General features: G+C 28.8%; 41 protein-coding genes and 2 other annotated features. Of the genes, 3 read left to right on the top strand and 38 right to left on the bottom strand.

The features are described 5' to 3' along the window. Positions 1-363 precede the first annotated feature (363 nt). The 10 genes from GOQ27_RS05775 to GOQ27_RS05820 form a co-directional block, all read right to left on the bottom strand. Positions 364-942: an indolepyruvate oxidoreductase subunit beta gene (locus GOQ27_RS05775; protein WP_203365889.1), complete on the bottom strand. Its 579-nt coding sequence runs from the start codon at positions 940-942 to the stop codon at positions 364-366. Continuing rightward, a complete protein-coding gene (iorA, locus tag GOQ27_RS05780; protein WP_203365890.1) occupies positions 935-2,716 on the bottom strand; it encodes an indolepyruvate ferredoxin oxidoreductase subunit alpha in 1,782 nt (593 codons plus the stop codon). Before iorA ends, GOQ27_RS05775 begins: the two co-directional genes overlap by 8 nt. An 18-nt stretch (positions 2,717-2,734) precedes the next feature. Next, positions 2,735-3,628, bottom strand: a complete 894-nt coding sequence (locus GOQ27_RS05785; RefSeq protein WP_203365891.1) for a bifunctional enoyl-CoA hydratase/phosphate acetyltransferase — start codon at positions 3,626-3,628, stop codon at positions 2,735-2,737. Positions 3,629-3,777: 149 nt separating this feature from the next. Next, positions 3,778-4,917, bottom strand: a complete 1,140-nt coding sequence (locus GOQ27_RS17435) for a tetratricopeptide repeat protein (protein WP_203365892.1) — start codon at positions 4,915-4,917, stop codon at positions 3,778-3,780. 14 nt (positions 4,918-4,931) lie between these two features. Next, positions 4,932-5,417, bottom strand: coding sequence for a GNAT family N-acetyltransferase (locus GOQ27_RS05795; RefSeq protein ID WP_203365893.1), 486 nt, complete (start codon positions 5,415-5,417; stop codon positions 4,932-4,934). 20 nt (positions 5,418-5,437) lie between these two features. Beyond that, complete coding sequence (locus GOQ27_RS05800) at positions 5,438-6,199, bottom strand: hypothetical protein (RefSeq protein WP_203365894.1); 762 nt, start codon at positions 6,197-6,199, stop codon at positions 5,438-5,440. Position 6,200: 1 nt separating this feature from the next. Further along, positions 6,201-7,976 (bottom strand): B12-binding domain-containing radical SAM protein, encoded by a 1,776-nt coding sequence (locus GOQ27_RS05805; protein ID WP_203365895.1) that lies wholly within the window; start codon positions 7,974-7,976, stop codon positions 6,201-6,203. Positions 7,977-7,993: 17 nt separating this feature from the next. Next, complete coding sequence (locus GOQ27_RS05810; RefSeq protein ID WP_203365896.1) at positions 7,994-8,731, bottom strand: GNAT family N-acetyltransferase; 738 nt, start codon at positions 8,729-8,731, stop codon at positions 7,994-7,996. Positions 8,732-8,749: 18 nt separating this feature from the next. Next, on the bottom strand, positions 8,750-9,250 hold the full coding sequence (locus GOQ27_RS05815; RefSeq protein ID WP_203365897.1) for an amidase domain-containing protein: 501 nt from the start codon (positions 9,248-9,250) through the stop codon (positions 8,750-8,752). 53 nt (positions 9,251-9,303) lie between these two features. Further along, positions 9,304-10,659 carry an MATE family efflux transporter gene (locus GOQ27_RS05820; protein WP_203365898.1) on the bottom strand — a complete coding sequence of 452 codons (1,356 nt, stop codon included), beginning with the start codon at positions 10,657-10,659 and terminating at the stop codon, positions 9,304-9,306. Positions 10,660-10,813: 154 nt separating this feature from the next. Here GOQ27_RS05820 and GOQ27_RS05825 point away from each other — a divergent pair, with 154 nt between their 5' ends. Both GOQ27_RS05825 and GOQ27_RS05830 read left to right on the top strand, forming a co-directional pair. Beyond that, complete coding sequence (locus tag GOQ27_RS05825; protein WP_203365899.1) at positions 10,814-11,299, top strand: hypothetical protein; 486 nt, start codon at positions 10,814-10,816, stop codon at positions 11,297-11,299. 90 nt (positions 11,300-11,389) lie between these two features. Next, on the top strand, positions 11,390-11,584 hold the full coding sequence (locus GOQ27_RS05830) for a hypothetical protein (RefSeq protein ID WP_203365900.1): 195 nt from the start codon (positions 11,390-11,392) through the stop codon (positions 11,582-11,584). 25 nt (positions 11,585-11,609) lie between these two features. Here the strand turns inward: GOQ27_RS05830 and GOQ27_RS05835 are convergent, their stop codons facing one another. The 24 genes from GOQ27_RS05835 to infC form a co-directional block, all read right to left on the bottom strand. Continuing rightward, positions 11,610-12,602: a hypothetical protein gene (locus GOQ27_RS05835; RefSeq protein ID WP_203365901.1), complete on the bottom strand. Its 993-nt coding sequence runs from the start codon at positions 12,600-12,602 to the stop codon at positions 11,610-11,612. Between the two features lie 88 nt (positions 12,603-12,690). After that, positions 12,691-13,398 (bottom strand): hypothetical protein, encoded by a 708-nt coding sequence (locus GOQ27_RS05840; protein WP_203365902.1) that lies wholly within the window; start codon positions 13,396-13,398, stop codon positions 12,691-12,693. After that, positions 13,395-13,847, bottom strand: coding sequence for an anti-sigma factor family protein (locus GOQ27_RS05845; RefSeq protein WP_203365903.1), 453 nt, complete (start codon positions 13,845-13,847; stop codon positions 13,395-13,397). The genes GOQ27_RS05840 and GOQ27_RS05845 overlap by 4 nt, the downstream gene beginning before the upstream one ends. Then, the gene (locus GOQ27_RS05850) at positions 13,837-14,403 is read right to left on the bottom strand and encodes an RNA polymerase sigma factor (protein WP_203365904.1); all 567 of its coding nucleotides are present in this window, start codon (positions 14,401-14,403) and stop codon (positions 13,837-13,839) included. The genes GOQ27_RS05845 and GOQ27_RS05850 overlap by 11 nt, the downstream gene beginning before the upstream one ends. Before the next feature lie 47 nt (positions 14,404-14,450). Further along, positions 14,451-15,521, bottom strand: coding sequence for a LiaI-LiaF-like domain-containing protein (locus GOQ27_RS05855; RefSeq protein WP_203365905.1), 1,071 nt, complete (start codon positions 15,519-15,521; stop codon positions 14,451-14,453). A gap of 139 nt (positions 15,522-15,660) precedes the next feature. After that, complete coding sequence (locus GOQ27_RS05860; protein WP_203365906.1) at positions 15,661-17,211, bottom strand: WG repeat-containing protein; 1,551 nt, start codon at positions 17,209-17,211, stop codon at positions 15,661-15,663. Between the two features lie 105 nt (positions 17,212-17,316). Beyond that, entirely contained in the window at positions 17,317-19,017 is a 1,701-nt protein-coding gene (gene argS, locus GOQ27_RS05865; RefSeq protein WP_203365907.1) for an arginine--tRNA ligase, read from the bottom strand. A gap of 52 nt (positions 19,018-19,069) precedes the next feature. Beyond that, positions 19,070-19,277 (bottom strand) — a binding site (T-box leader). A gap of 135 nt (positions 19,278-19,412) precedes the next feature. Continuing rightward, positions 19,413-20,429: an alpha-hydroxy-acid oxidizing protein gene (locus GOQ27_RS05870; RefSeq protein ID WP_203365908.1), complete on the bottom strand. Its 1,017-nt coding sequence runs from the start codon at positions 20,427-20,429 to the stop codon at positions 19,413-19,415. Positions 20,430-20,463: 34 nt separating this feature from the next. Beyond that, positions 20,464-21,426 carry a P1 family peptidase gene (locus GOQ27_RS05875; protein WP_203365909.1) on the bottom strand — a complete coding sequence of 321 codons (963 nt, stop codon included), beginning with the start codon at positions 21,424-21,426 and terminating at the stop codon, positions 20,464-20,466. A gap of 63 nt (positions 21,427-21,489) precedes the next feature. After that, positions 21,490-21,930: a 2-thiouracil desulfurase family protein gene (locus GOQ27_RS05880; protein ID WP_203365910.1), complete on the bottom strand. Its 441-nt coding sequence runs from the start codon at positions 21,928-21,930 to the stop codon at positions 21,490-21,492. Between the two features lie 8 nt (positions 21,931-21,938). Continuing rightward, positions 21,939-24,317 carry an endonuclease MutS2 gene (locus GOQ27_RS05885; protein WP_203365927.1) on the bottom strand — a complete coding sequence of 793 codons (2,379 nt, stop codon included), beginning with the start codon at positions 24,315-24,317 and terminating at the stop codon, positions 21,939-21,941. A 12-nt stretch (positions 24,318-24,329) separates the two neighbouring features. Next, positions 24,330-26,771, bottom strand: coding sequence for a U32 family peptidase (locus tag GOQ27_RS05890; protein WP_484477104.1), 2,442 nt, complete (start codon positions 26,769-26,771; stop codon positions 24,330-24,332). Positions 26,772-26,812: 41 nt separating this feature from the next. After that, positions 26,813-27,439, bottom strand: coding sequence for a DUF421 domain-containing protein (locus GOQ27_RS05895; protein WP_203365912.1), 627 nt, complete (start codon positions 27,437-27,439; stop codon positions 26,813-26,815). A gap of 67 nt (positions 27,440-27,506) precedes the next feature. Further along, entirely contained in the window at positions 27,507-28,046 is a 540-nt protein-coding gene (locus GOQ27_RS05900) for a cell division protein ZapA (RefSeq protein ID WP_203365913.1), read from the bottom strand. Between the two features lie 146 nt (positions 28,047-28,192). After that, positions 28,193-30,592, bottom strand: a complete 2,400-nt coding sequence (pheT, locus tag GOQ27_RS05905; protein WP_203365914.1) for a phenylalanine--tRNA ligase subunit beta — start codon at positions 30,590-30,592, stop codon at positions 28,193-28,195. 18 nt (positions 30,593-30,610) lie between these two features. Then, the gene (gene pheS, locus GOQ27_RS05910; RefSeq protein ID WP_203365915.1) at positions 30,611-31,633 is read right to left on the bottom strand and encodes a phenylalanine--tRNA ligase subunit alpha; all 1,023 of its coding nucleotides are present in this window, start codon (positions 31,631-31,633) and stop codon (positions 30,611-30,613) included. A gap of 17 nt (positions 31,634-31,650) precedes the next feature. Then, positions 31,651-31,839, bottom strand: coding sequence for a hypothetical protein (locus GOQ27_RS05915; protein ID WP_203365916.1), 189 nt, complete (start codon positions 31,837-31,839; stop codon positions 31,651-31,653). 49 nt (positions 31,840-31,888) lie between these two features. Continuing rightward, positions 31,889-32,106: a binding site (T-box leader), on the bottom strand. Between the two features lie 6 nt (positions 32,107-32,112). Continuing rightward, positions 32,113-32,202 (bottom strand): YqzL family protein, encoded by a 90-nt coding sequence (locus GOQ27_RS05920; protein ID WP_203365917.1) that lies wholly within the window; start codon positions 32,200-32,202, stop codon positions 32,113-32,115. Positions 32,203-32,290: 88 nt separating this feature from the next. Then, positions 32,291-33,088: a TrmH family RNA methyltransferase gene (locus GOQ27_RS05925; RefSeq protein ID WP_203365918.1), complete on the bottom strand. Its 798-nt coding sequence runs from the start codon at positions 33,086-33,088 to the stop codon at positions 32,291-32,293. A 12-nt stretch (positions 33,089-33,100) separates the two neighbouring features. Continuing rightward, the gene (locus GOQ27_RS05930) at positions 33,101-33,745 is read right to left on the bottom strand and encodes a potassium channel family protein (protein ID WP_203365919.1); all 645 of its coding nucleotides are present in this window, start codon (positions 33,743-33,745) and stop codon (positions 33,101-33,103) included. Positions 33,746-33,755: 10 nt separating this feature from the next. Further along, a complete protein-coding gene (locus GOQ27_RS05935; RefSeq protein ID WP_203365920.1) occupies positions 33,756-35,123 on the bottom strand; it encodes a TrkH family potassium uptake protein in 1,368 nt (455 codons plus the stop codon). A gap of 168 nt (positions 35,124-35,291) precedes the next feature. After that, positions 35,292-35,645, bottom strand: a complete 354-nt coding sequence (gene rplT, locus GOQ27_RS05940) for a 50S ribosomal protein L20 (RefSeq protein WP_203365921.1) — start codon at positions 35,643-35,645, stop codon at positions 35,292-35,294. Between the two features lie 30 nt (positions 35,646-35,675). Beyond that, positions 35,676-35,873: a 50S ribosomal protein L35 gene (gene rpmI, locus GOQ27_RS05945; protein WP_203365922.1), complete on the bottom strand. Its 198-nt coding sequence runs from the start codon at positions 35,871-35,873 to the stop codon at positions 35,676-35,678. A 20-nt stretch (positions 35,874-35,893) separates the two neighbouring features. Then, the gene (gene infC, locus GOQ27_RS05950; RefSeq protein WP_203365923.1) at positions 35,894-36,433 is read right to left on the bottom strand and encodes a translation initiation factor IF-3; all 540 of its coding nucleotides are present in this window, start codon (positions 36,431-36,433) and stop codon (positions 35,894-35,896) included. A 295-nt stretch (positions 36,434-36,728) separates the two neighbouring features. Here infC and GOQ27_RS05955 point away from each other — a divergent pair, with 295 nt between their 5' ends. Further along, positions 36,729-38,285, top strand: a complete 1,557-nt coding sequence (locus GOQ27_RS05955; protein WP_207751266.1) for an ATP-dependent metallopeptidase FtsH/Yme1/Tma family protein — start codon at positions 36,729-36,731, stop codon at positions 38,283-38,285. 30 nt (positions 38,286-38,315) lie between these two features. Here the strand turns inward: GOQ27_RS05955 and thrS are convergent, their stop codons facing one another. From thrS to GOQ27_RS05975, 4 genes are all read right to left on the bottom strand, one after another. Next, a complete protein-coding gene (gene thrS / locus GOQ27_RS05960) occupies positions 38,316-40,226 on the bottom strand; it encodes a threonine--tRNA ligase (RefSeq protein ID WP_203365924.1) in 1,911 nt (636 codons plus the stop codon). A gap of 349 nt (positions 40,227-40,575) precedes the next feature. Further along, the gene (locus GOQ27_RS05965; protein WP_203365925.1) at positions 40,576-41,181 is read right to left on the bottom strand and encodes a DUF445 domain-containing protein; all 606 of its coding nucleotides are present in this window, start codon (positions 41,179-41,181) and stop codon (positions 40,576-40,578) included. A gap of 87 nt (positions 41,182-41,268) precedes the next feature. Further along, positions 41,269-42,177 carry a putative sporulation protein YtxC gene (gene ytxC / locus GOQ27_RS05970; RefSeq protein WP_203365926.1) on the bottom strand — a complete coding sequence of 303 codons (909 nt, stop codon included), beginning with the start codon at positions 42,175-42,177 and terminating at the stop codon, positions 41,269-41,271. A 71-nt stretch (positions 42,178-42,248) separates the two neighbouring features. Then, positions 42,249-42,995, bottom strand: a complete 747-nt coding sequence (locus GOQ27_RS05975; RefSeq protein WP_252187762.1) for a DUF6873 family GME fold protein — start codon at positions 42,993-42,995, stop codon at positions 42,249-42,251. Between the last annotated feature and the right edge of the window lie 130 nt (positions 42,996-43,125).

Here is a 43,125-nt window from a genome sequence, read left to right on the forward strand (position 1 = left end):
TTCAAAGACCAAATTGTTTTGTGCCGTTACCGGCGACTCTTAATACTATATCAGATCTTTCGACGCTTGTCAACACCTTTTCAAAAAAAATTTAATCTTTTGTCGAATTTGTTAATCCTTCATGCGACTTTTAATACTATATCACTAAATGTATTCTTTGTCAATACTATTTTTTATGATTTTCTGCCTCGATATCCATCGGCAACTTTTAATACTATAGCAGGTATTATAAACTAAGTCAATATAATATACTATATTTTAATTGGTATATTAATCCACCCATATTTTTCGTATACCCTTCTATATATATAATATTCATATATTAATAAGTAGGCAAAAAATTAAAGGGGTGATATCACCCCTTTAATCTATTAATTCTTTTCCCATTGTAAACGCTTTAATGTTTATATCTGCATACTTATCTTTTATCATACTTTTTATAATGTCATTCCAATTAATATTTTCTAGTCCTATAGCTTTTGTTAATGCACCTAGCATTATTATATTCTGAGTTCTAATATTTCCTAATTCCTTAGCCAATTTAGCAGCTTTTATAACAGTAGGTTTACTTCTTTCTTGTAAATCTTCTAATATAGTATTAGGATAATCAACATCACCAATCAATACTGGTACTGATGGAATCTTATAATCACTTATAACTAATTTACCATCTGGTTTTAAATAATCTATCCATCTTTCAGCTTCCATTTGTTCAAAAGCTACAATTATATCCGCTTGACCTTTTCCTATAATTGGTGAGTATACTTTTTCTCCATATCTAATCTGAGTGGTTACACTTCCTCCTCTTTGAGCCATACCATGGACTTCTGACATTTTCACATCATATCCTGAATTAATCAGTCCATTGGATAATATTTTACTTGCTAATATAATCCCTTGACCCCCGACACCTACTAATAATATGTTTTTCACATTACTCATTTTGTTCACCCACCTTTTTAATAGCATCAAAAGGACAAATTTGTAAACACACATCACAGCCTACGCACATATCTTCGTCTATTATAGATCCTGTTTCTGGATCAAAAGATATTGCAGGACAACCTGCCTTTAAACACATTTTACACTTTTTACATATACCACTTTCCACTACGCATGCTTTTCTGTCTAAACCATATTCTTCTACTTCATCATCTGTAGACTTCTTAAGAACACAAGGATATTTCGTTATAATAACCATAGGTTCATCTAGTTTCATTGCTTTATTAATTGCATTCTTTGTTTGATCTAAGTCCAATGGATTAACTACCTCTATATGTTTTACACCAATGGCCTCACATAGCTTAATAATATCGATTTCTGCTGCTTCTTCACCCATCAATGTATATCCTGTACCTGGATTTTCTTGATGACCTGTCATACCAGTAATTCTATTATCTAATATTATAGTGGCAGCGTTACCTCTATTGTAAACAATATCAATAAGACCTGTTATTCCAGAATGGAAAAACGTTGAGTCTCCAATAACTCCAAACACTTTCACATCTCTTCCATTTACTTCACAAGCTTTACTAAATCCATGTCCTGCACTTATACTAGCACCCATACATATGCACGTATCCATTGTACTTAAAGGAGGAGCAGACCCTAGTGTATAACAACCTATATCACCCGTTACTACAACATTCTTTTTTCTACTTAACTCATAGAATAACCCTCTGTGAGGACATCCCGCACACATCGTAGGAGGTCTCCCTACAACATTTTCTTCTTTCTTTTCTATCGTTTCTGTTTTTTCCCCAAATATTGATTCTCTAATAATGTCTGGATTTAGTTCTCCTATAAGAGGTATAGATTCCTTACCTATAACTTCAATTCCCATAGCCTTAATTTCCATTTCTAAATAAGGCTCTAATTCTTCTATTACATATAACTTTTCTACTGACTCAGCAAATTCTCTCATCTTCTTTTTAGGTAAAGGAAATGTGAATCCTAATTTTAAGAAAGATGCATCTTCTCCAAATACTTCTTTAGCATATTGATAGGCAACTCCAGAAGTAACAACTCCTACCTTTTTATCATTCCACTCTATTCTATTTAAAGGTGTATTATTACTAAATTCTTCTAACCTTACTAATTTATCTTCTACTACTACGTGAAGCTTTTTTCCATTAGCTGGTGTAGCTACATATTTAGGAATATTTTTATTATATTCTTTTATTCCTACTTCTTCTCTTTCTTCACAGTCTACTAATCCTTTACTATGACATATCCTAGTGGTCAATCTAAATAACACTGGTACATCATATTCTTCACTTATTTTATATGCTTCCTTTATAAAATCTTTAGTCTCTTGACTATCACTTGGCTCTATCATAGCCACTTTAGCCGCTTTAGCATAATATCTGTTATCTTGCTCATTTTGCGAACTATGCATTCCAGGATCATCTGCAGAAATAATAACACATCCACCATTAACTCCAGTATATCCAAATGTAAATAAAGGATCCGCAGCTACATTTATACCTACATGTTTCATAGCAGCAAGTGTTCTTGCTCCTGCTATAGATCCACCGATCGCTACTTCTAATGCTACCTTTTCATTAGGTGACCATTCTGAATAAATCTCTTTATAATTTGCAACATTTTCTAATATCTCAGTACTTGGTGTTCCTGGATAAGCTGCAGCTAATGTAACACCTGCTTCATATGCTCCTCTAGCTACGGCTTCGTTACCCGTTAAAAGCTTTTTCATATATACCACTCCCCTTTTTTATGCTATAACACTACCTAACGCTATAGAATTTAATTTTGTTTGATGATCGTCTGCCCTTGAAACTAATATTATAGGAACTTTTGCACCCATTATTACTCCAGCAGATTGAGCATTAGCAAAATAAGTTAGACTCTTTCCAATTCCATTTCCCATTTCAATATTAGGAGCTAATAGAATATCTGTTTCCCCAGCAATATCGCTTTTAAAACCTTTTGTAATTGCAGCTTCTTTGGATATCGCCAAATCCAATGCTAGAGGACCTTCTACAACTACATTTTTTGAATTTTCTTTATCCCATAATTCTTTAATTTGTTCTGCATCTACTGTAGCTTGCATTTTAGAGTTAACCTTTTCCTTAGCTGCTAGACATGCTACATTTATTTTTTCATATCCTAGATTATTAAATGCTTTTACTGCGTTTTTTATTATAGATACTTTTTCTTCTGCTGATGGAGCAATATTCATTCCTCCGTCTGTTAATACTAACAACTTATGATATGTTGGGATTTCATAAAACATAACATGACTTAATAAACTATCTGTTCTTAATCCATAGTCCTTGTTCAGAACTTCTTTTAATAATATTGAAGTATCAATAAGTCCTTTCATAACAAAATCTGCTTTTCCTTCACTTACAAGCTTCACAGCAGTTATTGCAGATTCCTTTAAATTGTTTGTATTAATTTTTTCATATCTTTCTATATCAAGTCCCAATTCCTCTGCAATCTTCTTAGTCTCAGATATATCCCCTATTAATATAGGTTTTATAATATTTAATTCAGCTGCTTCAACGATAGCTCTTAACACATCTCTATCTTCACTAGCTGCAACAGCTAATCTTTTTGTGTCTTGTTTTTGACTCTCTTGTACCACTTCTTTAAGACTATTCACCTAACCCCTCCTCCTATTACAATTTTTTGGATTTATTAAAATTTTTTATCTTCTTATATATAATTAGATAATAAATTCTCAAATCCTCTTTCAAATTGAATATAAATTTTTAATTTTCTGTAATTTGTTTATATAAAAAAGAATGGAGATTAATTTCCATTCTTCACCTTATCTATTTCTTTTCTACAAGCTATAGTTATTTCATCTTTTGGATTCATTTCAAAGGCTTTTTCTATATCTGTTTCAGCCTTATCTATATTCCCTTCTTGTAAATATGTCATACCTCTATTACACAATATTTGATATTCCTTAGGTCTCATTTCTATAGCTTTATCAAATTTAGAAATTGCTTCATCAAATTTACCCAAATTTGCATAACATAATCCAATTTCATTCAATGCATCTACTTGATTAGGTTTTAGAATCAAAACTTTATGAAAGTACCTAATAGCTTCATTATAATTCCCTAATTGTCTATATCCTAGACCTACTATAAATAAAAGATTCCACCAGTCACCATTATCTTCTGTCAATGGTAATAACTTTTCTAGTCCTTCTTGAGATTTACCCGTTAAAATCAAATTATATCCTTGCTCATATTGTACATCATCTTCCATTCCTTTTAATTGTAAATTTATTTCTTTAATGAGTTCATCTTTAGAAGTCATATTAATAAATTTTTTCCATATTAATTCTGATTTTTTAAATTGTTTCGTATTTCTATAATGATATCCCAATTTATAATAAGCTAAGTCAAAACTTGGATCTATATCTAAAATTATTTCAAACTGCTTTGTAGATTCTTTAAAAAATACATTTCCATCATTAATTTCATTCTTATTATAATAATCAATTGCCTTACCCTCTAAAGCTAATCCGTAACTATATAACCCTCTAATATTTTCTGTATCCATACTAATTAAGGCTCTTAGGTATACCATACCTTCTTCAATTATATTATCATTAATCCTTTTTATTCCTTCTGCTAATATATACCCCTCTATATTAGAATCATAAGAATATAGTAAATTTAGATATTCTTTTCTATGTTTAAAGTTTGGTTCAACTCCTAATGTATATATTATACCCTCAATTATGTATTTTAAGTTCAGTTCTTCTACTGCTTTACCATCTTGAATTTCTTTCAATAAATTACTAACAACCAGAGGAAGAGGTATATCAGTATTGAATTTCAAATCACTAAGTTGTGGATTAGCTTCTTCTTTTAGTTGAATAAAATAAATATTATCAGTTTTCTCTTCAAAATACTCTTCTATTGTTCTTATCACACTATCACCTTCTGTTATAAAATTTTATGGAATATTAAATCATCCACATATCTCTCTATATTATCATTATAGTGATGCATATGGACACACCCCGATAAGGTAAAACCTTGTTTAAGCAATGTGCTTACCGAAGGCTGATTATCACTATATACATAAGCTCTCACTATTTTTATACCTTTATTTTTCATATCCTCTAATCCAAAACCAGTCAATTTCCGAGCTATTTTCTGTCCCCTTAATCTTTTATCTACTGCTGCTGTCAAAAAAGCACTATGGCTTCTATATTTATTTCCTCTCAAACCTCTAAACACCCCAGCAATATCATCCCCATAGTAAGCAACATAAATAAATACATTTTCATCAGTAATCATTTTTTCTAAATCAAAAGTACTGTCTATATCAGTAAAAGAAATTTGTGCCCCTTCTTTCTTAAGATCTTGAAAAAAATTGTACACCTTTAATACATCATTTTTTCCCATTACTTTTAAGTTTATATCCATGTATACTCCCCCAGTATTATCTACTTATATAAATCTCTCATATATATCCTTTTTCTTCTTGTACTAGTGCTTAAACTATCAAATAATACTCCCCTATATATCATCACAAATGAAAAAACAACTTGCCCTATAACATATATAAATATTGAATAGACAGAGATATCTATAGTTGATGAAAATCTTATCATAAATAGACTTAATATTATACGTCCAGATAAAAAATATAAGGCAGCTAAAAATACTATATTAGGAACAAACCATTCTAACCAATTTTCTTTTATGAATTCAAAAGCATATACTATAGTACCCCAGGGATCATTATATTTAAGATATATTGATTCTGGCAAAGGATTTAGTAATACAAAAACTAAAACTGGAACAATCATCATTATTATTGAACCGATACTTCCTAAAATAGGTGCTAAAACCATACTATATAATATACTAGCAAGCCATCCAATTAAAAGAACTCCATATACTTTCCTTAATAATGCTGTAAATCCATCTTTAACATCTTGTAATGTAAATCTTTCTATTCTAATTATATTTTGCAATAAATATAGATAATTAGAAGTCATAGCTGCCATAGCTAAAGTAAGGATTATCCCTCCGATTATTCTTAATACCCCTATAAACAGACCATTTATTATAATTCCGAGTATTGCATTGATTGTTATATAGACAAAACCCATAAGTATAATTTTCCAATTTTTAAATAATAAATCAAGGGTTGTCTTTAAAGTATCCTTATTCAGATAAAATATATCTTTTAGAATAACCATCCTATTCCTCCTCTTTATAAAAATCTTCTGTTATATCTATAACTTCAGATTTTGTAAATACTTTATTCTTTCCTTTATGAACAAACATAATGAACTTTTCACCCCATATAATATTTTCTCTTTCATTTGTTTCAAAAAACTTAAGTATATCAAACTTAAACTTAATTATTGATATATCCTTTATAATCTTTTTCACTGGGATTTTTTCATAATTAGGTAGATATTTAATAATATTTTTTTCATCTTGTAAGAAATCGTGTCTATACTTTTTAATTTTTTCTTCATCATATACATTCATATACTTTGGAGTCAATGAATTGTTATTAAATATATAATCATATTTTATTATATCATTGAATATATCTAAATCTTTGGAGATTCTGTCATTATAATAATCATATATTATTTTATATAGTTTATTAAGACTATGAGACATTGTATGATAATTAAACTCTTCCCAGTACTCAGCAAAGTCTTCATAGAAATCAAAAGCAGACTTAAAGTAATTCTTTATTATAAATTTTAAAGTATGCTTGAAATTTAATTCATTACCATATTTCTCAACTAAATCTTCAATAGTTTTGAGTTTTAGAATTTCCTCATATGTTATATAATCATTTTCCATAATCTCATAGGGAGGTTTATCTATATATTTAAATCCATGAAGTTCTTCATTGTTTCTCAATTCCGATCCTTTTAAAAGTTTTAAAAAACCTAATTGTAATTTTTCAGGCTCTAAATTATACACATCATTAAAAGATATTTTAAAAGTATTATAATCTTCATATGGAAGTCCTACAATTAAATCCAAATGCTGGTGTATATTTTTATAGCTATTAATCCTATTTACAACTTTACTTAATTTCTTAAAATCTGTAGTTCTTCCAATAGCTTCTATTGTTTTCTCATTTGTAGACTGTACTCCTATTTCAAATTGAAACATTCCTTCTTTAACATTTTCTAAGAATTTTAACATTTCATCATCTAATAAATGAGCTGTCACTTCAAAGTGAAAATTAATATTATTAGGGTTGTTATTAGCTATATAGTTCATAATTTCCATAGCATACTTCTTATTAGTATTGAATGTTCTGTCAACAAATTTTACTTGCTTTACATTAGACTCTATAAGGAATTTCAAATCTTCTTTTACTCTATTTATTGAAAAAAATCTAACCCCTTCAATAGTTGATGATAGACAAAACTTGCAATTAAAAGGACAACCTCTTGATGTCTCATAATAAACTATCTTATTCCTGAAACTTTGGACATCTTCTTTGAAGGGGGATGGTATTTTATCTAGATTATTAATTAATTTTCTAGGATTATTAATTACAATATCATTATTATTTCTGTAAGCTAATCCTCTTATGTTCCAATATCCTTTGTTATCTATAGTATTCATAGTAAATTCTCTAAATGTATCTTCCCCTTCTCCATAAATGATAAAATCAATATTTTTATTATTCTTCATTATTTCTTCTATATCAAAGGAGACTTCAGGTCCACCGAGTAATATCTTTAGTTCAGGTTTTATTAGCTTTAATCTATCGCATATATCCATCACTTCTTCTATATTCCATATATAAGTAGCAAAGGCCACAATATCTATATCTTTTTTATAAATTTCAGAAACAATAAAATCTATCTGTTGATTAATAGTATATTCTTCAATTTCAACTTCTATATTCAGATCTTTTATACATTCCTTTAAATATCTAATAGAAAGTGAAGAATGCACGAACTTTGAATTCAAAGTTGTTAGTAAAATTTTCATATTTAGCCACTTCCTTATTAATTATCTTTTGTACCAAACCATGCAATATCACCATATTTTTTAAAACCTATGGCTTTTGCTAACCTAACAGAAGCTTCATTCCCATGGACTATGTGTACATATGGTATATCCCCATTATTAATTACTTTTCTTATTAGATCCCATGTAACAGAAATGGCTAATCCTTTACCTCGATGATCTTTTCTAGTATACATTATTCCCATTGAACCATCTTCTCTTATTACAGCCCAAGAAATGGGCTTTCCAGCTTCATCAAATATACAGGATGTTTCTCTCTCTATTATACATTCTTTTATATATTCTATAGAATCTTCATCTTTATATGTATAAAATTCATTAACTATCTCTGCATCTTCTAGTCGTAATTTTTCTACATTATGTCTTATTTGAGGTATTTTTATTTCCTTAGGATCTATATAATATAAATGACATATTTCATCCCAATCTATTTTATTGCTTTCTTTCATCATATTATAATACTTTATTAATACTCCAGCAAATCCTAACTCTTTTTCTTTTAAATGGTTTATTAAATTCTTTGCAATTGTATCATTAGGTGAATATATAATATTCCAATATCCATTTTTAAAAATTATTCCATTAGGATTATCAGTATCATCTACTAATATACTCCACTTCTTTTCATATTTCATCCTTCCTTGAATGTTTATTGTAGCAATTTTATCTTTATTTAATAAAGCATTTATTTTATCTAAGTTACTTATCTTCTTCATTTTATCCTCCTATAGGTTTCATTTTTTATACCCTAATATATGATAATATTCTATATCTTCAATTATATAATTACTAAGAGAATAATGATATCTATCATATGTGTGAGCAGCAATATAAATATTTTTTACACTTCTAGGTTCCTTTATGTCGACTATTACTAAAGAGTGTTCAAATATACTATCAGAATCAAAATTAAGTTGTACAATATCACCTAACTGTATCTCGTTTATATTACTCTTTTCAATAATAGGACCAGTACTTTTATTGTTCATGAGAAATTTTCTCAAATAATTGGCTGAAGTCCATGCTGGAGCTCTATTATTAACATTTACATAGTACCATCCAGTCCATTTCTCATAATTCATTGGGCATCCTCCTGCATGTATTACTTGAGATATAAAATTTGTGCAATCTCCACCAAGTTTTTCAAAATTATAATACTTAGGATTTCTATCAAAGGCCCATCTTTTAGCGTATGCTAAAGCTTTCTGACGATTATATGGATATAATTTAGTCAATTAATCACCCCCTATTTTGATAATACTATATATAAGGATAATTAATACCTATATTATACAACTTTTTCTTTCCATCTTCCTTTTCTAAACCAAGCTATTATTACTATAGCTTCAACAAATACAGAAATACTAATTGCAAGCCATACCCAATTAGCCCCCATATTTAATACCTTTGCAAATATATAAGCTATTGGTAATTTAAAAGCCCAATTAGCTACTAAAGATGCAAGCATTGGCGGTAGAGTATCTCCCGATCCCAAGAAAGCACCTCCATATACTACTGGATAAATCACAAAAATAACACCTAGGTATACTATTCTTAGATAATTAGATCCAATTTTTATAACTTCAATATCTTCAATAAATAATCTTATAATTCCTTCTGAAAAAATAAAATAAGGAATTATAAATATTATCATATTTATTGCAGCAATTTTTAATCCATCTTTTATATAATTTTCTGCTTCTTCAATATCTCCTTTTCCTAAATTTTGTCCTGTAAGAACGGAAATGGAAGTTGTAAGACCCATTAATATTATAAAAACTAAATTAAACATTCTCCCTCCTATAGTAAAAGCTGCTACAGAATTTGTTCCTGTATAGCTTGCTATTTTAAACATAAGGAGACCAGTAATAGGCCTAGATATTGCTTGTATTGCTGAATAAAAACCTATTTTGATGATTCTTAAAATAACTTTCACATCTATTTTGAAACTTCTTATAACATGCTTAAAGTCTTTTTTATATACCTTTGAGAAAATTACATATAACATTAATAAAAATGCTACTATATTTGATACTAACGTAGCTAATGCAGCCCCTCTATATCCCAATTCAGGAAATATACTATATCCATATATAAGTATAGGATCAAATATAATATTAATAACATTCATTGATACGAATATTACCATAGGAGTTTTGGTATCACCCATAGCTTGAAGTACAGATCTACCTGTTAAGTTAAAAAACATAAAAGGAACTCCCACTAAAACAATACTTAAGTAGTTTTTTGCATAAAGATGTACATTTCCAGAAGCACCTATTCCATCAAGTAATGGATCCATAAATATATATATCCCTATAACAATTAAAAACCCAACTATTAGAGATAATATTAATGCTTGTTCTGTTATTGAGAAAACTTCTTTATCATTCTTCTCCCCTATTCTTCTTGATATTATCGCAATAGCTCCTGTTGCAGTTAATTGAGAGAAAACAATAAATACTCCCAATATAGATGTAGAAAACCCTACTCCTGATACCAATGCAACAATTTCTTCACTGTTTATATTAGATACAAAGTATAAGTCCACAATCTCCAATAAAGTTTGAAGTAATTGACTAAACATTACAGGCCATGCTAATCCTAATATCATATATATTCTTTTTTTGTTCATATTTGTCATTAAAAAACTCCTTTCTTATGTCACTTATTATTTTATATTCTATTTTTTATTTATTAATCCTTCCGCTAATTACATAAGTATATATTCAGTACTGTTATATTAAAGCTCTGTTTATGATATAATTATATAAATAAATATAATATGGAGGTATTTTATGGCTTATATGACTATTCGTCAAATTCGTCATCAAATGTGTCTTAATAGACTTAGAGACATGGGTTGCGAAGTTATATCTATACAAGGCGTTATGTTCTTTGTTAAATATAAATTAAATGACTTTAAAATTTCTTATATGTATCATATTAATAGTGATAATACATACTTTTTGGAAAGAATCAAACCTTATGTAGTAACTGCTGGAGATCTAAAAACTGAAGACGACGTTGTAAATCTAATAAAAGTTGATATTGAACAATTTTTAAATGCAAGAAAAAGTAAAAACTTTCAATCATTCATAGAAGTAGATACTGAGTTATCAAAAACCGTTAGAACTTTTGAAGATTTATTTTTATATTATAATCTATCTAAAGAAGATACCGAGTTGGTAAAAGATGAAATAGATAAAATTAAAAAACTCTTAAAAGAAGTTAAAGGAAGAAGCCAGAGAGTATTCTACGATAAAGATCCTGAAAATATATAATAAATATTCATATTTTTTGTAATATTAGAAGGAATAATGAAAGTTCTTGTAGAAATATACTAAAGAAAAGAATATGGAAGGAGAGGGGTCATGCAAGAATTTGATAAAATATCTATAGCTGAAATACCAAAAAAAGACATGTTACTCATTATTAGAGCCCTTGAGTATACAGGACAAAAGAAAGAATCAGATGAATATTTAACTTTGAAAAATAATATAATCAAAGAACTTAGTGAGCTTGCAGACAGTTCTGAAGAAGAATTTATAGATTATTTAGAGAAATAATTATAACACCCTTAAAAAGGGTGTTTTATTTTTTGAATCTATATAGTCCTGATTTAGTCATAACTTCAATTATCGTGGATCTTTCAAGCTTATATTTATTAATTATTTGGCACTTATTTAATAATGGATGATCTATTACTTCTCCCACCTTAAATTTAAATATATCTGGTATATTAGATATTTCAACCATTAGATTTTTTGAATTAATTCTACCTTTTCTTAATTTTATCAAGTAATCCGATATCTTTACTATAAAACTCTTATCATTATACTCTATTTTATTTATATCCTCACAGTAAATTCCAAAGATAGCTGATAGATATAAATCTTGAATTTGTAATAGTGATGTATTTTCTTTGTTTTTTATAATATTAATTGATTCTTTAATAATATTGTTTTCCATAGAGCCCTTGCCATTTAATATGTTTATTAACTCTATCCTCATTCTTTCAAAATCAATTAGAAAGTTTCCATCATATTCTTCTAAAGAAATTTTATATTCATTCTTATATTTATTTAGAAATTCAACTTGAGAAAATGTTATTATCTCATTCTTCAAAGTTAATAAGATTTCTTCTTCTATAAGTTCTTTATTAGTAATTAATATATTCAATAGTTTTCCAAGGACTATTGAATTTAATAAAACAACAATGCTCCCAGTTGAATATAATACATTTTTTATTATTTCATCTTTTGCATTTTCATAATCCCCATTAGAAATAATTATAGGTATAATTCTAGATGTAAAGGTTTCATCTTCATACTTCCAATAATTTGACCTATCTGAAATATTTATATTCTTTTGCCCTTCATCAAAGTAATACCTTAACAGTTCTAACTCCTTTTTATATCTATCATAATTTATTGTTACACGATTGGTGTCCATTGAAGGAACTAAAGACTTAATTGCACTAATCATTAACTGTACTTCATAAGATCTAAATTTATAATCTATATTATTAATAGAATCTATTGCTGCAGCTGAATTTATTATTGTATTAATTTTATTTTCTAACATAATTTCCTCCCACTCAAATTAACTATATATAAGTATAGCAAATTTAACTAATTAATAAAAGAAGACTAGAAAATCTAGCCTTCTTTTATTAATTCTTTGATCTCTTTATTAATACAATACCTGCTACAATTAATAATATAGGTAATGTTATTTCTCTTAAAAATCTAAAAACTTTAAAACCAATATTAATTGTTGCTATATTAAATATATATTGAAAAGAATATAAACCTTGATTTAGTAAAGCTAATCCTCCAAAAATTAACAGACCTAATCCTAGATAATAATAGTTCATATTAAGCCAATCCATTTCTACTACTAATTCATCTTCAACTATATCTCCTCTCATTAAACGTTTTTTAATATGGTATGCATCGAAAACACTGTAAAACCATACTACTGTAGCAAAAAGACCAATGAATCCTGCAAAGTTTAATATACTAGGTATAGCTAATAGCATAAAAAAAGCTATCATTAATTGTACGCCTCTTTTCATTAATCCTAAGTACATATGTCCTGCACCTGGAACTAATGAAAATATAAAACCTAAAAAGGAATTTGGAATTCTCTTAACTGGATAATAATTATTGTTTAATATATTTTCTTGTTCTCTATTACTATTATGATTACTATATTTTGTTTCCATTACTATTGTATCTCCATCAAAAACTTCCTTTGCTAAACATTCATCGCAAATTATATTATCTTTTTCATTATTCGAACATTCTTCACATATTTGCTTTTGACAAATATCGCACTTCAATTTCCCTTCTCTATCTTCATGATAATAACATTTCATTTTATATCCTCCTCATTCAACCTATCAAAAGGTATATTGATTAGTTCTGAAATATCCCCAAAAGGTTTAACTATTTTTTTATTGACATTTATAGAATTTAAATATAGATTTCTTGATAATGTATTTACATCTATTTCACTAGCAAAATTATTTATAAAAAAAAGCAAAAAACCAGCTGCTACTAAACTAGCTCCCCATATTTTTCTACTCTTGTTAAATGTCATAACCTTATTTTTATTTATCTTCTTCATTATGTTACTTGTGAAATTTGGTGGTGGATTTATTGAGATTGATTCATTTAACTCAGAAAAAATATATCTTATATCTTCAAATTCTCTTTTACATATATGACAACTGTCTATATGATTTTCGAATAAAATTTTATTCTTTATGTCCAATTTATTTTCTATATATCTATCTATATTTTTTTGAACTTCTTTACAATCCATAAATTTCACCTCCATATGAGTATTTATTTAAGTGTTCTCTCAATAATCTTCTTCCTCTATACAATCTAGTATCTACTGTTTTTTCTGATATTTTTAATTCCTTTGAAATATCCTTATAACTCATTTCATAAAAATGATATAATATCAGTGTTTCTTTATATATATTGGGAAGAGATTCTATTTTAGACCTTATCCCATTTCTATCTTCCTTCTGGATTATATCTGTTTCTGGCAGAATATTATCACTTATTTCAGTATTTCCTGAGAAATTATTTATGATTAAATCTAGTTTTTTTTGATTCTTTCTTTTCCAATCAATACACATATTTGTGGATACTCTATAGATCCAAGTAGATAGCTTTGATTGATTATTAAAAGATTTTATATTTCTATAAATTTTCAAGAAAATTTCTTGAGATAAATCCTGAGCTTCTAAGTAATCTCCTGTAAATTTATAAGCACATGAAAATACTCTATCCTTATATTTATCTACGAGTAATCTAAAAGCCTCAATATCTCCTTTATTGATTTGTTCTACTATCTCCTTTTCATTCAATGAGTACCACCTCCTAACAAAAAACTCTATTAGTTAATAATATTCTACTAATTGATATCGATGTCCCCATGGGAATTATCCAATTGAATAATTATTGAATCATCGCCTTTTATATCATTTATTCTCTGAGAATTAACTTCTTCCTCTATTTTTAAATCAAAATTTGTATCTATAGAACCAAATTTCACATTTGCAATAAATTTCCCTTCTTGCTTATTGTCAATATCCATAGTAATATCTCCGAACTGATTCCTTATATTGATATCACTGTTAATTTTATCATTTATATATACCTTTATATCACCATGCTTATTTATTAAATCTAATTTGCCTTTAACACTTTCTAAATCAATTTCTCCAAAAGAATTTTCTACATTTATATCTCCTTGTATATTATTAACAACAACATCACCATGTTTATTCTCTACTTGCAGCTTATTATCTATGTCTGCTACTTCCACATCTCCAAACTTATCAAGAATTTTCACTTCAACCCCCTTTGGCACTAGTATTTCTAAGTTCACTTCGATATTATTTATTAAGGACTTATTAGTTCGATAATCTTCTGTTTTTGTAATTATATCTAATATTCTATTTGAGTCACTAATTGATACTAATTCATTAGCTATTTCTTCAGCATATTCTTCATCGTTATTTTTTATATTGATAAATGCTTTTATATAGATGTTACTTTCACTATGAGATTTAACGCTTACATCTCCAAAGCTATTTTTTATATCTATTTTCTCAAACCCTCCTTCATGCCCTCTATTATACTCTTTTTCAAATGATGAATTATATTTATAAAAATCAAATAATCCATCACCTATATTTATATTGAGTCTTGATATACCAGAGGATACGCTCATTGTTATCAATATAAGTACTAGTAGTACTACACTGCCTACACTAATGGTCATCTTCATTTCATCTTCACTTTTACTAACAATTAATTTTGTTATAATGATCTCTAATCCAAAAAATATTATTATCAATGGCCAAGTCATAGATACTATTTTCCATACATTAAAATCAATAAAATTTTTCAATAGAGACATTATACCTATCGATATTAATGTTATTGCCAAAGTATTAATTCCTGTTTTTTTAACTTTCATAATTTATCCCTCCTTTTTTATTTGCTTTCATTAGTTTAGACGACAACTTTTTTATAAACCCTTCAACTTATTTTTAAAAAAATAAAAATAAAGAAATGAAGTTTAAACTTCATTTCTTTATGCTATGTCCTATTGATTTTTATTCAATAATAATTTCTTCATTTTTATCAATATACACCCATTTATCTTTTATCTTTACGGCTCCTAGACCTTCGGAGAAACTTTTCACATCATCATATCTTAATTGGATTAATATATTACCTTCCCTATCAATAAAGCCCCATTTTCCATTCTTTTTTACTGGAATAAACTGACGATTGCTATAAGGTAATCTAATATCATCATATTCAATTTCAGTAATATTTTTGCCATATGTATTTATTAATCCTTTATTGCTCTCTTTTTCAACTACTAACATATACTCATCAAAATATTCAATGCTATCATATTCTATATCAGTTAATTGGATCCCTTTTTCAGTAAATATACCCTTTTTATTATTACTTACTACTTCTATTAAATTAAATTTTTCACTATTTATTTCATCAAATACACCTTCCAAGTATACTCTTCCCTCTTCATTCATAATACCTATTTTATCTTTTAATTTAAATTTTAATAAATCATCTGTAAAATACTCAATAAAATCATATTTAGGAGAAATTATTTCTTCTCCTTCTCTATTGATCGCTCCATATTTATATCCTTCATCAGTATTTAAATATATAGAAAATAGACTGTTCCTCATTGGACTGATATCATAATACTTTAACTCTGTGATATTATTACCTTTAGTATCTATAGTACCTTCATACCCTTTTAAATCTACCTCAGCAATACCATTTTCGAATTTACTCCCAGAATCATATATAGGATCTATTACAAATTCACCCTTCTTATTAATATATCCATACTTGTAATTAATATTTACACAAGCTAGATTCTCAGAAAAAATACCTCCATGATCAAACTGAGGTTCAATTACTAAGTTTCCTATTTTATCTATATAACCATATTTATTGTTAATTTTCACTGGAGCTAAACCTTCACTAAAAAATAACCTATTACTATAGACAGGTGATATTAATTCTTCTCCATTTTTGTCAAGTGTACCCCATTTTCCGTTCTCATTCACAATATACATTTCATTGTCGGGATAATAATCTATATCTCGATATTTAGGCTCTACTATGATATTGCCATTTTCATCAGAATATCCCCATTCATTTTCTATTTCTATTAGATAAATATTATTAAGAGCTGAGAGTATTGTATTATATTTTGGTTCTAATAATGATTTACCATCTTTCATAACTAATCCATACATACCATCCAAATTAACTAACCAAAGATTTTCAGAATAAAGTTTTATATCTTCATATATAGGGTCTATTACATATTTACCTCTAAAATCTATAATGCCATACTTTTCTCCAGCTTTAACTTTTGCCAATCCATTAGTAAAATCATATGCTTCATCAAACTTAGCTTCTATAACTAGCTCTCTATTTTTATTTATATAGCCATACTTCCAGTCAATCATTACTGCAGCCAAACCTTCAGAAAAATTCCATATTTCCTGTAGATATGGCTCCCCTTCTGAACTTATTTCTTTTGTAATTGTGTCCCTAGTACAGGACACTAGTAACAGACTAAATATAATTAATATAAAAGTAAATTTCCTTTTCATATAACCGCTCCTAATTTTTAAGTAATTATACTTGCATATTATATCATATTTATATGTTTATTTTAAAATAGATACCAGTAATCTGGTATCTATTTTATGGTTATATTACATTTTTTCTGGAGCTTCCACACCTATTAAAGATAATCCTGTTTTTATAACACCTTTTGCTGAATTAACTAAAAGTAATCTCGCTTTCTTTAGTTCCTCATCATCCACTAAAATAGGACAGTCATGATAGAATTTATTGAAAGCTTGTGCTAAATCTACTATATGACGAGTTATAATTGATGGTTCATCCTTTTCCATAGCATCTATAACGATTTGTTTAAAATCATGTATTAATCTAACTACATTTATAGCTTCTTCATTTGATAATAGAGAATAATCTATATCATCGGTTACTTCAATACCAGCTTTTGATAGAACACTTGTTGCTCTTGCATGTGTATACTGAACATATGGACCAGTCTCTCCCTCAAAGGCTAATGTTCTCTCCCAAGAGAATGTGTAATCTTTTATTCTATTGTTAGATAACTCTTGGAATACTACAGCCCCTATTCCTATCTGCTTTGCAACCTTATCTTTATTTTCTAGATTAGGACTTTTCTCTTCTATAATTTCTTTTGTCTTATCAACAGCTTTATTAAGTACATCTTCTAAAAATACTACTCTACCCTTACGAGTAGACATTGTACCTTCTTCTAATGCTACCATTCCAAATGGAACATGAATACATTGATTTGCCCACTCAAATCCCATTAATTCTACAATTTTCATCCACTGTTCAAAATGCAATTTTTGTTGAGATCCTACTACATATATATTCCTATAAAAGTCATAGGTTTCTTTTCTATATAATGCAGCAGCTATATCACGGGTAATATATAATGTGGAGCCATCTCTCTTCTGAATAAGAGCTGGTGGCATTCCATAAGGCTCTAAATCCACGATTCTTGCCCCTTGAGAATCCTTTAATATTTCTTTTTTGTTCATTATATCAATTACTCTAGGCATTTTATCTGAGTAAAAGCTTTCCCCAGCAAAGGAATCATATTTAATATTTAACATGTCATATACTCTGTTGAATTCTTTTAAACTAACATCTCGAATCCATTGCCATAATTCTCTAGCTTCTACATCATCATTTTCTAACTTATGAAACCATTCTCTAGCTTGATCATCTAACTCCGGCTTTTCTTCTGCTACTTCATGGAACTTAATATATAGCTTAAGTAGCTCAGGAATAGGGTTAGCTTCTATAATTTCTCTATCTCCCCATTCTTTATATGCAACAATTAGCTTACCAAATTGAGTTCCATAATCCCCTAGATGATTTATAGCAATAGTATTAAATCCTAAAAAATTATAAATTTTGTACAGGGAATGTCCTATAACGGTAGTTCTTATATGACCAATGTGAAAAGGCTTTGCTATATTAGGAGATGAGAACTCAACTATTACATTTCTACCCTTACCAATATCTGTAGCTCCATATTTTTCTTTATTCTCATATACTTCTTTTAATACTGTCTCCGCAAATACCCCTCTATTAATAAAGAAGTTGATATATGGACCTACACTTTGTATTTTTTCAAAATATTTATTATCCCCAATCATTTCTACAATTTCTTGAGAAATAACATTAGGAGCTTTCCTAAATATCTTTGCCATTTTAAAACAAGGTATAGCATAATCCCCCATTTCATAATTTGGTGGAACTTCAATCAATCCCAATAATTCTTCTTTAGACATTTCTTCTACATTTTTATTAATCAACTCAGCAATTTGTTGTTTAAAATCTATCATCTAAAATCCCTCCTTAAGAATTTTTATAAATAAAAAAATCCCATCTCTTATTAAAAGAGACGAGATTTTACCCGTGTTACCACTCTAATTGACACATTCATGCCCACTCATTCTATAATAACGGTTTAACCGGCTCACCTTACTCATTTCAGATGGCTTCTCCAAGACTCTATTCAAATATATCTTATGTATCAGGCTTCCACCATCCCTGACTCTCTTTAACACTTAATATATTCTACTATTCTCTTCACTGAATTTTCTCTATTAATTTCTATTTAATATACCATATTATTATTAACTAATCAAGTATTTCCAAACTAATTTTATATTTATTTTATATATTATACCCTTTATAGTATATTTATACACTATTTTATTCATTTTAGTTGTTTTAGTTAATATTTAATACTATTATTATCAATAGATTCAATATTATTATTACCAGTAAGGATCATTGCTTGTAATAGTTCCTTCTGCATTTTTTCTAATGTTATTTTTACTCCTTCTTCATGTCCACCATAGGCTCCAATTATTATTGGTCTTCCTATAAGAACAGCATCTGCACCTAAAGCAATCATTTTGAATACATCTATTCCAGAACGTATTCCACCATCAGCTAAAATAGTTATTTTACCTTTTACAACTTTAGCTATCTCAGGAAGCACCTTAGCTACTCCTTCCACATGATCAAGTACTCTCCCCCCATGATTTGACACCACAATTGCTTTAGCTCCTATTTCAACTGCTATTTTTGCCTCTTCCACAGTCATTATTCCTTTTAAGATAAATGGTAATTCCGTAGACTCAATTAACTCCTTTAATTCTTTCTTAGTTTTAGGTCCTACAGGCTGACCTTTTAATGCCATGGTTATTAATCCAGCACCATCTATATCTACTCCTATAGCTAAAGAATTTATTTTTTCTGCCATTTTAATTTTTTCTAATATAGCTTTATTTTCTCTTGGTTTAATAATAGGTATACCTTTTCCATCTACTCCTCTTATTCCATCTAGTCCATCCTGATACATACTTGCATCTGCTGTGTCCCCAGTCATTGCTATAGTGCCAGCATCTATGCTTCCTTTCATCACAGCTATTACGTACTCCTCCTCAGATAAAGCTCCCCCCATATTAAAACTACTTCCAGTTACAGGTGCAGATATAATAGGCATACTTATTTTATGACCCAATATTTTAATATTTGTACTAGGATTTTTAGAATTATGAATAGTTCTTAATCTCAAATTCACTTGCTTTAATTCATTAATATTATTTTTAAAGGATTGAGCTGTAATACTACCTCCCATTCCAGGTACTTCACCAGCACAGGCAACTCCATTACATACAGGGCATACTCTACAATACCCTTTCATTTTTTTTCTTGCTTCTTTTCTTATTTCTTGTATATCCATGTTAAATTACCCCCTTATATTTTCATCTATTATACTATTTTCTTATATCTTTATATGATATTACATTGCTTTCAGATTCTGCAAATTTCACAGCTCTTAATATTGCTTTTTCCATAGTAATAGCTGATAAGATCCCCACAGCATTTATGTCTGCTTCTATATCCCCTGTATTCATTGTAAATATAGTATCACCATCAAAAGTTGAATGGGAAGGTCTTATAGCTCTCCCATATCCATTATGAGCCATTGAAGCTATTTTATTAGCTTGTGACTTTGTGAATTTAGCATTAGTTATAACAATACCTATAGTTGTATTTTGACCAAAGAGATTCCTTTTGTCAGAATAATTTTTTAACATCTCATTTTCTGTACCTATGAAATTCATTTTATCATCAAGAAGTCCTGCGACGATCTCATTTTTTTCGGTGTTTATTATATCTCCTAATGCATTTACTGCTACTATTGATAATACTTTTAAATCCCCTGCTTGAAGACCATAGCAACCTAATCCACCTTTCATTGCTCTTTCTAATCCATACAGTTTTCCAACAGTAGCTCCTGTACCTGCACCAAAAGACCCTTCTTTAAAGTCGTTTTTATATGCATTTATGCAGGCCTTATATCCTAGAGATTTATCTGGTCTTATTTTAGGGTTACCTAAATTTAAATCAAATAATACCGCACTACATACGATTGGAACTTTTACTACTCCTGTATTAAATCCTATGTCCTTTTCTTCTAAACATTCCATTACTCCAGTAGCTGCATCTAATCCATAAGCACTTCCTCCACTTAAAACTACAGAATGTATCTTCTCTACTAAATTTTCAGGTTTTAGTAAATCAGTTTCTCTTGTTCCAGGGGCTCCTCCTCTTACATCTACACCAGCTACTGCTCCTTTTTCACATATAATAACTGTACATCCGGTTGGACCTTCTCTATATTCAGCATTTCCTACATATATTCCTTCTATATCATTCAATCCTATTTCTTCCATATACTTTCCTCCTAGATACCCGTAAAAATAGAATAGATTTTATCTATTCTATTTTTATAACTATCAAATTAATTTTTCAATATCTTCTTCAGTATATATTTTGATACCATTTTTTTCTAAAAGTTCTGCTGTTATACCTTTTCCCTCAATTAGTCTGCCATAAAAACTACCATCATATATTTTCCCATATCCACAGGAGGGGCTTTTAGCTTTTAGAATAGCAACCTCAGCATCAAAAAACTTTGCAATTTTTAAAGTTTCCTCTGCTCCTTTATAAAATTCTTTAGTTACATCTTTGCCTAATTTATCTCTAACTATTTTTTTGTCATCTACTCTATCAACGATTTCAACAGGTAATCGAGGAGTACTCAGCCCTCCTAATTGTTCAGGACATACTAAAATAGATTTATTATTTTTAACAAACTCCATAAGCTTCTTATTCTCACTGTTCTTTCCATTGTATTTACAATTAACCCCTACAAGACATGCACTTATTAAATACATATTTCACCTCACTTTAAATCTACTACCGTCACTCCTACTCCACCTTCGCCATATTTTCCTAACCTAAAACCTTTCACATGGCGATGACTTTTAAGCTGCTGCTTTATTCCTTCTCTTAATACTCCAGTACCTTTTCCATGAATGATAGTAACTTGACTTAACCCTGCTATATATACATCATCTAAATACTTATCCACATCCAACATTGCTTCTTCTAAATTTCTACCTCTCAAATCAAGGTCTGTTTTTATTGATTTTGTTTTAGATCTAACCATCCCTTTAGTTGATTTCTGTGTTTTATTCATATCTTCGTCTTTTGCTTTTTCTATATTACTTAAATTTACACTTACTTTCATAATACCAGCTTGTACCATAAGGTTTCCACCGCTATCTGGTTCTGTTAATACTGTAGCCTTTTGATTAAGATTTAAGAGCTTTACCGTATCTCCTACCTTTAAATTTTTAGGTGGCTTTTTATTTGTTCTTCCTAGTATGTTCTCTGAGATATCCTCTTCCATACTGCCTAATTTATTTCTTAACTTATCTTTAGCTTCCTGCATCTTTTTATTTCTTTCTTTTTCAATATCTGTAGAAATATTTCTTAATTCTTTTATTATTTCATCTGACTCTGCTTTAGCTTCTTCTATTATTTTTCTTGCTTCTAATTTAGCTTCTCTTAATGTGTTTTTCCTTACTTTATCAATTTTTTCTTTCTTATTTTCTAATTCTTCCTTAAGATCATTAATTTCTCTTTTCAATCTCTCAGATTCTGCTTTATTTTCTTCACTAATTTTTCTATCAGTTTCTATCTTTGCTAATACATCTTCAAATTGTATATTTTCTTTAGATAATAATTCTCTAGATTTCTCTATGATAACATCCTGTAACCCTAACCTCTTTGAAATCTCAAAAGCGTTAGATTTTCCTGGTATACCTATTAACAATTTATATGTAGGACTCAACGATTCTACATCAAATTCTACAGATGCATTCTCTATACCTTCTGTAGATATAGCATATAATTTTAGTTCACTATAGTGGGTAGTAGCTATAGTTGTTATCTTTCTACTGTATAAATAGTCTAAAATAGACATAGCTAAAGCTGCCCCTTCTGTAGGATCAGTACCTGCCCCTAATTCATCAAATAATACCAGGCTATTATATTCTACGTTATCTATAATATTTACTATATTAGTCATATGAGATGAAAAAGTACTTAAACTCTGCTCTATACTTTGTTCATCGCCAATATCAGCAAACACATTATTAAATATGGCCATATGGCTACCATGGTCACTGGGAATATGAAGCCCCGCTTGAGTCATTAAAGTTAATAATCCTACTGTTTTTAATGTGACAGTTTTTCCCCCTGTATTTGGTCCTGTAATAATCAAAGAATTGAAATCTCTACCTAGATAGATATCATTTGCTACAACTTCATTTTTTGGTATTAGAGGATGTCTTCCATTTTTTATATATATTTGACCTTCATTATTCAATGTGGGCTTAATACCGCCCATTTCTAATGCTAGTTTACCTTTAGCAAAAATAAAGTCTATCTTAGCTAATATTTTTTGGTTTTCAATTATATCATCTGCTATAAGAGCTACCTTTTCACTAAAGTCTTTTAAAATTCTTTCAATTTCTTTGTTTTCTTCCACCTTTAATTCTTTTAATTCATTATTAAGATTGACAATGGCCATTGGCTCTATAAACAAAGTTGCTCCACTAGAAGATTGATCATGAACTAACCCTGGAAATTGAGACCTATTTTCTTGTTTTACTGGTACCACATATCTATCATTTCTTAAGGTAATTATACTATCTTGCAATAGTTTTTTGTTATTAGATGAATTTATTATTGAATTTAATTTGCTTTTAATAGAAGCATTTTTAGTTTCAATTTGTCTTCGAATTGATCTTAGTGTGGAACTTGCATTGTCAGATATTTCTTCCTCACTTATTATTGCATTTTCTATCTCATCTTCTAAGTCTTTAAATGCAGATAGATCTTCGATGTATCCTTCTAGTATGGGATAAGAAGAATCACTATCTTCTCTATCAGTTCTTATAAAAGCTTTTATCCTTCTAGCAGCCCTTAAACTATCTCCTATTTTTAATAAAGCCCCAGGATATAGCATACCACCTTTTACAGCTCTAGATACTTCAGAAGAAAGATTGAATATCCCTCCTAATGGTGGATTGCCTCTTCTTAATATTATACTGGTACCTTCATCTGTTTCATCTTGAGCATCCTTAACATCTTCTAGTTCATTCATAGGTAGCAGTTTTTTTACTATATCTTTCCCTAATGAAGATTCTGCTTTTTTATCAAGTATTTCAATTATTTTAAAATACTCTAAGGTCTTTAAAGATTTATCGTTAATACCTATCACCTTTTACAACACCCCTCTAAATAAATGTCCTCTTGTATACCCATTTCTTTCATTTAAATTTTCTTTTAATATTTTGATATCTCCTAAATCTAATTTGTTATTTATATTGTCATAATATTTTTTCTGAACTTCTTCAATCAATTCATCATCAAAAGTAAAATCAAGCCTAATAATATCTATACTATTTATTTTATCTAATTTATCTAATACAAAAATTGGTTGACTATTATATATTGTAGTTAAATTTTTACTTCTATGAAATCTAAACTTCATGTTTTTTCTATCTACTAGTGCTAAATCACTAGTTCCACACACTTCACAACTATTGCCAGTACAATTAGATACTGGAGTGGAAGGACAATACTTTGTAAACATTACAGGTAAATAACCATAAGCATTTACTTCTACTTCCATACCACTCTTTCTATAGATCTCTTTAATTTCATTATTAGTTAATTCTGGGGATAATGTTGCACTTTCTACTCCTTTCTCCATTAGAAGTTCTAATCCCTGACTATTATAAATATTAATTCCTATATCACAATGAATCTTTGTTGCAAAGTTATTTTTCACAAAATTTAGAGATCCTAAATTTGATACCGATATTCCATCTATATTTTTTTCGATTTTCATAATTTTTTCTTTAATCTCTACAAATTCAACATCTTCAATAATTCTATCTAAGGAAATATATTTCTCTACCAATATTTTATTAAGCTTCTCTAAAGCTTTATTAAGATCTTTATAAAAATCTAGATATATCCTATCTACTCTATCTAAATCTAATCTTTCAAATTGATCATAGGATTTCACTTTTATAGCTAATTTTTTTTGTTTAGTACTATTCTTTTTATTATTAAGCAAAATAGTTTTATCTAAACTATCTAAAACTACTCGATTATTCATTACTTCCTTCTTACTATCTAGTGCTCTAATTGCTTCTCTTCTTAATTTATTAAGTTCTCCTAACCTAACCATTATTCCTTCATCCATATTTATTTCAATACTATTTAATAAATATAGTGTATTACCTAGTTTAGACATTTGTTCAATAACTTTATCTTTAGTTAGAGATATTTTCTCTCCTTTTTCAACATTATTAATTCCTCTTACCTCAATATGGTTCCCCTCATTATCCCAAAGATATAATTTAGGCAAAGTATGAAGTTTTAATTCTATAGCCATATTGATTGATATGTTACCTTGAAAACCTCGCTTGATAGGTTCCATAGATTCTTCTAATAATTTAGAGTCTGCTGTTTTATAAACAATTCCATCATTAATAGGGTTGTTTTTCACTTTCACTATTGCTACATTACCTTTTTTAACCATATCTACTTTGTTTTCATTCTTATTATATAAAACATCTATTTTAAACCCTATATCTTTGCTATTATCTCTAATTTCTATTCCATCATTGACTCTCAAATCTTCTTCTAGCTTTATATATATAATATCTTTTTTCGTTTTAATAACTTTTCCTGCTTTTATTCCTGAATTATTTGATTTGTCTATATTTATTATATCTTTAGACTCTTCCTTCAATATAAAGCCTTTTGTAAATTCTCTATTAAAAATTTGCTCAATTTCCCTTATATCAATCTTATTAATATCCTTCTCTGTTTTGCCTAATATATAGTCTAACTTTTTTCGATATTTAGATACAATAGTAGCTACATATTCTGGTCTTTTCATTCTACCTTCTATTTTAAGAGATGTAATCCCTGCATGAATAATTTCATCTAAATTTTCTATTGTATTTAAGTCCTTGGGACTGAGCAAATGTTTTTCTTGTGTTCCATTTATAATTTTACTATTCCTTATATTAAGTAATGAATAATTCATTCTACAAGGCTGTGCACATCTACCTCTGTTTCCACTTCTTCCTCCTATTATGCTACTTAACAAACATTGTCCTGAGTAAGATATACATAAGGCTCCATGTACAAATCCTTCTAATTCTATATTTGTATTTCTTTTAATTTTCCTAATGTCATCTACCGATACTTCTCTTGATAATACCACTCTTTCAAATCCTAATTCTTCAGCAAACTTTACTCCTTCAGTGTTGTTTATTGTCATTTGAGTACTTGCATGAATTTCAAAATCTGGTAATACTCTTTTTATAATCCTTGTTAAACCTAGATCTTGTATTATAAGAGCATCTACATCTATGTTATATAAAAATAGTATATAATCCATTACATCTTCTAATTCATTTTCTTTTAAAAGTATATTTAATGTTACGTACACCTTTACACCCATTATATGAGCAATTTTCACTGCTGATATTAATTCATCATTATCAAAATTTGAAGCATATTGTCTTGCATTAAATGCTTTTCCTCCTAAATACACTGCATCTGCACCATTTATTATTGCTAAATATAGTGATTCTTTACTTCCTACTGGAGCCAATAATTCTACATTATCCAAATATATCATCCTTTAAAATAATTTATATATAAAAAATGAAAGAGTAATTTCTACTCCCCATTGCGCAACTTTCTTACTTCTATGCAAAGATTATTTAAAGTAGTATTTAACCTATCTATTTCTGATCTAATCTCATAGAATTTTTTGTCTATATATTGTGGTCTGTCATCCTCTTTAAATACACCTAGATCTTTTCTTTTAATGGGTTCTTCTTCTTCTTTTAAAATCACACTAAATTTCCCACAGGCTTCAATTATAGCTTTCTTCACTTCTTTTTCATTATCTACTCCTAATTTTCTTAATTCTTGTCTTAAATCATATAGATTAAATTTTTCTTTTCTCATATTTTCTTTTAATATCTTACCATCACGAATTAAATATCTAGGCTTCCCTTCAATTAACTTTCCAAATTTTCTACTTTTATAGGAAAAAATAGCTAAAACAATCTCAAGCAATGCTATTGTTACTAAAACTAAAATTCCATCATGAAAAGGGATTTTTCTTTCCAAGGCTACAGCACTCATAATATGTCCTATACCTGTCATTAAAACAAAATCAAATGCTCCTAATTCGCCTATTGATCTTTTTCCCATTAACCTTACTGTTATTAATGCTAAAAAGTAGACACCAACTGCTCGTGCTAAATAAATAGGATCTTGTGTTAAATGATTATGCATATTTATTCCTCCAGTTAATCAATATTACTATATATTTTAAACTAGAGGAGTCTTTTTATTCTATAATCTATTTATCATACTCTTTTTTTATTTCTTCTAATTCTTTTTTTAACTGAACTAACTCCACTTGATTTTCAAATAATTTATTTTGTAAGCCATTTATCATCTTTTGGCTATCTTCTAATTCTGATTCCTTTAATTCTAAAGAATTCTCGTAATCTTTAATTAGATTAGAGGTCTTATCCTTTTCATTTCTAACGTCGTATAGCTTTTCCCTATATTCATTTCTTTCTTCTTTTACTTTGTTATAATTTGCTTTAATATTCACTATTTCTTTTTTTAGTTCTTCTAATTCTTTTAATGGTTCTTTTACTTCCTCTTCTAAATCCTCTAATTGTAGTTTAACTCTATAGAATTCATCTGTTATTGTAAATGCAGTTAATATTGCTGCCATAGACTGACTAAATTTATTATTATGATTAATTATTTCTTTCATTTTTTTATCTATATAATTAGCAATATGTTGTATATATTCTTCTGATTCTTCTCCTATTACAGTATAGTCTTGTCCATTTATTTTAACTATGACTTTTCTTTTATTAGTCATAAAATCCTCTCCTTTAATATGGGCTATTATTTATTTTTTATAACTATTGTATGTAATTTGTTAAGATGTACTTTATATTATATAACCAATAATAATAAATTTAAAGGGCATGGAGTAAATCTCCATGCCCTTTAAATGTTTTTCTTTTATTTTCTTAATTCGGCCTTTAGTTCAGATGTAAGTTTTTCTACTACTTTATCATGGACCTTTGAAACTTCTTCATCAGTTAATGTCTTTTCTAATGATCTATAAACAATAGAATATGCAACACTTTTCTTACCATTTTCTATCTGTTCACCTTGGTATATATCAAACAAATTAATTTCTTCTACTAGTTTTCCACCATTATCTTTAATTATATCTTCAATTTGTTTTACTAGAATATCTTCATCAACTACTATTGCTATATCCCTAGTCATTGATGGATATTTGGGCAATTCACTATACTTTCTTTCTAGATTTGTAAGGAATGATATAATATCTAGATCTAATTCAGTGATATACACTCTTTCTTTCATACCATAATTGCCTAATACATCTGGATGTATTTCACCAATAGTTCCTAATACATGGTTTCCATATAAAATATTAGCACATCTTCCTGGATGGAATGTATCATGATTCTCTTCTACAATATACTCAAATCCTTTTATTCCTAGTTCTATAAATAACTTATCTAAAATTCCTTTTAGATTGAAAAAGTTTGTTTCTCCATACATCCCAATAGTTAAAGCTTTTATTTCATGAGGAAGAGTGTTTACTGGTATACTTTTAGGTATAAAAGAATTACCAATTTCATAAGCCCATGCTTTTTCTACTCCATGCTTGTAATTCCTTGATAATACATCAAGCATATTAGGAATCAATGTACTTCGCATGACACTATAATCTTCACCTAAAGGATTCATTATCTCTACATTTCTTCTTTTTAAACTTTCTTCATGTAAATTAATGCTATCATAAGCTTTAGGACTTATAAAAGAATAGGTTGTGATCTCATTAAGTCCCATTCCAGTTAATGAATACTTAATATAATCTTGTATTTCTCTATTTCTTGATTTACCGCCTTTAGTTAATGAACCTATCAATGGAGCAGATTGGATATTGTGAAATCCATAAATTCTACCTATTTCTTCTACTAGATCAGTTTCCATTTGAATATCATTTCTAAAGGTAGGTACTTTAACTAATATTTTGTCATCTATTTCTTTAGATTCTAATTCTAATCTATTCAATGTATCAATAATATAATCAACTGAAAGTTCTACGCCTAATAAGGAATTTACTTTTTTAGGTCTTAATTTAATCTCTCTTATATTAGATTTATTTTCGTAAATGTCTATATTTCCCTTTACTACCTCTCCAGCTCCGATTTCTTCGATCAACTGACAAACTCTCAAACAAGCTAATTCTGATATATTAGGATCTAAATCTTTTTCAAATTTAGCCGAAGCTTCTGTTCTTAGTCCTAATTTTCTAGAGGTAAGTCTCACATTTCTACCATCAAAATTTGCAGACTCAATAAGAATAGATTTAGTATTTTCTGTTACTTCACTATCTTCTCCTCCCATAACTCCAGCAATAGCAATAGGACTTTCAGCATCTGCTATAACTAACATATCAGTATCTAATTCCCTTTCTACGCCATCTAACGTAGTCATTTTTTCGCCTTTTTCTGCATTCCTTACAGTGATTGTATTGTTCACTATCTTATCTAAATCAAAGGCATGAATTGGTTGACCTAATTCTAGCATTACATAATTTGTTATATCTACAATATTATTTATAGGTCTTACATTAGATTCTATCAATCTCCTTCTCATCCATAGAGGTGATTTTTCAACATTAATATTTTTCACCACTTTTGTGTAGTATCTTCTACAAAGTTTTGAATTTAACACCTCTAATTTGTTAATTATATCTGTAATCTCATCAACTTCATTATTTAATTTTACATTTGGAACCTTTAATTCTTTTCCTAATGTTGCAGCTGTTTCCCTTGCCATACCAACAATACTTAAACAATCTGGTCTGTTAGGGGTTATTTCAAAATCTATTACTTCACCCTTAAGTCCTAAAACACTTTTAATATCTTTGCCAAGGGGATATTCTTCATCTAATATATATATACCATCCTTTAATTCTTTAGATATTAAATCTTCTTTAATTCCAAGCTCTCCAGCTGAGCAAAGCATTCCATTGGAGACCTCGCCTCTTAATTTACCCTTCTTTATTTTCATTCCATTTGGTAGTTTAGCACCCACTAAGGCCACTGGTACATAATCCTCTTCATTGATATTTTTAGCTCCAGTAACTATTTGGATAGTTTCCTCTCCAATATTTATCTTAGTTATAACTAACTTATCAGCATTAGGATGGGGTGTTATTTCTTCTATCTTTCCTACTACTACGTTTTCTACACCTTTATCTATCTTATCAATAGAATCTACATGAGAACCAGACATAGTTAATTTATCTGCTAATTCTCTAGTCTCTATACCTTCAATATTTACATAATCTTTTAGCCATTTCACTGGTATTAGCATATTTAATCCTCCTATCTATTAAAATTGATTTAAAAACCTCATATCATTCTCGAATAATAATCGGATGTTATTTATTCCGTATTTAACCATCGCTATTCTATCTACACCTAATCCAAAAGCAAATCCACTGTATTCATCTGGATCTAACCCACAATTCTTTAACACTTCTGGATGTACCATGCCACAGCCTAGCAACTCCATACTCCATCCTGTACCATGACAATCTGGGCATCCTTCTCCTTTACAGCTTAAACATGAAACATCTACCTCTGCACTAGGCTCAGTAAAAGGAAAATAATGAGGTCTAAACCTTGTTTTCATTTCTTCTCCAAACAATTCCTTTATAAACATATCAATCGTATGCTTTAAATTAGCCATAGTAATATTTTTATCTATAACAAGACCTTCTAATTGATGGAACATAGGTGAATGGGTATCATCTACATCATCAAACCTAAAGGTTCTTCCAGCAGACACTATTTTAAAAGGAGGATTTTTTTCCTTCATAGTTCTAATCTGGACTGGTGATGTATGAGTTCTTAATAGTATATCTTCAGTTATATAAAATGTATCAGATTTATCTCTTGAGGGATGATTATCTGGAGAATTTAGTGCATCAAAGTTATTATATACAGTTTCCACCTCTGGTCCCTCTACAATTTCAAATCCCATTTTTAAAAATACATCTTCTAGTTCTTCTAATACTTTCATAAGAGGATGTCTATGACCAAAATTAACCTTATTTCCAGGTAAAGTTACATCTATCTTTTCTTCCTTTAATTTCTTGTTTTTGGCTTTATTGTTCAACTCAGTTTTCATAGTCTCTATTCTAGTTTCTAATTCTTCTCTAACTTCATTTACTAGTTTTCCAACTATTGGCCTCTCTTCCTTTGATAATCCTCCCATTCCTCTTAATATTTTAGTTAGCTCTCCTTTTTTCCCTAAATATTTAACTCTATATTCTTCCAAGGAGGATAAATTACTAATATTTTTTAATTCAGCTATTGCAGCATTTCTTAAATCTTGAATTTTTTCTTTCATTTTGATTTCTCCTTTCTTTAAAATAATTTTGCAATCAAAAGTACTAATAGATAAAGCAAACTAACAGTTAAAGCTCTTTTTAATATTTTTTTAAAGTCTGTACTGAATTCAGGTCTCTTGGTTATTCTTAAAGCTATTAAGTTAAAAACATAGCTTAATAAAAAATATGCTATAAAAAAAATAAGAAAATTATATATAATAACCATATCATCCCTCCCAACTTATAGATATTGGACAATAAAAAAACCTTCATCTCAAAGAGACGAAGGATATTCGCGGTACCACTCTTATAACTATTACAATACTTTAATAGCCACTCAATTTAGTTAACGGCAATGCCGGCATAGACCTACTGAATTCAGTCTAGCAGTTCAGAAGTGAACTTCAATATTATCAAACATAAGGATACTTCCAGCCTTGATATCCTCTCTCTACATGTATCCAATATCTACTCTCTTCATCAATACTTTTCTATATTATTAATTTATTAACAAATTCTTATACATTAGATATGCATTTATGGAACCAGTAAGTTCAAAAACATGCCAATAGAATTGAGCATTTACCATTCCTTACACCCCTTTAATGCTATTTATTTAGATTATAGCATTACATATTTGAAAATACAAGGTGTATGTACGTCCATAAATGAATTTTCTAAATATTTTTTCTCTGTCTAAGTACTTCATACATAATTATTGAAGATGCCATGGCAACATTTAATGACTCTGAATTACCCTTCATAGGTATGATGATATTTTCATCACTAATATTAAATAGTTCTTCTGAAATACCATTCCCTTCATTTCCAATAATAATCAATATATTAGTAGTTAAATCTGAATCATAACAATATTTAGCTTCTTCTAAAGAAGTGGCTAATACTTTTATACCTGATTCTTTTAGCTTTGATATAGTTTCTATAGAATTATCTATTTCAACTATAGGTAGATGAAATAATGAACCCATGGTTGATCTTACTACTTTAGGATTATATATATCTACCGAACCTTTACTAATAATAATACCACTAGCTCCTAAACTATCGGCACTTCTTATTATGGTTCCCATATTACCTGGATCTTGAAGTCTATCTAGAAATATTATAAAAGGATTCTCATCAATAATATCTTTTAAAGTATATTTTCTAATATTAATAACTGCCATAATACCCTGGGGACTATCTGTATCAGATATCTCTTTGAATAAATTATGTTCAATTTTATAATGGCTAAATTGATTTCTAAATTTATCAAATAATTCTTCTCCACCCTCTAATTGAAAGATCTTATCTGAATATAGAATATATTCTATTGGTTGGTTAGATTTTATAGCATCCTCTACAAGTCTTAAACCTTCTATAAAATAAAGTCCTTTTTTATTTCTATCTCTTTTTTTATTTAAGCTTTTTATCTCTTTGATAAATTTATTCGAAGAACTAGTTATTAACTCCATTTATGACCCACCCTATCTATCTAGGTTTCTTAAGTCTTTATTATGTCCTATAACTATAAGTACGTCATTTTTATCGATAACATCATTAGCATATGGTGAAATATTAATTTCTTTATTGTGTTTTATTGCTATTACATTAATACCGTATTTAGTAGGTAACCTTAACTCATTTAAAGTCTTTCCTTCCCACTCTTTTATAGCAGTAATTTCTACGATGCTATAATCAGGGGCAAATTCTATATAATCTAAGATATTGGATGAAACCAGATTACGAGCTACTCTACTACCCATATCTCTTTCAGGAAATACGACCTTATCAGCTCCTGTTTTTTCTAATACTTTCGCATGAAGTTCATTTTGAGCTTTAGATATTACGAGCTTAATTCCTAGCTCCTTAGCAATTAAAGTAGCCATTATAGAAGCTTGTAAATCAGAACCTATAGTAACTACAGCCACATCAAAATTTCTTAACCCTAATGTTTTTAAGGTATTCTCATCAATAGCATCAGCTTGTACTGCATGAGTAACCTTGTCAGCTATTTCTTGAACCTTTTCCTCACTCTTATCTATTGCCAATACATCATACCCTAAGTCATATAAAGTTTCAGCTACACTTGTTCCAAATCTTCCACATCCAATAACAACAAATTGTTTCATGTAACTCCTCCTAACCAACAGTTATTCTTTCTTCTGGATATCTATATAATCCCTTTTTCTCTCTTCTTTTCTTAGCAAAGGCAAATGCCATTGTTAAAGGACCTAATCTACCTATAAACATAGTTATGGTAATTATTATTCTACCTATATCTGATAAATACGGAGTAAGACCTCTACTTAAGCCAACAGTTCCAAATGCTGAAACTGTTTCAAAAGTAATGTCTAAAAAGCTATAATCCTCCAAATTATTTTCAGTTAAAGATAGGGTCATAGTAACAATTATTACTATTAATAAGCCTATACCCAAAACTGCTAAAGCTCTAAATATAATTTCATTGGGAATTCTTCTTCCAAAAATCTCAACATCTGTTTCCCCTCTAACAACTGCTACTACAGCTAATAGTATAACTCCCATAGTTGTAGTCTTTATACCTCCAGCAGTAGATCCTGGAGATCCTCCTATAAACATCAGAATAATTATTAAAAAAGCTGTAGCATTTGTAGTTCCAGCCATGCTTACACTGTTAAACCCTGCTGTTCTAGGTACAACTGACTGGAAGAAGGATGCAATAAGTTTTGAACCAAAGGATAAATTCCCTATGGTTTGAGGATTATTATACTCAACTATCAAAAATACTAAGAATCCTAAAACTAAAAGGCCAATAGACATTACTAGGACCACTTTTGTATGTAATAAAAATTTCTTGAATTTTCTATTCTCAGTCATATCAATATATACTGAATATCCAAGACCTCCTAATATAACCAATATACTAATTGTAAAATTCACTATTGGACTAGTCACAAAAGATTCCATACTATTTCCTATGATATCAAACCCCGCATTACAATAAGCAGATATTGCATGAAATATAGAGTACCAAATACCTTGTAGCGTTCCGTATTCTGGAATAAACTTAAATGCTAGGAATACTGCACCAATAGCTTCAATAACAAAAGTGGATATAATTATATATCTTGTTAATTTTACTAATCCAGACAATGTGAATTGATTAAGTTCCTCTTGCATAATAAGTCTGTCTTTTAATGTAATCTTTTTCCCTATTAATAAAGATACTAATGTGGCCATAGTCATAAATCCTAATCCACCTATTTGTATTAATACTAGTATCACTATCTTTCCAAATATAGTCCAATGGGCTGCTGTGTTTACAACTACTAATCCAGTCACACAAACTGCCGAAGCCGAGGTAAATAATGCATCTATAAAACCTATACTTCTACCACTTGCTGAAGCCATAGGCAAATTTAATAGAGTAGCTCCAATAAAAATTAATGCTGCAAAACCCAAAACTAAAACTTGAGCAGGGTTAGATTTTAATTCGTTCATTCTGTTTTTTAATTCTATTTTAATCATCCCCTAAAACAAATAGATATTTTATATTTTTTTATATTATATCATCATAGTATAATTAGTAAAAGGCAATATAAGTATTATAGACACAAAAAATAAAAAAAACTCATATATATGTATATCCTTTCATATTAAAGAAAAAATAAAAGCCCCGTTTCCGGAACTTTTACATTATATATTTTCTTTTGCTGTTTCTACTAATGCTTTAAATCCTTCAGGATCATAAATCGCCATTTCAGAAAGCATTTTTCTATTAATATCAATATTAGCTTTTTTAAGACCATTTATAAATTTACTGTAAGATAATCCATTAACTCTTGTAGCAGCATTTATTCTTGTAATCCATAATTTTCTAAAATCTCTTTTTCTTAACTTACGTCCTATATATGCTGATCTAAGAGCTCTCATTACTGCTTGGTTGGCAGGCTTAAATAATCTACTCTTAGCTCCGTAATATCCTTTTGCAAGTTTCAGTACTTTTTTATGTTTCTTTTTTGCATTAATTGCTTTTTTAACTCTTGCCATTGTTAAAACCTCCTTTAACTATCCTGTCTTCTATTTATATGGTAATAATTGTTCTATTCTCTTTTGATCACTTGCGCTTACTAATTTAGCTTTTCTAAGATTTCTTAATCTTCTTGAAGTTTTCTTTCCATGATATTTATTTACAAAGTTACTACTTCTTTTTAATTTTCCACTAGCAGTTCTCTTAAATCTTTTAGCTGCACCTTTATGTGTTTTCATTTTTGGCATAATTAGTTCCTCCTCTCGATTTATGACTCCACAGGAGCTAGAAACATAATCATATTTCTACCTTCCATTTTAGGTCTCTTTTCTATAACTCCTACTTCAGAAGTTAATTCAGCAAATTGTTTGAGTACTTCTTTTCCAATTTCAGTGTGTCCAAGCTCTCTACCTCTAAATCTCACAGTAACCTTCACTTTATCTCCATTTTTAAGAAATTTAATAGCTTGATTACTTTTTACAGTAAGATCGTGTTCCTCTATACGAGGAGATAGTCTAACCTCTTTTATGTTAATTATTTTCTGATTTTTTCTAGCTTCTTTTTCTTTCTTTGCCTGTTCATATTTGTATTTTCCATAATCCATTACTCTACAAACAGGAGGTTTAGCAGTGGGCGCTACTTTAACCAGATCTAACTTTCTGTCAAAAGCTATAGCTTGAGCTTTATTGATGGGTACAACTCCTAATTGATCACCGTTTGAATCAATAAGTCTTACTTCTCTGTCTCTAATTTGCTCGTTAATTTGAAGATCTTTAATATTAAGACACCTCCTATAAAATTTAAACAATAAAAAAAAGCGAGTCCTTAGAACTCCGCTCTCTTAATAGAAATAACACATATTAATAACTTAACGTTATTTATGTCTTTCTTCTATTAACCTGTAGGCTTTAGCCCTGAGGTGAGAAGCGGAAACTTCTACTTTGTTTTCTATATCATTATATGTTAAACTTTCTAAAATGTCAACAAATTATTAATAAAAATTTCTTCTATATAATACCAAGTTATTATACTACAAACTTAATAATATTAGGATACTATTTGGTTAAACTATTATTATAAATTTTTAAAAAGGCGGAGATATCTTGAAGAATAAATTACTGAAAGTTAGTTTAGTGATATTTATAATCGTCTCTATTCTTTTACTATATGATACTTACTCTCCAACTTCAAACATATTCAATGTATCCATAGGAGATAAAATTTTTATATGGATTATAACTTCAGGTTTGTTTATTTATTATATAAAAACTAGTGGTAACCCACAATTAGTAACAGCTTCCATTGCAACTGATAAGAAATCTGATGACGGTCTAGGTAAAAACAATAAACCTAATGTATCATTTAATGACGTGGCAGGTCTAGATGAGGTCAAGGAAGAGATGCAAGAAATAATAGACTTTATTAATGACTCAGAGAAATTTCATAGAATGGGAGCAAAAATCCCAAGTGGAATATTATTTCATGGTCCTCCAGGCACAGGAAAGACTCTCTTAGCTAAAGCTGTGGCAGGAGAAACAAATTCAAATTTTTTATATTCTAGTGGATCAGAGTTTGTAGAAAAATATGTGGGCGTCGGGGCTAAAAGAATAAGAACTTTATTTGAAAAAGCAAAAAAAGACTCCCCTACGATAATATTTGTTGATGAAATTGATGCCATAGGCTGTAAAAGAAATATAGATAGTAATAATGAAAAAGATCAAACACTAAATCAGTTATTAGTAGAAATGGATGGTTTTAATAAAGATTCTACAGTTGTAGTAATAGGTGCTACTAATAGATTAGATTTATTAGATGAAGCTTTACTAAGACCTGGAAGGTTTGATAGACATATTTATATAGGAAATCCTAACCTAAAAGCAAGAGAGGATATATTTAAAGTACACATTAAAAACAAACCTATAGATACTTCAGTTAACATTGGTGAGCTATCAAAAAAGACCCACGGTTTTTCAGGAGCTCAATTAGCTAATATTGCTAACGAAGCTGCAATTATTGCTGTAAGAAATAATAAGAAGAAAATAGATATCGATGATTTTAACAATGCAATTGAACGAGTAGTAGCTGGTCTAGAGGTCAAACACCCTACTGTATTAACTAAAGAAAAAGAAATTGTTGCCCATCATGAGGCTGGTCATGCAATAGTAGGAAAATTTTTAAAGTCAGATATGATCCAAAAAATATCTATAATACCTAGAGGGCAAGCATTAGGATATGTTCTAAAATTTCCTGATGATGAAAGATATTTACTTACAGAAAAAGAATTATATAATAAAATCATAGTTCTTTTAGCTGGAAGAGCAGCTGAGAAAGCTATCTTTAATGAAGTTACTACTGGTGCACAAAATGATTTAAAGAAAGCTACAGATTTGGCCACTAATATTGTATGTAGTTATGGTATGAGTTCCTTAGGTAATATATCTATAAATGAAAATTATATAAGGTATTATATAGATTCTATTAATGAGGAAGTCTCATCTATAATGGAATCTTGCTATAGCAAAGCAATAAATATTGTTGAAGATAATATAGATATTTTAAAAGATGTAGCTAATTATCTACTTGAAAACGAAACTATGGGGATTGATGAATTAGATGATATTTTTAAAAAAATCCCTCAAGTAACCCAAACAGTAAATTAAAAGACGCCATATAGGCGTCTTTTGAATATATTATTTTTTCTGTTGTATTTCTTTTGTAACCTTTTCAATAAACTCTTCTAGATTTACAGCACCAGTATCTCCTTCATCTCTAGATCTAACTGATATTGTATTCTCTTCAACTTCTTTCTCACCTACTATAAGCATATATGGTATCTTCTGAAGTTGAGCTTCTCTTATCTTATATCCAACTTTTTCTGATCTATCATCTAGTTCTACTTTGAATCCCTTACTTACAAGTTCTGCTTTGATTTTTTGTGCATACTCATTAAACTTGTCAGAGATAGGAAGAATAATAGCTTGAACTGGAGATAACCAAGTTGGGAACTTACCTGCATAATGTTCAATCAATATCCCTAAAAATCTTTCTATACTTCCTAAAGCAGCTGTATGAATAATTATAGGTCTATGCTTCTCTCCATCATCTCCTATATAAGTTAATTCAAATCTCTGAGGCATCTGAAAGTCCAATTGAATAGTTCCACATTGCCATGTTCTTCCTATAGCATCTTCTAAATGGAAGTCAATCTTCGGACCATAGAATGCTCCATCACCTTCATTTAGGATATACTTTACTTCTAGTTCCTCTAATGCTTCTCTTAAAGCAATCTCAGCCATATTCCAATCTTCTTCTGAACCCATTGACTTTTCAGGTCTAGTGGATAATTCAATATTATATTTAAAGCCAAAAGTAGTATATATTTTATCAATTTTTCTTACTACACCTTTTATCTCATCTTTTATTTGTTCAGGTAACATAAATATATGAGCATCATCTTGAGTAAAGGCTCTAACTCTCATAAGCCCATGTAATGCTCCTGATAATTCATGTCGATGAACCTTACCAACCTCTGCAACTCTCATTGGAAGATCTCTATAAGAGTGCATATCATTTTTATATACTAAAAATCCTCCTGGACAGTTCATAGGTTTGATAGCAAAATCTTCTTCATCAATTTTTACTGCATACATATTTTCTCTATAATGATTCCAGTGTCCTGAAGTCTCCCATAATTTCCTGCTTAAAATTATTGGTGTTTCAACCTCTACATATTCTTCTTCCCTATGGAGATTTCTCCAGAAATCTAATAATGTATTTTTTAGTACTGTTCCCTTAGGTAAGAAAAATGGGAATCCAGGACCTTCTTCCATTATTGTAAATAAACTCAGTTCTTTACCTAGTTTTCTGTGGTCTCTTTTTTTAGCCTCTTCCAAACGCTCTATATATTGATTTAAATCCTTCTTCTTTTCAAAAGATGTACCATATATTCTTTGTAACATCTTTCTGCTCTCATCTCCACGCCAATAAGCTCCAGCTATACTTAATAATTTAAAAGCTTTAACCTTTTTAGTGCTTGGTAAATGTGGTCCTCTACACAGGTCAACAAAGTCTCCTTGTTTATAGAATGATATTTCCTCATCTTCTGGTAAATCTTCTACTAGCTCAACTTTATAGTCTTCTCCTTGCTCTTGAAGATATTTTATCGCTTCTTCTCTTGGCAATACAAACTTCTCCATCTCTAAATCTTCTTTTACAATTTTTTTCATTTCCTTTTCGATTTTTTCCAAATCTTCAGGAGTAAATCTGTGGTCAGTATCAAAATCATAATAGAATCCATTGTCTATAGCTGGGCCAATGGCCAACTTTGTGTTGGGAAATAACCTTTTAACAGCATTAGCTAAAATGTGTGCACTAGTATGTCTAAATACTTCGTCTCCACCTTTATCATCAAATTTAAGTAATGTTAACTCGGAATCCTCCTTTATCTCTTCCATAAGACCTACTAATTCGCCATTTACCTTAGCTCCTACTATCACTCTAGCTAATCCTTCACTGATATCTTTAGCTACCTGTAAAGGTGTTACTACTTCTTCATACTCTTTTATAGAATTGTCTGGTAAAGTAATCTTAATCTTTGACATAGTATCCCTCCTCGGAATTGTAAATATAGTAAATTTTCATATAAAAAAACCTCACGCCTAGATTTCTCTAGGGGCGAGGTTTACTTCGCGGTTCCACCCTTATTTATAACTTATAGATCTTAACGGGATCAACGGAAATCCTTACCCAATTATGGTTTCAGATTCGACTCCAGGTTAGTTTTCAATTGAACATATTTAGAAATGCTTTCAGCCTATGACATTCCCTCTCTTGAAACTGTTTTCAATCTACTCGACCTTTCAACATCATTCTATATATTTATTATAATATTATACATTCTATTATGTGTTATGTCAATCAATTTTATCAATATTTTTATACAACTAAAAATCAAAAAACAAAGAACACTAATAGCCCCTGTATAAATCCTATTAATAATCCTAATATCCCACCTAATATTTCTATATGTTTTAACTCTTTTTTAGCTACAGATATAATTATTTCTTCAATTTTTTCAATCTCATATGCATTTATTTTTTCTTCAACTATTTGTGATATTTGTACTTTATCAACAGCCTTATCTATCATTTCATCCATCATCTCTCTAATTGCACTTTCTCCCTCTTGATCTATAAAATCATTTACATAATTTAATATCATTTTTTTAAATGTAGATGGTATTAATGGAGGTAATTTTTCTGCTACAATTATATTTATCTTTTGCATAATTTTAACTTTAATTTTATCTATATCATCTTCTTCTATAACCTTATCTATTATTTCATGAATAGATAGTAGTTCCTCCTCTACTACAATCCCTATGCTTTGAGCAACTTCATTTTTTCTTTTAGGAATTAACCCCTGTACTTTTAATTTTAATATAGGTATCTCAATAGGGTATAATGGTCTAAATAATAATTTAATAGCAATTATATTAGTAAGCCATCCTATAAGTCCCCCTATAATCATCATAATAAATATCTCTAATATTTCCATATAATTCACCTCTTCTTAATGTTAATCATCATATTATATCATATAGAAAAAGCAAAAAAAACTTCTAAAGTTTTTACGCTTTAAAAGTTAATCTCTTTTTATAAAGTTTAGTCTATTATCTAGAGTACACAAATTACATCCAGAGCATATATCTACCCTGTCATTAAATATACTACTAATTATTTTGATAATATCATCACCTTTTCTTTGTTGAGTATGCAATATCAATTTTGTAGGTGCAATAGTTATCAACGAGCTTATTAAAAGATCATCATAACTCATATCATTTTCATACATCTCTTTAGCTATTTCTTTTAAATAGTCATTATTGATTAGTTTCATATCTTTGTCATAGAGTAAGTACTTTTTATCTTTTAAGAAAAATATATTTACCGTTTCGACTTTTGGTGATTGTATATCTACAAAATACTTTAACATCTTAATAAATTCTTCAAACTCTTTTTCTACTACTAAATCTTCTATTACTTTCTCTACCGCATCGTTTATCTTTTCTATTAGAAACCTTAATCGAAAATTAATAAATCCTTCTATATTTATACTATTATTATTTTCAAGATAATCTAGTAGTATTTTGAATATCTTAGCTCTTTTATTAATTTTATAAGTTAATAAATCTCCTTCACCGTTTTCATTTTTATTTATTATTTCTAGAGTTTTATTAAATATATCTTTTATATCATTTTGTGTAAAATATATATCTTTTGAAATTAAATGTTTTTTTATTATCACATACTGATATTTACTTATAATTGTCTCAGCAATACCATCAGCAATATAGTCCTTAACTATTTTTTTAATCTCAGTAATATCTTTATTGTTCTCATCATTAAGTTTAAATTCAATTATAGTTTCATTGCCTTCTTCATAAGATGAACTATCTATATTTATGCTATGATTAATAGCTTGAAATCTTTTATTGAATACATCAGAAAGATTACAAATTTTATTGTTATATACAACCGAAAAACAGTACATTATGTCACTCCTTTCTACTGTAATAGTAGTATATGTTTAATAATTGTGGTTATTCAGTTTATAGATATACATTAAATACAAATTAATGGAATTATTGACCCAATATCTATAATTTTTTTATTCGATAATATTTTTGGAATTTTTCCATTTTTATTTAAAAAGTCATCTATCTTTTCTTTATCAGGATGACTTGAATAATCTCCTGAAAATAATATATATTTATTATCAACTGATCCTGTGCTTCCACCTATAAATCCGTATTCTAATCCAGGAAGTTTAATGTGCCCCGGTTCTATTGTTAATATTTTTATTCCTGTCTTTTTTAAAGCCTTTTCAATACCTTTGTCAGATGTAATTATTGATTTATTACTTATAATAGATATAGAACATTTACTATATCCTTGTTTTATATTAATCAATTCCATCCCTAATTGTTCCATATAGTATTTAACTTTTTCATCAGTATATCGAAAATTATGTAAACAATAGTTTCCGACTCTTGCTACATTATATGCAATATTGTCAGGATAGTTTCTGTTTAGTTCTCTCTCTCCTTTTAACAACTTAATTTTATAAGGAGATAAAATTTCTTTATAATAGTGATATTCTCTAGGAGATACAATAACAGTATTACTATCTATAGGATATAGTATCATATCAGGATGATAACTAACTGCTTCATATAAGCCTTCATGTTTTCTTGTCTTTATTACAACTATACCCATTCTTTCAAAGAAATCAGTTATATCTTTACCTACTCTTCCATCTAATATAACAATATCAGCTTTTTTGTAAGATAAAAATGGATTTAACTTCATATTCATCACCTAGTTTTATTATTTGTTATTATAATAAAAAAACTCCCTTTTGTTAGGGAGTTTTTTATGGAGGCGGCACCCAGATTCGAACTGGGGGTAAAGGATTTGCAGTCCTCTGCCTTACCACTTG

Source organism: Anaeromonas frigoriresistens, assembly GCF_016820655.1.
In the GTDB taxonomy this organism is placed as follows: Bacteria; Bacillota; Clostridia; order Tissierellales; family SIT17; genus Anaeromonas; species Anaeromonas frigoriresistens.

Excerpts from the sequence above, each read along its gene's own strand:
- GOQ27_RS05825 (WP_203365899.1), top strand. The coding sequence starts at position 10,814 with ATGGCTTATATGACTATTCGTCAAATTCGTCATCAAATGTGTCTTAAT.
- GOQ27_RS05895 (WP_203365912.1), bottom strand. The coding sequence starts at position 27,439 with ATGCATAATCATTTAACACAAGATCCTATTTATTTAGCACGAGCAGTT.
- GOQ27_RS05875 (WP_203365909.1), bottom strand. The coding sequence starts at position 21,426 with ATGGAAGAAATAGGATTGAATGATATAGAAGGAATATATGTAGGAAAT.
- GOQ27_RS05900 (WP_203365913.1), bottom strand. The coding sequence starts at position 28,046 with ATGACTAATAAAAGAAAAGTCATAGTTAAAATAAATGGACAAGACTAT.
- GOQ27_RS05840 (WP_203365902.1), bottom strand. The coding sequence starts at position 13,398 with ATGAAATGTTATTATCATGAAGATAGAGAAGGGAAATTGAAGTGCGAT.
- GOQ27_RS05800 (WP_203365894.1), bottom strand. The coding sequence starts at position 6,199 with ATGGTTATTCTAAAAGATATATTTTATCTGAATAAGGATACTTTAAAG.
- GOQ27_RS05835 (WP_203365901.1), bottom strand. The coding sequence starts at position 12,602 with ATGTTAGAAAATAAAATTAATACAATAATAAATTCAGCTGCAGCAATA.
- iorA (WP_203365890.1), bottom strand. The coding sequence starts at position 2,716 with ATGAAAAAGCTTTTAACGGGTAACGAAGCCGTAGCTAGAGGAGCATAT.
- GOQ27_RS05935 (WP_203365920.1), bottom strand. The coding sequence starts at position 35,123 with ATGATTAAAATAGAATTAAAAAACAGAATGAACGAATTAAAATCTAAC.
- GOQ27_RS05810 (WP_203365896.1), bottom strand. The coding sequence starts at position 8,731 with ATGAAGAAGATAAGTAACTTAGATAAAATAAATGCTTTATTAAATAAA.
- GOQ27_RS05965 (WP_203365925.1), bottom strand. The coding sequence starts at position 41,181 with ATGGAAATATTAGAGATATTTATTATGATGATTATAGGGGGACTTATA.
- GOQ27_RS05920 (WP_203365917.1), bottom strand. The coding sequence starts at position 32,202 with ATGGTAAATGCTCAATTCTATTGGCATGTTTTTGAACTTACTGGTTCC.
- pheS (WP_203365915.1), bottom strand. The coding sequence starts at position 31,633 with ATGAAAGAAAAAATTCAAGATTTAAGAAATGCTGCAATAGCTGAATTA.
- GOQ27_RS05925 (WP_203365918.1), bottom strand. The coding sequence starts at position 33,088 with ATGGAGTTAATAACTAGTTCTTCGAATAAATTTATCAAAGAGATAAAA.
- GOQ27_RS05860 (WP_203365906.1), bottom strand. The coding sequence starts at position 17,211 with ATGAAAAGGAAATTTACTTTTATATTAATTATATTTAGTCTGTTACTA.
- thrS (WP_203365924.1), bottom strand. The coding sequence starts at position 40,226 with ATGTCAAAGATTAAGATTACTTTACCAGACAATTCTATAAAAGAGTAT.
- GOQ27_RS05795 (WP_203365893.1), bottom strand. The coding sequence starts at position 5,417 with ATGGATATAAACTTAAAAGTAATGGGAAAAAATGATGTATTAAAGGTG.
- GOQ27_RS05805 (WP_203365895.1), bottom strand. The coding sequence starts at position 7,976 with ATGAAAATTTTACTAACAACTTTGAATTCAAAGTTCGTGCATTCTTCA.
- GOQ27_RS05775 (WP_203365889.1), bottom strand. The coding sequence starts at position 942 with ATGAGTAATGTGAAAAACATATTATTAGTAGGTGTCGGGGGTCAAGGG.
- rpmI (WP_203365922.1), bottom strand. The coding sequence starts at position 35,873 with ATGCCAAAAATGAAAACACATAAAGGTGCAGCTAAAAGATTTAAGAGA.
- GOQ27_RS05915 (WP_203365916.1), bottom strand. The coding sequence starts at position 31,839 with ATGGTTATTATATATAATTTTCTTATTTTTTTTATAGCATATTTTTTA.
- GOQ27_RS05890 (WP_484477104.1), bottom strand. The coding sequence starts at position 26,771 with ATGATATATTTGGATAATGTAGAATTATTGGCTCCAGTAGGAAGTAAA.
- GOQ27_RS05845 (WP_203365903.1), bottom strand. The coding sequence starts at position 13,847 with ATGGATTGTAAAGAAGTTCAAAAAAATATAGATAGATATATAGAAAAT.
- GOQ27_RS05930 (WP_203365919.1), bottom strand. The coding sequence starts at position 33,745 with ATGAAACAATTTGTTGTTATTGGATGTGGAAGATTTGGAACAAGTGTA.
- ytxC (WP_203365926.1), bottom strand. The coding sequence starts at position 42,177 with ATGTACTGTTTTTCGGTTGTATATAACAATAAAATTTGTAATCTTTCT.
- GOQ27_RS05975 (WP_252187762.1), bottom strand. The coding sequence starts at position 42,995 with ATGAAGTTAAATCCATTTTTATCTTACAAAAAAGCTGATATTGTTATA.
- pheT (WP_203365914.1), bottom strand. The coding sequence starts at position 30,592 with ATGCTAATACCAGTGAAATGGCTAAAAGATTATGTAAATATTGAAGGT.
- rplT (WP_203365921.1), bottom strand. The coding sequence starts at position 35,645 with ATGGCAAGAGTTAAAAAAGCAATTAATGCAAAAAAGAAACATAAAAAA.
- argS (WP_203365907.1), bottom strand. The coding sequence starts at position 19,017 with ATGATAGATTTTAAACAACAAATTGCTGAGTTGATTAATAAAAATGTA.
- GOQ27_RS05830 (WP_203365900.1), top strand. The coding sequence starts at position 11,390 with ATGCAAGAATTTGATAAAATATCTATAGCTGAAATACCAAAAAAAGAC.
- GOQ27_RS05870 (WP_203365908.1), bottom strand. The coding sequence starts at position 20,429 with ATGGATATACAAGAAATAAGAAAAGAAGCAAGAAAAAAAATGAAAGGG.
- GOQ27_RS05820 (WP_203365898.1), bottom strand. The coding sequence starts at position 10,659 with ATGACAAATATGAACAAAAAAAGAATATATATGATATTAGGATTAGCA.
- GOQ27_RS05855 (WP_203365905.1), bottom strand. The coding sequence starts at position 15,521 with ATGAAAGTTAAAAAAACAGGAATTAATACTTTGGCAATAACATTAATA.
- GOQ27_RS05880 (WP_203365910.1), bottom strand. The coding sequence starts at position 21,930 with ATGTATTTAATAAGTGCATGTCTTGTAGGGGTTAATTGTAAATACAAT.